The 57,671-nt window shown below is 62.9% G+C and carries 57 protein-coding genes (1 of these 57 running past the window's edge); 32 read left to right on the top strand and 25 right to left on the bottom strand.

Features of this window, described 5'->3' with window-relative positions; all coding sequences use genetic code 11:
- The 7 genes from ATN37_RS14995 to cysC form a co-directional block, all read left to right on the top strand.
- Positions 1–280: the 3' portion of a hypothetical protein gene (locus tag ATN37_RS14995; protein ID WP_003944165.1), read on the top strand. The gene continues 236 nt to the left of window position 1, outside the view; the window shows 280 of its 516 coding nt (coding positions 237–516); its start codon lies beyond the left edge, outside the window; it ends in the stop codon at positions 278–280.
- A gap of 49 nt (positions 281–329) precedes the next feature.
- Entirely contained in the window at positions 330–1,004 is a 675-nt protein-coding gene (locus ATN37_RS14990) for a YcnI family protein (RefSeq protein ID WP_003944147.1), read from the top strand.
- Entirely contained in the window at positions 1,004–1,522 is a 519-nt protein-coding gene (locus ATN37_RS14985; protein ID WP_003944137.1) for a copper resistance CopC family protein, read from the top strand. The genes ATN37_RS14990 and ATN37_RS14985 overlap by 1 nt, the downstream gene beginning before the upstream one ends.
- A gap of 4 nt (positions 1,523–1,526) precedes the next feature.
- A complete protein-coding gene (locus ATN37_RS14980; RefSeq protein ID WP_003944164.1) occupies positions 1,527–2,468 on the top strand; it encodes a copper resistance D family protein in 942 nt (313 codons plus the stop codon).
- A gap of 122 nt (positions 2,469–2,590) precedes the next feature.
- Complete coding sequence (locus ATN37_RS14975) at positions 2,591–3,400, top strand: Stf0 family sulfotransferase (RefSeq protein WP_007735934.1); 810 nt, start codon at positions 2,591–2,593, stop codon at positions 3,398–3,400.
- Positions 3,397–4,311, top strand: a complete 915-nt coding sequence (gene cysD / locus ATN37_RS14970) for a sulfate adenylyltransferase subunit CysD (RefSeq protein ID WP_218695344.1) — start codon at positions 3,397–3,399, stop codon at positions 4,309–4,311. The genes ATN37_RS14975 and cysD overlap by 4 nt, the downstream gene beginning before the upstream one ends.
- Complete coding sequence (cysC, locus tag ATN37_RS14965) at positions 4,311–6,191, top strand: adenylyl-sulfate kinase (protein WP_218695343.1); 1,881 nt, start codon at positions 4,311–4,313, stop codon at positions 6,189–6,191. The genes cysD and cysC overlap by 1 nt, the downstream gene beginning before the upstream one ends.
- Here the strand turns inward: cysC and ATN37_RS14960 are convergent.
- From ATN37_RS14960 to ATN37_RS14945, 4 genes are read right to left on the bottom strand one after another with little or no spacing between them, the layout of a single operon-like run.
- On the bottom strand, positions 6,188–7,558 hold the full coding sequence (locus tag ATN37_RS14960) for a sulfatase (protein ID WP_003944134.1): 1,371 nt from the start codon (positions 7,556–7,558) through the stop codon (positions 6,188–6,190). The two genes, cysC and ATN37_RS14960, sit on opposite strands and share 4 nt — an antisense overlap.
- Positions 7,559–7,614: 56 nt before the next feature.
- A complete protein-coding gene (locus ATN37_RS14955) occupies positions 7,615–10,812 on the bottom strand; it encodes a carboxyl transferase domain-containing protein (RefSeq protein WP_218695342.1) in 3,198 nt (1,065 codons plus the stop codon).
- Positions 10,809–12,506 (bottom strand): AMP-binding protein, encoded by a 1,698-nt coding sequence (locus ATN37_RS14950; protein WP_218695341.1) that lies wholly within the window; start codon positions 12,504–12,506, stop codon positions 10,809–10,811. The genes ATN37_RS14955 and ATN37_RS14950 overlap by 4 nt, the downstream gene beginning before the upstream one ends.
- Before the next feature lie 25 nt (positions 12,507–12,531).
- The gene (locus ATN37_RS14945; protein WP_054828442.1) at positions 12,532–13,167 is read right to left on the bottom strand and encodes a TetR/AcrR family transcriptional regulator; all 636 of its coding nucleotides are present in this window, start codon (positions 13,165–13,167) and stop codon (positions 12,532–12,534) included.
- 150 nt (positions 13,168–13,317) lie between these two features.
- Here ATN37_RS14945 and ATN37_RS14940 point away from each other — a divergent pair, with 150 nt between their 5' ends.
- Positions 13,318–14,694, top strand: coding sequence for a M20/M25/M40 family metallo-hydrolase (locus ATN37_RS14940; RefSeq protein ID WP_030535870.1), 1,377 nt, complete (start codon positions 13,318–13,320; stop codon positions 14,692–14,694).
- Positions 14,691–16,253: a YfcC family protein gene (locus ATN37_RS14935; protein WP_058038092.1), complete on the top strand. Its 1,563-nt coding sequence runs from the start codon at positions 14,691–14,693 to the stop codon at positions 16,251–16,253. The genes ATN37_RS14940 and ATN37_RS14935 overlap by 4 nt, the downstream gene beginning before the upstream one ends.
- A 1-nt stretch (position 16,254) precedes the next feature.
- Here the strand turns inward: ATN37_RS14935 and ATN37_RS14930 are convergent, their stop codons facing one another.
- Positions 16,255–16,842, bottom strand: a complete 588-nt coding sequence (locus ATN37_RS14930) for a DinB family protein (protein ID WP_003944177.1) — start codon at positions 16,840–16,842, stop codon at positions 16,255–16,257.
- Positions 16,843–16,860: 18 nt separating this feature from the next.
- Between ATN37_RS14930 and ATN37_RS14925 the strand changes: the two genes are divergently transcribed.
- From ATN37_RS14925 to ATN37_RS14910, 4 genes are all read left to right on the top strand, one after another.
- Positions 16,861–18,108 (top strand): hypothetical protein, encoded by a 1,248-nt coding sequence (locus ATN37_RS14925; protein ID WP_058227365.1) that lies wholly within the window; start codon positions 16,861–16,863, stop codon positions 18,106–18,108.
- Positions 18,109–18,176: 68 nt separating this feature from the next.
- On the top strand, positions 18,177–19,823 hold the full coding sequence (locus tag ATN37_RS14920; protein WP_054188693.1) for an MFS transporter: 1,647 nt from the start codon (positions 18,177–18,179) through the stop codon (positions 19,821–19,823).
- Between the two features lie 3 nt (positions 19,824–19,826).
- A complete protein-coding gene (locus ATN37_RS14915; protein WP_007735911.1) occupies positions 19,827–20,279 on the top strand; it encodes a DUF6325 family protein in 453 nt (150 codons plus the stop codon).
- On the top strand, positions 20,276–20,560 hold the full coding sequence (locus tag ATN37_RS14910) for an SHOCT domain-containing protein (RefSeq protein WP_007735909.1): 285 nt from the start codon (positions 20,276–20,278) through the stop codon (positions 20,558–20,560). Before ATN37_RS14915 ends, ATN37_RS14910 begins: the two co-directional genes overlap by 4 nt.
- 1 nt (position 20,561) lies before the next feature.
- Here ATN37_RS14910 and ATN37_RS14905 read toward each other — a convergent pair whose 3' ends face one another.
- From ATN37_RS14905 to ATN37_RS14885, 5 genes are all read right to left on the bottom strand, one after another.
- Positions 20,562–21,245 (bottom strand): SagB family peptide dehydrogenase, encoded by a 684-nt coding sequence (locus tag ATN37_RS14905; RefSeq protein WP_217018208.1) that lies wholly within the window; start codon positions 21,243–21,245, stop codon positions 20,562–20,564.
- A complete protein-coding gene (locus ATN37_RS14900; protein WP_064073624.1) occupies positions 21,242–22,222 on the bottom strand; it encodes an ABC transporter substrate-binding protein in 981 nt (326 codons plus the stop codon). Before ATN37_RS14900 ends, ATN37_RS14905 begins: the two co-directional genes overlap by 4 nt.
- The gene (locus tag ATN37_RS14895; RefSeq protein WP_192712834.1) at positions 22,219–23,013 is read right to left on the bottom strand and encodes an ABC transporter ATP-binding protein; all 795 of its coding nucleotides are present in this window, start codon (positions 23,011–23,013) and stop codon (positions 22,219–22,221) included. Before ATN37_RS14895 ends, ATN37_RS14900 begins: the two co-directional genes overlap by 4 nt.
- Positions 23,010–24,077, bottom strand: a complete 1,068-nt coding sequence (locus tag ATN37_RS14890) for an iron ABC transporter permease (protein WP_217018205.1) — start codon at positions 24,075–24,077, stop codon at positions 23,010–23,012. The genes ATN37_RS14895 and ATN37_RS14890 overlap by 4 nt, the downstream gene beginning before the upstream one ends.
- An 84-nt stretch (positions 24,078–24,161) precedes the next feature.
- Positions 24,162–25,421, bottom strand: coding sequence for an MFS transporter (locus ATN37_RS14885; RefSeq protein ID WP_042920631.1), 1,260 nt, complete (start codon positions 25,419–25,421; stop codon positions 24,162–24,164).
- Positions 25,422–25,513: 92 nt separating this feature from the next.
- On the opposite strand from ATN37_RS14885, the gene ATN37_RS14880 reads away from it, so the two are divergent.
- The 5 genes from ATN37_RS14880 (at position 25,514) to ATN37_RS14860 (ending at position 30,658) form a co-directional block, all read left to right on the top strand.
- Positions 25,514–25,702: a streptamidine-related RiPP repeat protein gene (locus ATN37_RS14880; RefSeq protein ID WP_003943543.1), complete on the top strand. Its 189-nt coding sequence runs from the start codon at positions 25,514–25,516 to the stop codon at positions 25,700–25,702.
- Between the two features lie 94 nt (positions 25,703–25,796).
- Positions 25,797–26,609 (top strand): hypothetical protein, encoded by an 813-nt coding sequence (locus ATN37_RS14875; RefSeq protein WP_217018204.1) that lies wholly within the window; start codon positions 25,797–25,799, stop codon positions 26,607–26,609.
- Positions 26,606–28,036, top strand: coding sequence for a CocE/NonD family hydrolase (locus ATN37_RS14870; protein WP_218695340.1), 1,431 nt, complete (start codon positions 26,606–26,608; stop codon positions 28,034–28,036). Before ATN37_RS14875 ends, ATN37_RS14870 begins: the two co-directional genes overlap by 4 nt.
- Complete coding sequence (locus tag ATN37_RS14865; RefSeq protein WP_217018202.1) at positions 28,029–29,369, top strand: YcaO-like family protein; 1,341 nt, start codon at positions 28,029–28,031, stop codon at positions 29,367–29,369. Before ATN37_RS14870 ends, ATN37_RS14865 begins: the two co-directional genes overlap by 8 nt.
- On the top strand, positions 29,366–30,658 hold the full coding sequence (locus ATN37_RS14860) for a YcaO-like family protein (protein ID WP_217018201.1): 1,293 nt from the start codon (positions 29,366–29,368) through the stop codon (positions 30,656–30,658). Before ATN37_RS14865 ends, ATN37_RS14860 begins: the two co-directional genes overlap by 4 nt.
- Here ATN37_RS14860 and ATN37_RS14855 read toward each other — a convergent pair.
- Entirely contained in the window at positions 30,605–31,576 is a 972-nt protein-coding gene (locus ATN37_RS14855; protein ID WP_042453287.1) for a hypothetical protein, read from the bottom strand. The genes ATN37_RS14860 and ATN37_RS14855 overlap by 54 nt on opposite strands.
- Positions 31,577–31,627: 51 nt before the next feature.
- Between ATN37_RS14855 and ATN37_RS14850 the strand changes: the two genes are divergently transcribed.
- Positions 31,628–32,254, top strand: coding sequence for a TetR/AcrR family transcriptional regulator (locus tag ATN37_RS14850; RefSeq protein WP_003943606.1), 627 nt, complete (start codon positions 31,628–31,630; stop codon positions 32,252–32,254).
- A gap of 6 nt (positions 32,255–32,260) precedes the next feature.
- Here ATN37_RS14850 and ATN37_RS14845 read toward each other — a convergent pair whose 3' ends face one another.
- From ATN37_RS14845 to ATN37_RS14835, 3 genes are all read right to left on the bottom strand, one after another.
- Complete coding sequence (locus tag ATN37_RS14845) at positions 32,261–32,701, bottom strand: PAS domain S-box protein (RefSeq protein WP_003943598.1); 441 nt, start codon at positions 32,699–32,701, stop codon at positions 32,261–32,263.
- A 111-nt stretch (positions 32,702–32,812) separates the two neighbouring features.
- Positions 32,813–33,553 carry an ABC transporter ATP-binding protein gene (locus tag ATN37_RS14840; protein ID WP_003943539.1) on the bottom strand — a complete coding sequence of 247 codons (741 nt, stop codon included), beginning with the start codon at positions 33,551–33,553 and terminating at the stop codon, positions 32,813–32,815.
- Complete coding sequence (locus ATN37_RS14835; protein ID WP_063315976.1) at positions 33,550–34,596, bottom strand: ABC transporter permease; 1,047 nt, start codon at positions 34,594–34,596, stop codon at positions 33,550–33,552. The genes ATN37_RS14840 and ATN37_RS14835 overlap by 4 nt, the downstream gene beginning before the upstream one ends.
- A gap of 114 nt (positions 34,597–34,710) precedes the next feature.
- Between ATN37_RS14835 and ATN37_RS14830 the strand changes: the two genes are divergently transcribed.
- From ATN37_RS14830 to ATN37_RS14815, 4 genes are all read left to right on the top strand, one after another.
- Positions 34,711–35,913 (top strand): sensor histidine kinase, encoded by a 1,203-nt coding sequence (locus ATN37_RS14830; RefSeq protein WP_003943587.1) that lies wholly within the window; start codon positions 34,711–34,713, stop codon positions 35,911–35,913.
- Complete coding sequence (locus tag ATN37_RS14825) at positions 35,910–36,527, top strand: response regulator transcription factor (RefSeq protein WP_003943536.1); 618 nt, start codon at positions 35,910–35,912, stop codon at positions 36,525–36,527. Before ATN37_RS14830 ends, ATN37_RS14825 begins: the two co-directional genes overlap by 4 nt.
- A 92-nt stretch (positions 36,528–36,619) precedes the next feature.
- Positions 36,620–37,858 (top strand): HNH endonuclease signature motif containing protein, encoded by a 1,239-nt coding sequence (locus ATN37_RS14820; protein WP_217018200.1) that lies wholly within the window; start codon positions 36,620–36,622, stop codon positions 37,856–37,858.
- Positions 37,859–37,932: 74 nt separating this feature from the next.
- Positions 37,933–38,748 carry a siderophore-interacting protein gene (locus tag ATN37_RS14815; RefSeq protein ID WP_075831733.1) on the top strand — a complete coding sequence of 272 codons (816 nt, stop codon included), beginning with the start codon at positions 37,933–37,935 and terminating at the stop codon, positions 38,746–38,748.
- A 9-nt stretch (positions 38,749–38,757) separates the two neighbouring features.
- Here ATN37_RS14815 and ATN37_RS32555 read toward each other — a convergent pair whose 3' ends face one another.
- The gene (locus tag ATN37_RS32555) at positions 38,758–39,162 is read right to left on the bottom strand and encodes a hypothetical protein (protein WP_223304633.1); all 405 of its coding nucleotides are present in this window, start codon (positions 39,160–39,162) and stop codon (positions 38,758–38,760) included.
- A 115-nt stretch (positions 39,163–39,277) separates the two neighbouring features.
- Between ATN37_RS32555 and ATN37_RS14805 the strand changes: the two genes are divergently transcribed.
- Entirely contained in the window at positions 39,278–40,234 is a 957-nt protein-coding gene (locus ATN37_RS14805; RefSeq protein WP_054827482.1) for a proline dehydrogenase family protein, read from the top strand.
- Positions 40,235–40,295: 61 nt separating this feature from the next.
- On the opposite strand, the gene ATN37_RS14800 is transcribed toward ATN37_RS14805, so the two are convergent.
- From ATN37_RS14800 to ATN37_RS14790, 3 genes are all read right to left on the bottom strand, one after another.
- Complete coding sequence (locus tag ATN37_RS14800; RefSeq protein ID WP_030536658.1) at positions 40,296–40,739, bottom strand: SRPBCC family protein; 444 nt, start codon at positions 40,737–40,739, stop codon at positions 40,296–40,298.
- A gap of 3 nt (positions 40,740–40,742) precedes the next feature.
- Entirely contained in the window at positions 40,743–42,296 is a 1,554-nt protein-coding gene (locus ATN37_RS14795; RefSeq protein ID WP_003943578.1) for a succinic semialdehyde dehydrogenase, read from the bottom strand.
- 78 nt (positions 42,297–42,374) lie between these two features.
- Positions 42,375–43,691 carry an MFS transporter gene (locus ATN37_RS14790; RefSeq protein ID WP_158170492.1) on the bottom strand — a complete coding sequence of 439 codons (1,317 nt, stop codon included), beginning with the start codon at positions 43,689–43,691 and terminating at the stop codon, positions 42,375–42,377.
- A 71-nt stretch (positions 43,692–43,762) separates the two neighbouring features.
- On the opposite strand from ATN37_RS14790, the gene ATN37_RS14785 reads away from it, so the two are divergent.
- Positions 43,763–44,734 (top strand): GlxA family transcriptional regulator, encoded by a 972-nt coding sequence (locus ATN37_RS14785; RefSeq protein ID WP_158170493.1) that lies wholly within the window; start codon positions 43,763–43,765, stop codon positions 44,732–44,734.
- A gap of 30 nt (positions 44,735–44,764) precedes the next feature.
- A complete protein-coding gene (locus tag ATN37_RS14780; protein WP_003943558.1) occupies positions 44,765–45,142 on the top strand; it encodes a DUF5313 family protein in 378 nt (125 codons plus the stop codon).
- A 7-nt stretch (positions 45,143–45,149) separates the two neighbouring features.
- On the opposite strand, the gene ATN37_RS14775 is transcribed toward ATN37_RS14780, so the two are convergent.
- Positions 45,150–46,877 (bottom strand): oleate hydratase, encoded by a 1,728-nt coding sequence (locus ATN37_RS14775; RefSeq protein ID WP_073512952.1) that lies wholly within the window; start codon positions 46,875–46,877, stop codon positions 45,150–45,152.
- A 46-nt stretch (positions 46,878–46,923) separates the two neighbouring features.
- Complete coding sequence (locus tag ATN37_RS14770) at positions 46,924–47,802, bottom strand: TetR family transcriptional regulator (RefSeq protein WP_231782780.1); 879 nt, start codon at positions 47,800–47,802, stop codon at positions 46,924–46,926.
- Between the two features lie 163 nt (positions 47,803–47,965).
- On the opposite strand from ATN37_RS14770, the gene ATN37_RS14765 reads away from it, so the two are divergent.
- The 3 genes from ATN37_RS14765 to ATN37_RS14755 all read left to right on the top strand — a co-directional run bounded on the left by ATN37_RS14765 (position 47,966) and on the right by ATN37_RS14755 (position 52,392).
- Positions 47,966–48,919: a cyclase family protein gene (locus ATN37_RS14765; protein ID WP_007735859.1), complete on the top strand. Its 954-nt coding sequence runs from the start codon at positions 47,966–47,968 to the stop codon at positions 48,917–48,919.
- Complete coding sequence (locus tag ATN37_RS14760; protein WP_218695339.1) at positions 48,916–50,565, top strand: class I adenylate-forming enzyme family protein; 1,650 nt, start codon at positions 48,916–48,918, stop codon at positions 50,563–50,565. The genes ATN37_RS14765 and ATN37_RS14760 overlap by 4 nt, the downstream gene beginning before the upstream one ends.
- 378 nt (positions 50,566–50,943) lie before the next feature.
- Positions 50,944–52,392, top strand: a complete 1,449-nt coding sequence (locus ATN37_RS14755) for a histidine-type phosphatase (RefSeq protein WP_218695338.1) — start codon at positions 50,944–50,946, stop codon at positions 52,390–52,392.
- On the opposite strand, the gene ATN37_RS14750 is transcribed toward ATN37_RS14755, so the two are convergent.
- Together ATN37_RS14750 and ATN37_RS14745 are read right to left on the bottom strand one after the other, a co-directional pair.
- Complete coding sequence (locus ATN37_RS14750; protein ID WP_125050151.1) at positions 52,338–52,721, bottom strand: helix-turn-helix domain-containing protein; 384 nt, start codon at positions 52,719–52,721, stop codon at positions 52,338–52,340. The genes ATN37_RS14755 and ATN37_RS14750 overlap by 55 nt on opposite strands.
- Positions 52,722–52,873: 152 nt before the next feature.
- Positions 52,874–53,332 carry a hypothetical protein gene (locus ATN37_RS14745; RefSeq protein ID WP_003943607.1) on the bottom strand — a complete coding sequence of 153 codons (459 nt, stop codon included), beginning with the start codon at positions 53,330–53,332 and terminating at the stop codon, positions 52,874–52,876.
- 171 nt (positions 53,333–53,503) lie between these two features.
- On the opposite strand from ATN37_RS14745, the gene ATN37_RS14740 reads away from it, so the two are divergent.
- Complete coding sequence (locus ATN37_RS14740) at positions 53,504–54,400, top strand: oxygenase MpaB family protein (RefSeq protein ID WP_003943533.1); 897 nt, start codon at positions 53,504–53,506, stop codon at positions 54,398–54,400.
- Positions 54,401–54,420: 20 nt separating this feature from the next.
- Positions 54,421–54,918, top strand: coding sequence for a hypothetical protein (locus ATN37_RS14735; RefSeq protein WP_003943610.1), 498 nt, complete (start codon positions 54,421–54,423; stop codon positions 54,916–54,918).
- 7 nt (positions 54,919–54,925) lie between these two features.
- Here ATN37_RS14735 and ATN37_RS14730 read toward each other — a convergent pair whose 3' ends face one another.
- On the bottom strand, positions 54,926–55,534 hold the full coding sequence (locus ATN37_RS14730; protein WP_218695336.1) for a hypothetical protein: 609 nt from the start codon (positions 55,532–55,534) through the stop codon (positions 54,926–54,928).
- Positions 55,531–55,995 (bottom strand): GNAT family N-acetyltransferase, encoded by a 465-nt coding sequence (locus ATN37_RS14725; protein ID WP_218695334.1) that lies wholly within the window; start codon positions 55,993–55,995, stop codon positions 55,531–55,533. The genes ATN37_RS14730 and ATN37_RS14725 overlap by 4 nt, the downstream gene beginning before the upstream one ends.
- Positions 55,996–56,143: 148 nt before the next feature.
- On the opposite strand from ATN37_RS14725, the gene ATN37_RS14720 reads away from it, so the two are divergent.
- Positions 56,144–56,719, top strand: a complete 576-nt coding sequence (locus ATN37_RS14720) for a hypothetical protein (protein WP_037130951.1) — start codon at positions 56,144–56,146, stop codon at positions 56,717–56,719.
- Positions 56,720–56,729: 10 nt separating this feature from the next.
- On the opposite strand, the gene ATN37_RS14715 is transcribed toward ATN37_RS14720, so the two are convergent.
- A complete protein-coding gene (locus ATN37_RS14715) occupies positions 56,730–57,665 on the bottom strand; it encodes a tyrosine-protein phosphatase (protein ID WP_218695332.1) in 936 nt (311 codons plus the stop codon).
- Positions 57,666–57,671: the final 6 nt, after the last annotated feature.

Below are 57,671 nucleotides of genomic sequence, written 5' to 3'. Positions count from 1 at the left end.
CACCACCATGACGCTCTCCGAGCACGCTCATTCGCCCGCTCCGGGATTGGTGATGCTCGGTGCTCACGCCGGTGCCACCGTTGCTTGTGCGGTGGCGGTCCTGGCCGCCGAGCGCCTCTACCGAGTTGTCACCCACGCTCTCCACGTCGTCCTGGCGTCTCTGGCTCCCGCCGCTGTCACTTCCCGCGGCCACACCGTCTCGACCGGAATCCATCACGGACCTGTCGACGCTCTACTTCGCGCCAGCATCTCGCGGCGCGGTCCTCCTGCCCTGGTCTGAAGATTCGTAGAATGCCCCCCTTCACCAGACCAAGAGGACACTTCCCGACATGAAGAACACCCTGATTTCGCGCGCGGTTGTCACGACCGTCGCTACCGGCAGCGCCGTGCTGCTGGCCGCCGGAATTGCTTCAGCACACGTCAGCGTCGTCGCACCAGGAGCTGCGCAGGGCGGATACTCCGTTCTCACGTTCCGCGTGCCCACCGAATCCGACACCGCTTCGACCACCAAACTGACGGTGGCGCTCCCCGACCTCAAGTCGGCACGCACCGAACCGATGCCCGGCTGGACCGCCGTCGTGGAGAAGGACCCCACCTCGTTGGTCGCCAAGTCAGTGACGTGGACCGCCGACCCCGGCGTCGGAATCGCCCCCGGCCAGTTCCAGCAGTTCGTCCTTTCTGCCGGCCCGCTGCCGGAGCAGGACGAGGTCGAGTTCAAGGCCGTCCAGACGTACAGCGACGGCAACGTCGTCAACTGGGATCAGGAAGAGCTTGCCGACGGCAGCGAGCCGGACAAGCCCGCCCCGACGCTGACTCTCGCCGCGTCCACCGGCGATGCCCACGGAGCCCCCTCTGCCGATAACACTGCCGAGACGTCCGCCGCATCCGAAGCCTCTGACTCTTCGTCGGACAACACCGCCCGCTGGCTCGGCGGCGTCGGCCTGGTGCTCGGCGCGTTGGGCGCTGCACTCGGCCTCGGCGCACTGGTCAGGAGCAAGCGCTGATGAGTACCCGGATCAAGGTCATCGCCGTCGGCATGCTCGCGATGCTGGCCACGATGCTCGGAATGGGCACGGCCAGTGCACACTCCGCGGTGGTCGGCTCCAACCCGGAAAACGGTGCGTCCATTCAGGTTGCGCCTGACACGGTTTCGGTCACGTTCAACGAGGCTCTGCAGGCACAGTTCGCGGCGCTGACCGTCACCGGCCCGGACGGCAACCTCTGGACCAAGAGCGATCCGTCCGTCGAAGGACCCACTGTCAGTGCAGACCTCGGCGATCTCGGGCCGACCGGCGTCTACACCATCGCGTACCGCGTCACCTCCGCTGACGGTCACCCCGTCAACGGAACCCTGACGTTCACCCTCACCGAGGCGGGGTCGGGCACTCCCGGCGCTGCCGCCGCGTCGAGTACGGGTGAGTCGGAGTCCGGCAGCATGCCGGTGTGGATCTTCATCGTCGCCGGCGTCGTCGTGTTCGGCGGTGCGCTGTTCTTCGTGCTCCGTAAGCCGAAGTCGAGCTGATCGCGTGACGGGTACGGCAAACAGGTGGTGGTTGCTGTTTGCCGTACCCACAGCTCTGCTGGGAGTCCTGATCGCCTGGGGCCTCGCCAGCCCGTCGGGACCCGAATCGTCGAGCACGGTCCGCGTTCTCGCGATCGGATGTGGTTCGTTGACGCTCGGCATCGCGACGCTCGCCTGGATGGGCCGCAGTGAACGCCGCCCGGCAACAACCCCCGCCGTCATGTGGACTCAGCTCACCGCGGTGGCAGCAGTGTGGCTCGTCGCCGAGATCACGCTCCTCGTGCTCAATGCCGCAGCGGCCGACGGCGCCCCGGTCACCTCGCTGACCATCGGGCACTTCGGCGCATTCGTCTCCGAGGTCAACGTCGGCCGCGTCGGCGTCGCGATCATCGCGTGCGCGTTTGCCGTCGTCTGTTACGGCATCTACGGATTCACCAATCCCGAGACGGTGCCCGTCGCACCGGCATTGGTCGTCTCCGCGTTGGCGCTCGCTGCCCGCCCGATCACCGGGCACATGGCGCAGCAGAGCTTCGGATCGATCCTCGACGCCGTTCACGTCCTCGCTGCGGCCTTGTGGTTCGGCGTGCTCGCCGCACTCGCGCTTGCCGTACCGTCGCGCGGTGCCTGGGCGATCTGGTTGCCCAAGTACTCCGCTCTCGCCTGGCGATGCGTCCTCGCGCTGGTCGTCACCGGTATCGTCAACGCCGTCGTGCGACTCGACTCACTCTCCGCCTTCTACGACACCGCATACGGCCGGGTGATCCTCGCCAAGATCGTGGCGATCGGACTGCTCGTCGCCCTGGGATGGTGGTGGCGCCGGACATGGGTGGTCGCGAGCGCTGCACACCGCATGAGTTCGGACGGATCCCTGCGTCGCGCCATCGGTGAAGTTGTCTTCATGGCCATCGCATTCGGGCTTGCCGCGGCCCTTGCGACAACTGCGTAAGACGTGCCTCAGCGCGACATTTCGTGACCCGCACATTTAACGTTTCACGTCGAGATTTAACCTCTACGTGAGTTTATTTTCCCAGCTTGCGGCGGTTTCCGGCCCCCCTTAGCGTTGCTCGCATGACGGAGGCCCAACGCTCGTTTCTCGTCTGCGCTTCGCAGCGCAGCGGCAGTACTTTGCTGGTCGAATCCCTGCGAGCAACCGGGGTCGCGGGTGAGCCGGAAGAGTTCTTCCAGTACCTCCCCGAGACCTCGCGATCGCCGCAACCGAGGCAGTGGTTCGAAGACGTCACGGACGAGTCCGTCCTGGGTCTGCTAGCCCCGTTCCACCCGGGCACGCCGGACACTCGCACCTCCGAACAGTGGCGCACACAACTTCTCGAACTCGGCCGAACCCCCAACGGAGTCTGGGGTGGCAAGCTGATGTGGAACCAGACGCCGCTCCTACTCGATCGCGCGGCCGGATTGCCCTGGCGCAGTGGGACGGACCTACGTTCCGCACTCCACGACACCCTCGATCACGACCTGCAATTCATCCACGTCTATCGAGAAGATGTCGTCGCTCAAGCTGTGTCGATGTGGCGCGCCGTGCAGACACAGGTTTGGCGCGACGACGCGACTCCACCGAATCTCTCGGACGGTGCGCAGTACAACGCAGTCGGAATCGCGCACCTGGTGACGATTCTCGGTGAGCAGGAACGCCAATGGAAGCGCTGGTTCGAGGAAGAGGACATCTCTCCCATCGAAGTCGGGTTCCGCGATCTCACCGAAGACCCGCAGTCCGTGGTCGCAAAAACCCTCATCTCCCTCGGCCTCGACGGACAACTGGCCCCGCCACCGCCGCTGCGTCGTCAGAGCGACGGACGATCCCGCGAATGGGTGCAGCGTTATCGCATCGACGCCGAACAGAACGGATATCCCGTCACATGAGCACCGTCACCGATGTCGTCGACGAACTCCGAGTTCTCGAATCCGAAGCGGTTCACATCATTCGAGAGGTGGTGGCAGAACTCGAGAGACCGGTACTGCTCTTCTCGGCCGGCAAGGACTCGATAGTCCTGCTTCGTCTGGCCGAGAAGGCGTTTCGGCCCTCCCCACTCCCTTTCGCGGTCCTGCACGTCGACACCGGTCACAATTTCGAGGAGGTCATCGAATTTCGCGACCGCCGAATCAAGGAGGGCGGGCACACACTTCTGGTTGCTTCCGTTCAGGATTCGATCGACCAGGGCAGAGTGCAGGAGTCGACCGAGACCAGCGGATCGCGAAACCGCCTGCAGACCAGAACCCTGCTCGACGCTCTCGAAGCTGGAAGGTTCGACGCCGCGTTCGGTGGCGCCCGCCGGGACGAGGAACGTGCGCGCGCCAAGGAAAGAGTCCTCAGCTTCCGTGACGAGTTCGGCCAGTGGGACCCGCGAGCGCAACGGGCCGAACCGTGGTCGCTCTACAACGGTCGGATCAGACGCGGCGAGTCCGTTCGTGTCTTCCCGCTGAGCAACTGGACCGAGCTCGACATCTGGCGCTACATAGCCCAGGAGGAACTGGAACTGCCGTCCATCTATTTCGCGCACCAGCGGAGGATATTCGAGCGCGACGGAATGCTCCTCGCTGCTTCCGAATTCAGCACCGACGCCGAGAACGCCGCGGCAACGACCGAGTGGGTGCGATATCGAACCGTCGGCGATCTGACCATCACCGGCGCCGTTCGATCGCACGCCACCACTATCGACGACGTCGTCACCGAAATCTCGGCCGCGACGGTTTCCGAACGAGGCGAGACTCGCGCAGACGACCGAACGTCGGTCGCCGCGATGGAAGACCGAAAGCGTGAGGGCTACTTCTGATGACGACCACCATCACTCGCCAACTCCTGCGACTGGCCACGGCGGGTAGCGTCGACGACGGCAAGAGCACGCTGATCGGCCGACTGTTGCATGACACCGACAGTCTGCCAACCGATCACCTCGATTCCGTCACCGACGAGTACGGTGTCGCCGACCTGGCTGCACTCTCCGACGGACTACGTGCCGAGCGTGAACAGGGCATCACGATCGACGTCGCGTACCGATTCTTCTCCACTCCGACCAGAAGTTACGTACTCGCCGACACCCCGGGGCACGAACGCTACACGCGCAACATGTTCACCGGAGCATCCAACGCTCACGTAGCGGTCCTGCTGGTCGACGCGAGGACCGGCGTGCTGCGTCAGACCCGTCGGCACGCCAGAATCGCCGCACTGCTCGGTGTTCCGAACCTTGTAGCCGTGGTGAACAAGATCGATCTGGTGGACTTCGACGAAGCGAGATTCGCTCAGGTGCAGGAAGAATTACGGGCCTTGGCGCGGCAAGTCGGACGCGAGGACGTACTCGCCATACCGGTCTCCGCGAAAGCCGGCGACAATGTCGTGACGCGGTCCGAGAACACCGCGTGGTACGAGGGGCCGACACTCCTCGAGTACCTCGAAGGCGTCGAACTCCATGCGCCCGCGACCCACATCGAGGAGCTTCGACTTCCCGTGCAATGGGTTTCGCGCCCCGATCCGCAGAATCGTCGCCGGTACACCGGCCGGATCTCGGCAGGCACACTGAGCGTCGGAGACGAGGTAGTGGTCCTGCCGTCCGGATCGAAGAGCACCGTGATCAGTCTGGACACTCTCGACGACAACCGCAGTACTGCCGTTGCACCACTGTCGGTTTCGGTGGAACTGGCCGACGACATCGACGTCGGACGTGGCGACGTTCTGGTCAGTGGCGGTGTGCAGGCTCATTTGCCGGTTCTGGCCCGAGAACTCGAAGCCACCATCTGCTGGTTGTCCAACACACCGTTGCGCGCGGGCGATCGGATAGCGCTCAAACACACGTCCCGGACCGTGCGAGCGACCGTCCAAGAACTGCACACCCGTCTCGATCCTGAAACGCTCGACGAGCAGGACAGCCCAGTCGAATTGGGACTCAACGACATCGGAACGGTCACGCTCCGAACCAGTTCCGTGGTGGTCGCCGACACCTACGACCACAATCGGGACTCTGGCGCCTTCATCCTGATCGACGAGCAGAGCAACGACACCGTCGGCGCCGGCACCATTCTCGAACCACGCGTCGTCGTTCCCGGTGAGCAGACCCGCAACGACATCAAGTGGCATCCGTCCTCACTCGAACGTCAACGGCGGTGGGCGTCTACCACCCAGAGGGGCGCGACGATCTGGCTGACCGGCCTGCCTGCCTCCGGAAAATCCACCGTCGCTGTGGCTGTCGAACGTGCGCTCGTCGACGCGGGACGCACCGCGTATCTGCTGGACGGTGACAACGTCCGCCACGGTATCTCCGACGATCTCGGGTTCTCGCCGGGAGACCGAGCCGAGAACATCCGCCGCGTCGGGCATCTCACTCGACTGTTCGCCGACGCCGGCGTCGTGGCGATCGCGTCGATGGTCTCGCCACTGCGTTCGGATCGAGCAATTGCGCGTGCTCTCAACGAAGCTGCCGGGCTCACTTTCCTCGAAGTTGCCGTCACCACTCCCGTCGAAGAATGCGAACGTCGAGATCCCAAGGGCCTGTACGCTCGTGCGCGGGCGGGTGAACTGAAGGGGCTCACCGGAATCGACGCGCCTTACGAGACGCCGGAGGAGCCGGACCTGGCATTCGACACAACCGGCGCTGACATCAACGAGCTGGTCGAGCGGGTCATCGCATTGTTGGAAGAGCGCGAAGCCGCAAGGCCCTAGGGATTTTCGGTGTCCGACTCGAGGTAACCGCGGTCCGCACTGTAGGCGGACCGCACGTTGGGTCGGACACCGATCTTCTCGAGGTACGCCGCCATGCGGTGCACCGCCATCGCGCTTCCCAATGCCTCGTCCGGGAGACGATCGTCGGTTTCGGCGCGCCACGTGTGAAGCTGCGAGGACAATTCCGCCTGTATTGCCGAGACTTCCGGTCGATCGATCAGATTGATCTTCTCGTCCGGGTCGGCACGGAGGTCGTACAGCTCCCGGGGTGCGCGTACCGCAAGATGCTCGGTGCCGAGCGCTTTTCCGGAAAGACTGTCCTCGATGTCGAGCGGTAGATCCAGAGCCGGGCGGACGGCGTAGTTCTCGATGTAGCTGTAGTCCTTGGTTCGCACCGCACGAATGGGATCGAAGCTGTCGTGAAAGGTCTTCTCCGTGAACAGGGAAGTACGAACGGGTTCGGACGGTTCAGTTCCGCGGTCGACGAGGGCATCGGCGTGCGAGCGCCCTTCCACCTCGGTGGGGACGTCGATTCCGAGCAGATCGAGAATGGTCGGAACAAGATCCACACCACTGAACAGTGTCTCGTATTCCTTTCCGCCACTGCGATACCGCGCGGGAGGCCGAGCGATCAAGGCAATACCGGTACCCGGGGCGTAGAGCGTCGACTTGGCACGCGGGAACGCCGCGCCGTGATCAGTGAGGAAGAAGACCCAGGTGTTCTCGTCGAGCCCCTCTTCCTCGAGGGTCGCGAGCAGTTCCCCCACCGCGGCGTCGGCCACCTCTACGCTGCCGTGGAATTCGGCCAGATCCTCGCGCACCTGTGGCACGTCCGGAAGGTATCCGGGGACCTCCAGGGCTGCGGTGTCCGCCGGGGTATAGCGATCGGCGGGGTACGGGCGATGCGTTTCGAAGAATCCCGTGGTGAGCAGGAACGGCTCGGGCGGGAAGCGTCGTAGCCAGTTCTGGGCACGCGGAACCACGTAGTCGCAGAACGAGTTGGTGACGTCGTACTCGTGGTAGCCCAGTCGCTTCGGATACGCAGTCTCGTGCTGCATGCCGAAGAGCGAGGTGTACCAACCGTTGTCGGAGAGGATCTGCGGGAGCGTCTGCACCTCAGCGTGGTACTCCCAGCCGTGGTGCGCCAACCCGATCAGACCGTTGTTGTGCGGATACCTGCCCGAGAAGAGCGATCCGCGCGAAGGCGAGCACAGCGGCGCCGTCGCGTGTGCGTCGGTGAACCGGATGCCTTCTGCCGCCAGCCGGTCGAGATGGGGGCTGTTGACCCCGGCGACACCGTAACTCGCGAGGTGCCGCCCCAGGTCGTGCCAATGAATGATCAGGACGTTATCTCGCGCAGCCGACACGTGGGCAAGGCTAGTTGCCCCGCCCACGTGCGGCAACAGCTCGAATCAGCAGGATCTCAACTGTTTCTGCAGAGTTGTCTGATCCATCCGCGGGTATCGGCCGGATCGATGACGTCGTCCAGTTCGAACGTGGTCGCCGCCATCAGCGCCTTGCCCTGTGCGTAGGCCAGTTCCACGAACTGACCGAACAGCGTTTCCCGAGCCACCGGATCTTCGACGGACTCGAGTTCCTTGCGGAAACCGAGACGCACAGCACCTTCCAGACCCATCGGCCCGATCTCGCCCGTCGGCCACGCGACCGTGAACTCGGGGGCGTGGAAGGAACCACCGGCCATTGCCATGGCGCCCAACCCGTAACCCTTGCGCAGGATGATCGTTCCGAACGGCACGGTGAGGCGAGCACCGGCAACGAAGAACCTGCCGAACCTTCGAACCGTCGCCTCCTCCTCCGAATCCGGGCCCACCATGAATCCCGGTGTGTCGCACAGCGTCACCAGAGGGATGCGGTGCGCTTCGAGCAGTTCCAGGAAATCCGAAGCCTTGTCCGAGGCTTCCGCGTCGATCGCGCCGCCGAGATGCTCGCTGCTGTTCGCCAGCACACCGTACGGAACTCCTTCGACACGAACGAGTGCGGTTACTACACCGCGTCCGTAGTCTCGACGCAGTTCCAGGACGCTGTCGACGTCCGCGATTGCGTCGATCGCTCCACGAACGTCGTACGAGCGCAGGCGATTCTCCGGCACCACATGCCGCGAGAGCCGCGGATCCGGAGCGGTCCACTCTCCGCTCGCACCCTGGAAGTAGCCGAGGTACTGCTTGGCCAGCGCCACCGCATGAGCGTCGTCGTCAGCGACCAGGTGTACGACGCCGTTGCGGCGCTGCACGTCGATGGGGCCGATGTCCTCGGGGCGAAAGTTTCCGAGCCCGCCGCCCTCGACCATGGCAGGACCACCCATCCCGATGTTGGCGTCCGGTGTCGCGATCAGGACGTCGCACGCGCCGGCCAGGGCCGCGTTGCCCGCGAAACAGCGCCCGGACACGACGGCGACCATGGGCACCCGCCCGCTCAGCGCCGCCATGGCGCGGAAGGTTCCCAGCTCGAGGCCCGCCCCGGCGCCGGCGTCGGTGTCACCGGGGCGACCGCCGCCACCTTCCGCGAACAGCACCACCGGAACTCGCTTGCGATCGGCGATCTCGAGCAGGCGGTCGGTCTTGGCGTGATTGCGCATGCCCTGGGTACCGGCGAGCACCGAGTAGTCGTACGAGATCACGACGCTCTCGCCGCCGCTGATGGTCGCCACTCCGCCGATCAACCCGTCGGCAGGAGTGTTGGCGATCAGGTCTTCCTCGCTGCGTCGACTGCGCTGCGCCGCCAGCGCGAGCGCGCCGTACTCGACCAGGCTGTCGTCGTCGACCAGGTCGTAGACGTTCTCGCGAGCAGTCCGGCGTCCCAGCTTGTGACGCTTCGCCACGGCTGCGGGCCGGGCCGGGTCCAGGGTCACCTCGTGGCGAGCGATGATTTCGGCGAGGTCGGGACGGACGTCGTCGAGGTCCACCTCGTCGACCTCGGCGAGCTTCGATCCTGCGCTTGCACTACGGACGACGAGCAACGGTTCGCCCGCGCCCACCGACCTGCCCGGTGACGACAGGACCCGGACCACTTCGAGATCACCGGGCGCCGAGAGAACATGCTGCATCTTCATCGCCTCGAGGACGGCAACCTGGCCACCCGCATGGATACCGTCACCGACTGCCGCGAGTTCGACGACGATGCCCGCCATCTGTGCACGGACCACATCCTCGTCCGGTGCCACGTCCACAGACGAGGAGGGCGTTTGTGGGCCCACTTCGGGGACAAGGTCCGCCAATCGAGAACCCAACCAGTCGACGTCGACCAGGCCGTCGCGGAAGTCCTTGTCCGACAGTATTGCCTGCAGAAATTCGAGGTTGGTCGCTACACCGTCGATGGCGAACTCACTGAGAGCAGCAATCGACTTACGCACCGCGGCAGGGAAATCCGCTCGACGCGTGTGGGTGATCACCTTTGCCAGCAGCGAATCGTAACGCGCACTCGGCGAGAGTCCGACCGTACCGAAGGTGTCCACTCGCACGCCGGGCCCGCCCGGAGGAGTGAAGTTGTCGAGCGTGCCCGACGAGGGCAACGCATTGCCGTCCGGCGTCATGGTTTCCATGTTGACGCGGGTCTGGATCGCGATTCCCGAAGCGTTTGCCACGGATCCGACTGTCTCCAAGCCCTTCTCGACAGCGATGATCCCTGTTGGCAGGTCCAGGTTCTCGAACGGAACTCCGTCCGCGATCGCGAGCTGCACGGCGACGAGGTCGACTCCGGTGACCTCCTCGGTCACCGTGTGCTCCACCTGAATTCGGGGATTGACCTCGAGGAAGACGAAGCCGCGTTCCTCGACGAGGAACTCGACCGTCGCGATGCCGCGGTAGCCGACCTCGGCGCACAGCCTCGCCGCCGCAGCGTGAAGACGCTCGCGCAGGGCCCCCGACAGCCCCTGCGCGGGCGCAACCTCGATCAACTTCTGATGGCGACGTTGGACGCTGCAATCGCGGTCACCCAGAGCGAGCGCGTGGGTTCCACCTTGCCCCGGTGCCGCCACGATCTGCACTTCGATGTGCCGAGCGTGCTCACTGAGTACCTCGGCGAACAGTGCCGAACTGCCGAATCCCGACTGGGCTTCGGCCGCACACACACGGTACGCGTCGTCGAGTGCTTTCGGGTCACGCACCGCGCGCATGCCGCGGCCACCGCCGCCGCTGAGCGCCTTGATCATGATGCCGCGGGAGTTGCGCTCGAAGAATTCACGCACCTCGTCGAGGTCGGCGTTCGCCGATGTCGACGGCAGGACCGGCACTCCTGAGTCGACCGCCGCGGTGCGGGCACTGGCCTTGTCGCCGAAAGTCCGGAGAACCTGGGCGTCCGGGCCGACGAAGACGATGCCCGCCTCTGTGCACGCCTGCGCGAATTCGGCATTCTCACTGAGGAATCCGTAGCCCGGGTGCACGTGCGTGGCGCCCGTTTCGGCCGCGATCTTCAGCAGTGCGCTCTGATCCAGGTACGCGGATGCGCCCGACGCTCCGAGCGGCACCGACTCCGTGGCCGCCGCGACGTGCGGACTGGACGCGTCGTCCTCGGCGTACACCGACACCGTCTCGATCCCGAGTTCACGGGCAGTTCGAATGATCCGCAGCGCAATTTCGCCGCGGTTCGCAATCAGCAGTCTCACTTGTCCCCCTGAGTGCGCTCGAACAGATCGCCCTTGCGCACCTTTCCTGTCGCTGTCATCGGAAGCGCCTCGAGCACTTCCACTTCGGGCACCTTGTACGTGGCCATGTTCTCCTTCGCCCACGAGACGATCTCGTCGGCCGCAGTGTCGGAACCCTCGACCAGTTGGACAAACGCAAAAGCCACCTGCCCCTTGTCCGGGTCCGGTTTCGGCACCACCGCAGCCTTTTCGATCGCCGGGTGCAGCATGAGCAGCGCTTCCACCTCGGAGGGAAAGACACTCATGCCGTTGGTCTTGATCATTTCCTTGTTCCGCGCCAAATAGTGCAAACCGCCACGCTCACTGAACTTTCCGACGTCACCGGTCTGCAGCCAGCCGTCACGGATGGCGTCGGCGGTGGCCCCCTCGTTGCGGTAGTACGCGGAAAGGATGGATGGGCTGCGCACGATGATCTGCCCGTGCTCGCCGACGGGAACCGGCCTGCCGTCGTGATCGACGATCAGAACGTCGGTGCCGGGCACCGGAATTCCGCAGAACACCGGCTCGCTTTTCAGGTCGTAGTCGCCGTCCTGGAAGCCGAGGGTGATCGTGTCCGCGGTGTGGGTTTCGGTCATGCCGTAGCTCGCTTCGCGCAGAACGCCGCCGGTAGCCTCGCGCCACCGCTGGCGCGTGGCCGGATCGAGTTTGAGAACGAACGAAACTGCCATGACGTTCTGGAGTGTCGAGAGATTTCGCTCCGCGAATCCTGGCGTGTCCATCAGTTCGACGTAATTGTCGACAGTTCCGACCAGCGAGGTCACGCCGTAAGCCTCGACAGCGTCGAGCGTGGTCTCCGCATCCCAACGATTCAGCAGGACCACGGTTCCGCCGTTGACGAGCGGAACCAGGATGCCGAAGTCCTCACCTGCGATCCAGAAGATCGGCAGAAACACCAGGGACACCGGCGGATTGGCACCCACCTGGTCACCGCCCGCAAGCGTCGCGGTGGCCGCGGTGTAAACCATGTGGCGCTGAGTGTGCTCACAGCCCTTGGGCATTCCCGTCGTTCCGCCCGTGTAGTTCAGGGCGGCGAGGGAATCGAGTTCGGTGGCGACAGGAGTCGCCCGCTCACTGGTGATGATCGACTGCCAGTCGCTCAGGCGCGGATCGTCGACCTCGAAGGGCAGTTCGACGGTCGGGATCGCCGTCAGCATGTCCGACACTGCAGTCTTCGCGACGTGTTCGAGTGGAGTCTGTGAGCGAACCTTCTTCACCAACTTCGAGAAGGTGTTCTGCGTCAGTAGGACCTTGACGCCGGCATCGTTGAGTTCGTGAATCAATTCATGTTCACGGAAGAGTGGATTGATCGGCACGTGAACCGCACCGACCTTGAGAATGCCGAGCATCGCGATATGGAACTGAGGGCAATTGACCAGGTGAACGCCGACGCGATCGCCGCGTTCGACTCCGAGTGACAGCAGCCATCCGGCAAAACGATCCGAAAGCTCGTCGTATTCGGAATACGTGATGACCCGGCCGTAGAAGACGATGGCAGGAGTATCCGGCCGCTCGATCGCCCAATGCCGCAAGTAATCGACAAGTCCCCCACCTTCGAGCGGATACTCGACGGCGCGGGGAATGCCGGCGGGCCAATGCGCTTGTTGCAGCGCAGAGATCTCCGCCAGAGCCGCTTCGAGCACGTCTTGTTCTGCCACCGATCACTCCATTCGTAAAAGAAATCTATTTCGACTCTTCGAACCCGATCAACCGCTCGGACATCGTCGTCATATCTGCAATGAACTGGTTCTGCTCTTCGACACTCGCCTTACTCAGTCGTGCTCCACCGGCCATCTGTGCGTCCGAGATCATCTGAACGAGCACCGGGGGCGAAACACAGGGATCTACGTCGTGAACCCGTCGAATCCGTTCGACAAACCGGACGTAGCGGCTCACGAGCTTTTCGCGAACCGCCGACCAACTGCGCTCGACCTCGGAATCCACCCGCGCCCGATGCTCGATCACCGCGAGCAGGTCACCGTAGGTGTACACGGCCGTGATGAACGCCGACGTGGTCGTTCGGAGAACTTCGCGTAGATCCTCGGCCGCCGGGCCCTCCATGTGCTGAGCGTCGAGGAAGCGTCGGCACATCATTTCGGCGACGGCGCGGAAGACCTCGTCCTTCGACGAGAAGTACGCGTAGAAGGTCGCCCGGGACACATCAGCCCTGGTCGTGATCGTCTCGACCGTCACGGCGTCGTATCCGAGTTCGCCGAAGCAGAGGGCAGCGGTGTCGAGCAGTCCGGCACGGCGTGGACCGTCGCCGAGTTTGCGGGCTGTCCGCGCTCGCTCCTGCGTTTCACTGGTGGTCACCGTCACAGTGTGTGTTGACGTTGACGTCAATGTCAAGAATCGCGAGCCCGGCGCCCCACTTCGGCTTTTTGTTCGGGTCACCCTTTCAAACCCCGCATATCGGGTGTAAGACTCTGCCTCTAATGTTTTTCGCCTTTCCCAGAAGGAGTCAATTCCGTGCCGGAAGAATCCGCCTCGCCCTCCTATTCCACAATCAAGGAAACAGTTGCAGCTTTGATGCCGGCACTGGAGTCGGAACTCGTCGAACTTGTTCGTATTCCGTCGATAGCAACAGAAGGTTTCCCCAGCGAGCCCCTGTTCGAGGCTCACGACCTGATCGTTTCTCTATTGGAGAAGTCCGGAGTCACGAAGATAGAGAAACTCGAAATAACAGGTAAAACTGCGCCGGTCATCATTGCAACAGTTCCCGGTCCAGAGGGAGCCCCGACCGTATTGATGTATTCGCATTACGACGTCGTTCCCGCCGACGACGTCGAACTCTGGGATTCACCGCCTTTCGAACCGAGCAAGCGTGACGGCGCGATTTACGGCCGCGGTACGGCAGATTCGAAGGCAAACGTCATCGGCATGATCGGCGCGCTTCGCGTCTTCGACGGAAAGCCGCCGGTGACGGTCAAGCTCGTCATCGAAGGCCAGGAAGAATTCGGCAGCCCCTTCGACAACTATCCGCCGGAAGCCCCCGAATTGTTTGCGGCCGACGCAATGGTCATCGCCGACGTCGGGAGCGTTCGACCCGGATCACCGACCCTGACCGTCGCACTGCGCGGATCGGCCCAGGTGATCGTCGAACTCACCACTCTCGGAGCCGACAAGCACAACGGCCTCTACGGCGGCGCCGCACCGGACGCCCGCCTCGCGCTCATCCGCGCACTGGCGTCGCTGCACGACGACAACGGTGACGTGGCGATCGACGGCCTCCTGCGCGAACCGTGGACCGGCAGTTCATACACCGAGGACGAGTTCCGCACCCTCGCCGAGATCCAAGACGGGCTTCCGCTGCTCGGAACCGGCGGCATCGGCGAACGCATCTGGTCGGGCCCGGCCATCACCGTGACGGGAATCGACGCTCCCCCTGTGGACGGTGCGGTCAACGCCGTCGCAAGCACTGCCCGCGCCGTGATCAATCTGCGCGTACACCCGCGCCAACCTGCCATCGAGGCGCAGGCTGCTCTGGTCCGACACCTGGAAGCCCTGCGCCCCTTCGGTTTACAACTGACTGTCACCGCGGGAGAAACCGGCGACGGGTTTGCGGCAGCCGAAGGTGGACCGGCCTTCGACGCGGCATTGTCTGCATTATCGCAGTCGTGGGGTGAGCCGGCCGGGCTGATGGCAGGCGGCGGCTCGATCCCCCTCGTGATGGCCTTGGATACAGCAGTGCCCACCGCCGAGAAGCTGTTGTTCGGCGCCACCGACGGTTACGCGAACATCCACGGCCCCAACGAACGCGTCCTGCTCGACGAGCTCGAGAAGGCCGTCGTCGCCAAAGCACTGTTCTTCCAGGAGTACGCACACACCTTCGAGGGGAAGAAATGAGCACCGAGACCGACACGGGGTCCGCACCTACTCCGGCCAAGAAGAAGTTCGAGTTCCCCGGCGCGGTCACGATGCTCGCGATCGTCACCATTCTGGTCTGGGTTGCGGCACTGTTCATTCCGGCCGGACGCTTCGGCGTCGACGTGGACGGCTCACCCGTTCCCGGCAGCTTCGAGACCGTCACGTCTCCGCTCTCGTTCTGGGAACGAATCCAGCAACTGATCCTCTCCCCCGTGAACGGCCTCTACGGCGTCCAGGATTCGATCACCGGGTTCGTCGACACCGACAACATCGGACGGCTCTTCGGTTCGGTCGGCGTAGTCCTCTTCATCATGGCGCTCGGTGCGTTCATCTCGGTCAGCTTTGCCACCCGCAGCCTGGAAACCGCTGTCTCCCAACTCGCTACCAAGCTCAGCGACAAGGGCTGGTTGCTCATCACCGTCATCATGGTGCTGTTCTCGCTGCTCGGTTCGACAATGGGCTTCTCGGTCGAGACGTTCGGCTTCTACGCCCTGCTCATACCGCTGATGACGGCACTGGGCTACGACCGCATGGTCGCGGCCACCATGATCATCCTCGGCGCTCTGGTCGGAAACATGGCGTCGACCGTCAATCCGTTCTCGATCGGCGTCGCCTCCGGTGAGGCAGGCGTCTCCATCGGTGACGGCATCGTGCTGCGCGTGATCCTGTGGATCGTATTGACCGCTGTGGCAGTGGCATTCGTTCTCCGCTACGCCGCAAAGGTGAAGAAGGATCCGTCCAAGTCGCTTGTCGGTTTCGACATCGCGGACGACGAAGACGAAGAGCCGGCCGAGCCGGTGGACATCGACGGCAAGCTCACCGGAACTCAGAAGCTGGTACTGCTCATCACCGGACTCACCTTCGGACTGATGATCTTCTCCGTCATCCCGTGGTCGAGCATCTTCGGCGCCACCACCGGTCCGGCCGAGTACGACGCGTACCACGTCACGGCAACCGAGCCCTACTGGTTCGAGTTGAACTGGTGGTTCCCGCAATTGGCGATGCTGTTCATCCTCGCCGCCGTTCTCGTCGGCATAGTCGCGAAGATGGGTGAGAAGAAGATCGTCTCCCTGATCACGCGTGGAGCCGGCGACATGGTCGGACCGGCGATCGTCATCCTGCTCGCTCGCGGCGTCTCGGTGATCATGACCAACACCGAAACCCTCGACACCATCCTCAACGCGATGGAGCAATTGGTCAGCGGCGCTTCGGCGGGGGTCTTCGCGATCCTGGTGATGCTCGTCAACATCCCGCTGGCGTTCCTGATCCCGTCCAGTTCCGGTCACGCCACCCTGGCGATGCCGCTGCTCGCGCCGCTGGGCGACTTTGCCGGAGTCAGCCGAGCACTCGTCATCACCGCCTTCCAGATGGGCCACGGCCTGATGCTGATGGTTGCCCCGACCAACGTCGTCGTTGTCGGCGGGTTGGCCATGGCGAAGGTCGGCTACGACAAGTTCCTGCGCTTCGTCTGGCCACTGCTACTGATCAACTTCGTGATCGTTGTCGTGGTGATCGGCGCGGCAGCAGTATTCGAATAGTTCAGGCGTGGTGGGCCTCGCGTGCCGCCGTCTCGAGACGGTCGGTGTACTCGGCCCACCACGCCTCATCGCCGGGAGCCAGATTGTTGTCGCCCGCCTTCATCCCAGCGGCGCCGTCGATCAGCTCCCGCACGATGTCCGCGTGGCCGGCGTGCCGATGGATCTCGGTGACAACGTGAACGAGTATCCGGTGCAGTGTGACGTCGCGACGATCCTCCGGCCAGTGCTTCACGAAGCCGGGGGCGTCCAGATCGTGCTCCTCGATCGTGGCGTCGGCGAAAGCCCAGGTGCGGCGATAAGTTTCGACGATGTCGGCAGTGGACTCGTCGGCGCGGGCCCACATGTCGACGTTGAGTTCCTCCGAACGCAACCACGCGGGGAGATCGGGAACACGCCGGCCGAACGTCGGACCGAAATACCCGAGCTCGACGCCGATCATGTGTTTGACCAGACCCAACAAGTTGGTCCCTGTCCGGGTCATCGGGCGCCGAATGTCATACTCCGACAGCCCGTCGAGCTTCCAGACGAGCGCATCACGTGCTGCCTGCAGGTACCGCTGGAGATCTTCCTTTTCCGAGTTGGTGGTCATGAAACCAACCTAAACCGAGTGGAGCAGACATTGACAGCGGTCGAGGATCTGACCGAGGTTGCCTCTCGGGCCGTCGCCGCCGAGCGTGACGCCCGGTCGGTGCGCTGGCACAACCCGGCAGCCGTCCGCAAGGCTGCCGCGTCCGTCCGTGATTCGCTCGACGACGAACGATCAGCGCTGAGCCGACCGTCGTACAGCGGGTTGTCACCGTCGCCGCACATGGCGCGCCAACTCGAACTGATCACGACGTTGCAGCCGCCGCTGCCCGCCGACGCCGGCATCGGCACCGCCGCGCAGGCCGAGGCCGACGCCGTCGCCGCGGTGACCACCGCACGGATAGCGTTGCGCGCCGCCCACCTTGCGGTTCTCGAAGCACGCGTCGCCGCGCTCGATGCCGGTGACACCGATACCGTCGCCGCCGCGATCCGTGGTTACGTCCCGCTGAACTCGGGCAACCCCGTCGTCCGGCATGTGCAGGATCTCGGCTCCCGGATCCGTGAGGAAGCACGGCACGTGGTGAGTGGTAAGCCTCGGTCGATCGCTTTTCGGCTGGGGCTGAGCCTCGGAATGGGCTTGGCGTACCTGGCATTCATTCGCCTCTTCCAGTGGGACACCAAGGAAGATCGACTGCCTTACCTTGCGCTGTATGCACTCTCGGGTGTGGTCGGAAGCGTCGTGTGCACCAATGCGCTCAGCTTCGACGCCGGCCGCGTGCGCGCTGCGTTGTCCGGTGGAACGAGGCTCTGGCACGTGCTCGTCGCGAAAAACGCGGTGATGCTGCTCCTCGTCGGCAGCGCCGGGTTCCTGCTCAGCGCCGTCCTCGCGTGGCGCTCCGGAAGCAGTGCCGACCTGGTGAAGGCGTGCGGCCAGGTGCTGACCATGATCCTGCTCTGGTTGGGGGTCGCGAACGTGATGTCGGTGAGCTTGCCGCTGCGGGCAGAACCGATGACGGCGCGGCGCCACGACGGCACGTGGAAGCAGTTCCTGCTGTCCTTCGTCATCTCGTACGGTGTCGGACTGATCGTCAATCTGATGCTCTACTGGCGCGTCTGGGCAAAGACGACGCTGCTCGAGCAGATGGGCGGTCCGTGGATTCCGGTCCTGCTGCTCCTCGCGAGCGCGGCCGCGACGTGGCTGTTGCTGACCGTGCTGGCCGTACTCCTGGCCGAGCAACCGCGCTTCCGTCGCGCCTTGCACCGGGAGATGGTGGTCTACCGCGAAGAAACCAACCACTTGCAGGCGACCATTCAGCACAATTCCGGCTAATGTAGCCGTGCGTGGCTGATCCGGGCACGTCGCGAGTACACGCAGTGTCGAGGAAGGCGTGACCCATCATGTCCGTAAAGCCTGGCGCGGCCGCCACAACGGCCGCCGTGAGCACCGCCTCCTGGCTACCACTCATCGTGGTGGTCCTCACCCAGATTCAGGCGTCGTTCGCCGTCAACGCCCTGACCGTCTCGATGGCCGGCATCACCACCGATCTCGACACGCCCGCAACAAGTGTCGGCACCGCGATCACCGCGGGCACCTTCGCCATGGCTGCCTTCATTCTGTTGGGGGCCAAGATCGGCGCCCGTTACGGAACGCGTCTGGTCTTCCAGATTGCCGTCGCGATTCACGGCCTCGCAATGGCCGCGGTCGCCCTGAGTCAGAGCCCGGCAATGCTGTTCGTGGCGCAAGCTGCATCCGGCGCCGTGATCGCCCTCATCGCTCCCGCGTTGACGGTCTTCATCGCCACGAACTTCAGTGGCGATCAGCAGGCAAAGGCCATCGGTTACCTGGCAGCAGCAATCCCGGCGGCCGGTGTGCTGGCGCTGCTCATCGCCGGTTCCTTCGCGACGACGATCGGGTGGCGATACTCGTTCGCCCTCGTCGTGGCTCTCGCGGTGGTCAACCTGATCCTGAGCTTCCGGGTCAAACCTGTTCCCCCGCAGAAGGACATCACCATCGACTGGGCCGGCGCCGCCATTGCTGCCGTTGCCGTCATCCTGCTCAGCTTCGGTTTCAGCGGCCTGAACTCGTGGGGCGTCATCCTGGCCACCGACGCTGCGCCGTTCTCGGTCATCGGTGTTTCACCCGCGGCCATCCTGATCGTCCTCGGCACCATCTGTGCGCAGGGATTCTTCCAGTGGACGCGAAGCCGCAAGGCGCAGAACAAGCCTCAGCTCTTCAACCTCGACGTCCTCAAGACCGGCGCCGAGCGCGCCACCACGATTTGCATGGCGACGATGATGTTCGTGGGAACCGCGGCCAACTTCCTCATTCCGCTGTACATGCAGATCATCCAGGGCCGCAGCAGCTTGCAGACGTCGTTCTCGATCATCCCGTACACACTTTCGATCTTCATCGCGAGTACCGTCGTCGCGCGTCTGTACAAGACGTACTCCCCGCGTCTGATCGCACGAGCCGGGTTCGTCGTCGTTGCCGCTGGACTCATCTTGTTGGCCTTCACCATTCGTGGCGACTGGCATCAGATCTTTGTCGTCATCGGACTGATCACCCTCGGCCTCGGGCAGGGCGCCATCGTTGCGCTGGTGTTCAACACCCTCCTCACCGCAGCCCCCAAGGAACTGGCCGGCGACGTCGGTGCCTGGCGGGGACTGGTACACAACATGTCCGGCAGCGTCGGCATCGCGGTGGCCAGCGTCTTCGCCGTCGGAATCCTCGGTACCCTCGTCAGCTCGCAGCTGATCGACAACCCCACCATCCCGGCATCACTCAAGGTCGAGTCCGGGATCAATCTCGACCAGGTCAACTTCGTCCCCAACGATCAACTCGTCGTGACGCTCGAAAACACCTCGGCGACACAAGCACAGATCGACGAAGCCATCCGGATCAACACCGAAGCGCGCTTGCGCGCCCTGCGAACCTCGCTACTCGTCCTCGCCGGACTCTCCCTGCTCGCCATCATTCCGGCCGGCCGCATGCCCGACGAAGTACCTGCTCTGGAAGAACCGCAACCCACGAAGGGCAAGAAGTAACCGATGTCCAACCAAGACCAATTCGGTCCGATCGAATACGTTGCCGTCGAGTTTCCCGGCGGTGCACCGACCTCCGCAGGATTCGAGCAGCTGCTCACTCTCGTCGACTCCGGCGTGATCCGCATCCTCGACCTCGAGTTCGTCACCAAAGCCGCCGATGGATCAGTGGCCGTCGTACCGGCATCGACCTTCGAACTCGCAGATTTCGATCTGGCGCAGTTCGACGGCGCAGCCTCCGGACTGCTCGACGCCGGCGACATCGCCGCCGTTGGTGACGAGTTGGCCACCGGTAGTGTTGCCGCCGTGCTCGTTTACGAGGAACTGGCCATACTGCCGGTGATCGACGCGTGGACACGCAGCGGCGCAAAGATTGTCACCGAAGGTCACCTGAGCTTGGACGAACTTGCCACCGCACTCGACAACACCGCACCAGGCAATACGGAGAAGGACGCATGAGTTTCTTGAGGCGAGCCGGCCGGGTAGCCGTCGCAAGCTCCATTCACGGCAATGTTCAGCGCCGTCAGCGGACCCGTTGGGCCGCCGAAGATCAGGCTCGCGCAGCGCAGGCCCAGCCGGTGCCTCCGATTCCCGATCTACCACCCCTGCCACCGCAGGCAGCTCCGGCAGCATCGATGGACTTGAAGCTCGAACAGCTCACCAAGCTGGGCGAACTCAAGAATGCGGGAGTATTGACCGAGGCCGAGTTCGAGACCCAGAAGGCGCGCATCCTCGCCTGACCTAGCTGCGCCTCCCGAGGGCAAAAGCCATGACGGGAAGCTGCGTCGTCGCGAGATTCAACAGAGATGCCACTCGCGTATCCGTGAATCCTGCGATGGCGCAGCCCACAAGTCCCATCGCCTCGGTCACGAGGTACAGATTCTGAACCAGCACACCGGCATCCACGTGCATCGTGCGGTAGTGCCGCATCGCGTACTTCTCGAGCGGCGCTTCAACGTCGGCGACCACAAACAAAAGAACCGGGAACACGTCGACGAACTCGGGTTGGAGAAGGCTCGCTCGAAGGTGCTCTCGCACGTCGCCTGGCCGGACAGCTTCGGCGCGGCCTCGGGCATATCGGTATACCCCGGCTCCGAGCTCGTCTCCGGGTCGGCTGAGAACAAACGACAGCGTCAGTTCGCACATCCCGCCCGCCGTCGGGCTGCTGACAACACTGTGGTGCAACATGTTTGACAGCTCGCCTGCTCGGAGTGCCGTCTGTGCGGGGTCGTAGCGGCTCCGTCGTGCCTGCAAGACGTCCGCGAACCCGCAGGCCGGCAGTGGCGTCGCGGCCGGCAGTTCCACGGATTCACACGTCACCGGCGGCAGTGCGTGCTCGTCGAACGGTAGCTCCGACGGACTCACCGTCCGGTCCAACACTGCATGCAGCGATACGACGGCCTCGATTCGCTCGAGTGCGGTCACGAACCCGGGTGCAGCAGGCGAGACACCTCGCCGGCCCCGTCGATCGAGACCAACTCGCCGGCGAACCACGCCTCCGGAACGGCAAAGATCGCATTCGATGTCGCGGCGGGGGTTCCGGCAAATGCCGTCCGCGCAGCATCCAGGGTGGATTCCCGAGCCGACTCGGTGGAGTAGACGACGAGGACAGCCTTCGGCGACTTCGCGAGCACCGATTCCGTGGCTACCTGGCCGAAGTACTTTCCGTCGGGAAGGTCGTTCTCGAAAAGATTGCTTCCCCCGGCGGCCTCGAGCACACTGCTGTAGAGGCCCCTGGCCAGAGCATAGGACTGTCCCTCCGAAACCTGAACCATCACAGTGGGAACCGGCTCCTGCCCGGCGACAGATGCCTCGGTTGCTGCGAGGGACTTCTTGCCGTCGGCCAGGAGGGTTGCTGCCGCCTCACTTGTTCCGGTCAAGGCGCCGAGACCGTCGAGGTCGGACCAGACGTCGTCGATCCGCCCCTCGGTGACGGCCTTGTGGCAGTAGCCGCTGTTCACGAAGATCGGGATGCCGAGGTCACGCAATTCGTCCATGGTCTGCAATCGGTCACCGTCGAACCAGTATTCCCCGTCGGAGACGATCAGATCCGGACGGGCGTCGAGCAATGCTTCTTTCGCGGGAACTCCGGTGCTCAGTACCGGCACGGCCGCGAACTGATCAGCGAGTTCGGGGCTGGGAGGAGAGAGGTCGGTATTCGATTGTCCGACAATGCGGTCGGCGGCGCCGAGCTGAATGAGAAGTTCCGTCATCGACGGATACAGCGAGACAATCCGCTCCGCCGTCTTGGGCACCGTGACCTCGCGATCACAATTGGTGACGGTGATCTTCTCGGACGACGACGCCGCCGAATCCGCCGTGGAGTTTCCGCATGCGGTCAGTACTGCGGTGGCGGTAACGGCCGAGCACAACAGCGCGGCAGTACGTATCGAGGATTTCAAGACACTGCTTCTTTCGTGTGTAGGAGCGGAGGGGCGAACGAGAGCAGGGGGCGCCCGGTCAACGGATGAGTGCCGAGATGCACCTGAACCCCGAATACTTCGGACAGCAGGTCCTCGGTGAGGACCTCGGCCGTTGGTCCTGTCGCGACAACTACCCCGCCGGAGAGCAGACAGACGTAGTCGCAATACGCTGCGGCCAAGGCGAGTTCATGGATCGCGACAATCGTCGTGGTACCGAGTTCGGCGACCAATTCCATCAATTCGAGTTGAGCACGGATGTCGAGGTGGTTGGTGGGCTCGTCCAGGACCAGCACTGACGGTTGTTGAGCGATCGCCCGGGCCAACATCACACGCTGCTTTTCTCCGCCGGACAGTTCGGCGAAGAGACGTGATCCAAAGCCCTGCATACCGGTTCGCATCAGTGCTGCGCTGACGATGTCTCGGTCGATCTCGCCGAGTCGAGAGAACGCGCTGTGATGCGGCGTCCGACCCGTTGCAACCACCTCGCGGACCCTGAACGAGAAATCGGATGAATGCTCCTGCCCCACAACACCGATGATGCGTGCCGCCGATCGAGGCGAGAGATCGTCCCAAACATTCACCTCGTCCACCTTCACGATTCCGCTTCGCGGCTTCATCGAGCGATACAACGCGCGAAGGAGGGAGGACTTTCCACTGCCGTTCGGTCCGACGAGTCCGACCACGCTTCCCTCGGGCGCTTCGAGGTCTACACCCGAAACCACGAGGCGTCCGCCCCGAACGACGTGAATTCCGCTGGCCGACAATCTCATGACTGCGCACCGCCGTCCCGTCGAAGCAACCAGAGAAAGAACGGGGCACCCAATCCGGCGGTGATGATCCCGAGTGGTAATTCGTTGGGCGCATCCAACATCCGAGCCGCAAGATCGACGATCACCAGGAAGGTGGCACCAACCAACGCGGTCGCGGGGAGCAGCTTGCCGTGATCGGAACCGACCCGAAGTCGTACGGCATGCGGCACGAGCAGCCCCACGAAACCGATTCCCCCGGCGACGGATACAACAACCGCGGTCAGCAACGACGCGATCACCAGTAGTAGCAACCTGGTACGGCGCACGTCCACGCCGACCGATTGCGCGCTCTCGTCTCCCATGGCCAACGCGTTGAGTTGGCGCGATTGTGTCAACAGAATTGCCGCACAGACGGTGATCACCGCGGCGGGCACACCGAGATCCGACCAACTGGCCCCGCTCACCGAGCCCAGCAACCAGAAGAGCACTCCCGAAAGCTGACTCGGATCGGCGCGCAACTGCACAAAACTTGTTGCAGCCGAGAGCAGATAGCCGATGGCAACTCCGGCCAGGACCATGCGCAGCGGGACGAGCATTCCCTCTCGCCTACCCAGTACGAGAACCGCGATCAGGGAGACCATGGCCCCCAGGAAGGCTGCCACCGGAACACCGATCGACAGGCCGGTGCCGATGCCGGTCGTCATGATCAGTACTGCACCGAAGGATGCTCCGGAACCCACGCCCAGAATGTACGGATCGGCAATCGGGTTGCGCACCAACGCTTGCAGCACGGCGCCGGCCAACGACAATCCGGCGCCCGCCAATGCCGCAATCAGAATGCGCGGTACCCGCAATCCCCACACGATCCGATCGAGCAGCGGGTCGACCGGCGGACCGCCGACGTGTGCGTACAACACCGCGAACACGTCGGCAAAGGACACCGACGCGGCACCCGACCACACCGCGACGGTGGAGACCGCGACAAGCACAACCGCCGTGGCCAACAGAAACGGGACGTACCCGCGCTCGCCGACGGGATGTGGACGCGACGGCACTCGTGGTGCTGCCTCGCTGGTCAGCGTCATCGCACTCCTGAGTCGGTGGGGTTCGCAGTCATGAACAGGTGGATCTAACCATAACGACAGTCGTTTTCATTAATAGTCACATGCTCATTTGTGCGGATAAGGGTCGGTCCGCAGCGCGCTCGCCCACGCGAAGAGCGCCCCGACCAGCGCAAAGATGCACGCAACGAGGTAGGCGGTGCCGATGTCCCAGCGTCCTGCGATTGCCCCGGCAATCAAGGCGCCGACCGGCGAACCACCCCAGGCGACCATCCTCGCCGTGGTGTTCACGCGCCCCTGCAGACGATCCGGAGTCAGGCGCTGACGTGCACCGATGCCATTGAGGATGGTGACGGTCGCACAGCCGGAGTAGACGACGAGCGCCGTGATCGCGGCGCCGGTGTTGCCGGTTGTCGCAACGACGAACAGCACCACCGGGGCGATGGTCAGCGCCCCGACAGTGATCGCCCCGACCGGCCACTGCGCCGGTAGGCGTGGAAGCACGAGCGCCCCGACCACTCCACCCACGGAGACGGCCGTCCACACGGCGCCGATCATCGGACTCGACGTCGAAATCCCAAGCCTCTCGGATGCGTACACCACCAGGAGCGCCGTAACCGCACCCTGCGTCAGGGAATTGACGAAGCCGACGCCGGTCAAGGCTCGCAGAAGCGGCGACCGCCAGAGGAAGCTGAGGCCCTCGCGTATGTCACGCGCAATTCCGGTTCCCGACTTCTTCGGCGCCGCAGGAGTAATCGAAAACGAGGCTCCGATCGAGGCCATGGCCAGCCCGGCCAGTACGTAAGCCAGTGCATCAGCACCCAATGCGTAGGCCGGGCCGATCGAGGCCACAAGCACGCCGGCTATCGCCGGAAAGACAACATCGATCAGCGTGCTGGACGTCCACAGCGCGCTGTTGGCCGCCGGTATCCTCTGCCGACCGACCAGAGCAGGCAGCGCTCCGAAAGCAGCGGCGTCGAACCACACGAAACACGTTCCGATGCACATCGATACGCCGACGGCATGCCACGCCGTCAATACGCCGAGTGCCTGCGCTGCCGGAATACTCGCCAAAGCAAGTGCAGCTACGGCCTGCGCACACAGGATGACCGTCCGCCGGTTGACTCGGTCTGCCACGGCGCCGGCGAACAAGCCGAACACGAGATACGGCAGAACCGTCCCCGCAGCCGCGAGCGAGGTGAGAAACGGAGACCGGCTGATGTCGAACACCAGGATCGGCATGGCCACTCCGGTGACCGCCGCACCGGCTACGGCAATCGTACGAGCCGTGAAGAACAATCGAAACGATCTGTCCCGAAAGACATGTGGTTGCGCTTCGACGGATCCCGTCGTCGGGGTCTCGCTCATGTATGCACTCTCTTGTACCTGTTGCTCTCCGTGGCGATCTTTCGTACGGTGGCATCGTAATGGAAATGGTTTCCATTACGGAAGGGATGACAATGAGCAACATTTCGTTCGACAGCGTCTCCAACTCGGCTCCGGCCAATGCACTCCAGGGCGTCGGCACCAACGCTCTCGTCGACAACCCGTTCACCTTCGAGCCGGTTGCCGAGGCAACGTCCGCACACGCCCTGCAGGGTGTGGGCACCAACGCCCTCGTCGACAACCCGTTCAGCTTCCAGAGCTGAAACCTCCCCTGATCCAGACTGTTTCGACAGTCTGATCAGCCGATGACCCCGCCCGCATCCGACTCGTCGGGTGCGGGCACCGACAAGGAGATCCGTGTACGCCCTCGCCGACGGACACCAGCTGTATCCGACCCCGGACGGCACTTGGCATTACCTGACACCGGACGAGAACGCGGTCACGATCGGCGCGCCGGCCGAAGACCTCGCGGAACTCGACAACTTTCTCAGGCGCTCTGGTTCGGTGCTCGGCCCGGGAGCTATCGAGATCGCCGACGCCCTCGTCTCTCGCGGCGTGCTGGCTGTTCCAGGTCAAGTGCCAGAGATTCCGCGCCCACAGCGTGTGCTGATGGACGGGATCGGGCCCGTTGCCGATGCTTGCATCGCCCTGCTCTCCAAGGCTCTTCCGCATCTCGAGGTCGTATCCACCACTGCGCCAATCGAAGACGATGTTGCGTCGTCGGACCTCGTACTGTCGGTTGCCGACGCTCCTCCTCACGACGCGTGGTCGGAACTCGATACCTGGTGCCGCCACAGCCGAACTCCGTGGCAACGCGTCCACACGGAGCTGGGTGAGATCTGCATCGGTCCCTTCTTCGACGGCATCGACAGCGCAAGCTACCGGGACGTCTGCGGTCGACGGCTTGCCGCGTCGCGCGTCCCGGATCATCTGCAGGCACTGTGGAATCACCTCGCCGGCAGCGAACCTCGCCCGCTCGAACTTTCACCCACCGCAGCCGCAATGGCCAGTGCGCTTGCATGTTCGGACGTCGTGGCTGGTGTGCATGGCGCACCGCCATCACACCTTCACCACCAGATCCGGATGAATCCGCGAACCCTCATGATGACTCGCCATCCCGTGCTACCACTGCCCGGCGGCGTTCTCGAACCCGCGCCGACGCTCCGGTGATCTCACTCGGAGTGAAGATCCCGGCAGCAGACGGTTCTTCGTTGGCTACGGATGTGCTTCTCCCACCGGATTCTTCACCGCGGGGACTGATCGTGATCCGCACCCCGTACGGGCGTGGATGGCATCTGGCGGAGGGGATCGAATGGCGATCACGAGGAATTGCATTCATCTCGCAGGACGTACGCGGACGGCACGATTCCACCGGCTCTTGGGTACCGTACGTCCACGAGCGCGAGGACGCCGCCGCCCTGGCCGAGTGGCTGCAGGATCAGCCGTGGACACCGGAGTGCGTCATCGCAAGCGGGGCTTCGTATGCGGCCGGAACCGCCTGGGCATTTGCTGGCGAGACCAACAGCGCCGATCGGTCATTTCGTGTAGACGGCGTCGTCTCCAAGGTGCCGACCATCGGAAGCGACCGCGTCAAACGTGATCCCTCGGGGATACTTCTCCTCGCCGAGCATCTGGCGTGGTGGGGCGAGCACGGAGATTCGTCTTCCTCTCGTGAGGGTTTCATCCCTGAACTGATGCGTTCGGATTCGTCTTTGCTGGAACATCTCCCGGTGCAGTCGATGATCGAGGAGGTCGGCCTGACCTCCGATTCACCGGGCTGGTTGACGCCGATCCTTCGCGCTCGTAAACGCGAAGACTTCGGTGGCGATGATCTGGTGTCCGCGGACGAACTCTCCGAACTCGACATCGCCGGGCTGCACATCGGCGGTTGGGACGATGCGATGATTCGGGAGACACTGCGGCACTTCACGTCCGTTGGGCGCGGGCCGCAGAGTTTGATCGTGGGCCCCTGGGCGCACGACCTCCGCCCTGGAATGGTCGGCGAGACAAGTTTCGGCCGCCTTCAGGTCGAGTGGATGGAATCGGTATTCGCTGCGCGGCCCCTGACCATCAATCGGGTATTCGACCGGGGTGTCGGCGAATGGTCGACCGAACCGTTTGTCACGGGTGCGAATCGCGTTCATCTCGAACCAGATCGGAAGGATGCGGCCTGCAGCTTCCTGTATGACGCCTCACGGGACCGAAACAACTGTGTTGTCTTGACTTTCGATATCAAGCACGACTCCGTACTCTCCGGAACACCATCGGTGGAGCTGAAAGTGTATTCACCCGAGGGCGAAGCCGATTGGATCGCCGAACTGAGCGTCGTCGATCCCGCTGGAGTTACCAGATCGATCGCACGGGGCGCGGGTGTCAGCCTGCAGCCGACGATGGTGACAATCGATCTGGATCCCGTGTTGCACACTGTGCGCGCGGGTGATGTCTTGACGCTGCGGATCGCCGGCTCGGACTTCCCACGACTCGCACGCAATCTCGGAGACGGTGATCGCTATCGAGGAACACGCAGTACCGCACTGCACCAATCATTTTCCGGGTCGTTGACCCTGCCGATACGCGGAGGAACTGCCGGTGGATGACTTGCTGGTCGACGACCGGAGCGGCGTGCTGACCTCACTGGAACCTCACATTCGCTCGGACATGCCGACAGGCTGGGTCGGTTGGGCCGCGAGGGTGGCCGACACCAGAAACTTCGGCGGCAGCGGTTCACTGTTTCGCGCGGACCCTTACGGATTCGGGGCTTCGATACGCAACGACGCAGCGGCCCGCGGGGCGGCAACCGGTGAGGCCGTCGAAAGATATTGCGGCAACGTGGTCCCCGAAGATCTGGTCCGCAGCAGTGCGTCAGCGCTGGAACTGGCCGGCTCACGGGTCGTCGATCCGGCGAAATTTGCGTTGTACAGCGAGGATCAGTACTGCCTTCCCGGATTCCCCTTTGTTCCCTTCACCTCTGATCTGAACATTCGCTGGGCATTGGGTCACACCATGGACGAAAAGGTGCCCACCTACGTGCCTGCGGCCCTGACTTATCTCGGGTACTACACAGGCACCCGTCGCTACGAGCCACCGATCGCGTCGTTGCAGTACGCCGGAATCGCAGCGGGACGCTCACGCGACGAGGCCGAGATGTCAGCTCTGCTGGAACTTCTCGAACGCGATGCCACCGCGCTGTGGTGGTGCGGGGACCGGTCACAGCCGGCGATCGAGCTTTCCGACTGGGAGCGGTTGCCTGCGCACCGCCAACTCGGGGATCTGGAGAGCCAGACCCGGAGCGTTCGAGTGCTGCTGCTTCCCTCCCCCTTCGGCATTCCCGTCGCCGCAGCGTGGATCCGCGATGACCGACGTGGACTGGTCGCGCTGGGCACAGCTTGTCGACCGACGGTGGAGGCGGCAGTCTCGAAGGCGCTTGTCGAGGCGTATGCCGTACTTGCCATCACGATCGACCTCGCCGACCCCGACGGGCCGACCTGGCGCAGCGTGGCGGACGGAACGCTGCCGGCGCACCTGTACAAACCCTTTCGGGCCGACCGTCGTTACCGGGACGAGTTCGATCCGCAATGGAAAGACATCGTCGATCTGCCGACCGTCGCCCAACTTTATCTCGATCCCGTGATGGCCCTGGCCGCAGAGGAACATCTCTTCGACTACACCGAAACACTCTCGGTATCAGAGATTCCCGACGAAGCGCCGTTGGATCTGGCTTCTCTCGTAGCGCTTCTGATGTCACGGGGACACCAGCCGATTTCCGTCGATCTCACCACCGGCGACATCTCGATTGCCGGGTTGCACGTCGTCCGCATCCTGACTCCGGGCCTGTACAACAACGCCCCAGCAGCCTTTCCCCTTCTTGGAGGTAGCAGATTGACCAGCGCATCGACCACCCATCTGCATCTGCCGGTCCCCCTCGCATGACATCTTCGCTCGTCGACCGCCGAACTGGGATCATTCGAGAGTTGGTCGACGCCGTTGTTCCCCAGCACTTTCCGCCCGAGTTCAAGCTGATTCACTCGTATGTCAGTGATTCAGCACGCTTTTCACCCTGGTCCAGTGACTCGGCCGGCGCCGGATATTGCTTCGATCTGGGTGACCGTGCGCGGCCTACCGCAGCTGCGATAGGCGAAGCGGTGGAACGGTATTGCGGCAACATCGTCGCCAAACCGATCGTCCGCGAGTCCGCCGAAGCGATGATCGGAGCAAGCATCGACCTGTCACAACTCGCGCGTTTCGATACTGCCCAGTACGCGCGGCCACAGTTCCCGTTCGTCGAACCAACCGACGATCTGGAGATGGACTGGACTCGCGGAGCCGACCTGATCACGGGTTCGGATATCTGGGTACCGGCCGAACTCGTCTGGGGTTCGTATCCTCATTTCGTCGCCCGGACGGGTCCGGCGATCTCTCCAGTAGCTCAGGCGGGTCTCGCCGCCGGTCCCACGACGGAATTCGCGATACGGAATGCACTGCGCGAGATAGTCGAACGAGACGCGATGACGTTGTCCTGGAACGGAAGACGCGGCGTTCGGATCGTCACCGGCATTCCCGAGGTGCTTCGGCGACTGGGGAATCACGGCACCCTCTCGACCAGGTGGTTGTCATTCGACAGCGATTTCGGGATCCCGGTGCTCGGCGCCCTCGTCCACGACGGACTCACCGGATACTCGACCATCGGTACCGCCTGCCACGAAGAAGCCCAGACGGCTGCGTTCAAGTCACTCGGCGAAGCGCTTCAGCTGCAGCTGCTTTCCGCCGACTACGACAACCCGGAGAGCGGCATCGGTCGAGCCGCGGCCTCCCCGACCAGTCCGCTTGCGCCTTGGCGAGCTGACCGAAGCTATGCAGGCGCCTACCGATCGGATTTTGCCGACGTGATGGACTACGGATGCCACCTGCAACTTCACCTGGACCCGGAGATCCAAGCACGATTCGAGAGTGAGCTGGTCGGTGCCGTCGTCGGCGAGGTAGGACTCGACTCTCTGACATCAGCCGCCGGCACCGAAAGCGCTCTGACGGCAGCCGGTTTCCGGCCGGCATGGGTCGATCTCACCACAACTGATGTTCTCCACGCCGGCCTGCACGTCGTCCGCGTCGTCGTACCCGGTTGTCTCACCAATGCGGCCGCCGGATTGCCGTTTCTCGGCTCGCCCCGACTAGTGGACAGTCTTGCCGGACGATCGGCTCGCACCATCCCATTGCCGCACTGACAGTTCGGGAACCGCCGCTTGCAACGACTCGGTGGTTTCCACCGCGTGGAACCACGTCGGCTTCGAGATCGCGGCATCCCGAATCACCTGCACGGCGCGCGCGGCGATAGCTGCCGTCGCGACCGACTGGCTACGCCCCGAAACCCACAGCGCCGGGCCGGTATCCGCTCGGGCCATCGCTACCCAACGATCCGAGCCCCACAGCTTCTTCGGCACGACCTTCTGTAGCGCGGGTGCCCACGTCATGGCCGCAAGTCCGAGCGTCGCGGTGGACGTGTCCAATCGCAGGTACGTCCTGACCGGAACACCGAGGTCTCGCGTCAACGCATGCTGGTCCGAAAAGTCGGCCCGCACAGCAGGACCGGTGCGGTATCCGGTCGCATCGGCCGGTATTCGAAACGTCTTCATCCCGGTGTAGTTGCGAATCGATCGTCCGTCGGGATCAGGAAACCTCGTGCCCAACATCCCGTACGTCCACGCCGTTGCGGCCGGCCCGTGTAGTTCTCCACCGCCGAGGCCGATCAGGATGTCCACGGGTCCGTCGCCGAGTCGATGCGCCTCGGTTGCAAGGACACTGGTCAATCCCGGCGCCAACCCGACGCCCATCAGAACGGGTCCGTCGACCGCTTCCAATTCTTCGCAGTAGCTCGAGGTCGCCGTGATGTCGACGAATGCCGCCCCACCGCGTACCGCTTCGTCGGCCAGGCGAACATCCTCGAAACCCGACGCATTCACCACGACATCGAAGTCTCGAACCACAGTCGAATACGCGCCTGGTTCTTTAAGATCAACGACGACGTCCGCGCGGGCAGGGTCACGGCCGGCGGAGTACGCGGAGATTTCGGGGACCTTCGCGAGTTGTTTCATCAGGGGAATCCCGACGGCACCGTAGCCACCGAGTACAAGAACCTTCGTCATTACTTCGCCTCCCGAGTCGCTAGAGTTCGACTCTAGAGTTAGACTCTAATCATGACTGAGGTTCTTCGGGAAGACACGTCGGCGCGGCGCAAGATCATCGAGGCAGCGCGTGAGGTTTTTGTCGATCCCGGCTACGCGGCCGCCACGATCAAGCAGCTTGCCGCGGCGGCGGGCGTGTCGGTGCAGAGTGTCTATTTCGTGTTCGGCAACAAGCCGAGCGTGCTGTCAGCACTGCTCGACGTGGCCGTTGCGGGCGACGAGGAAAAGACGGCAACTCTCGACCGTCCGTGGGTGGCGGCAGCACTAGGCGCCCCACATCCACTCGGGCAACTCCGGATTCAGGTTCACCACGGACGGCTCATTCTGGAGCGCACCGCAGACATCCTGCTGGCACTGCGGGCTGCCGCTTCCGCCGACGAGGACGCCGCCCGCCTGTGGCAAATCAACCGCACTCAGCGACGCACGGTGCAGGAACATCTGATGGTCGGCATCGTCGAAAAAGCGCCAACCGTCGACCTCGAAACAGCCGTGAACGTCGCACTCACGCTGCTCAGTCCCGAGACCTATACAGACCTCGTGGTCGGCGCGGGTTGGACCGGCCAACAGTACGAAGAATGGGTGGTCAACACCCTTGCCGCCACCCTCGGCCTGGACCGAACCGTCAAATCCCGGAAGTAGCTGGGATTACTTGGTGGGCTTGTCGTCGATGTGCCGTGGGTTGTTCCACAGGCGCTCCGTCAGATCGTGGAGGACGGCAAGGGTGATCGTGTCGTCGTCCCGTCGGAGCAGAGACTGACTGACCGTCGCGCGCACCAACGTGGAGTCGGAGTGCACGAACTCCTTGACCGAGCCCGGCTCGGAACTCAGTTCACGATGGGCCTGCTCTGCACTGACGTCGTCGGCATCCTTGTCGTAGAGGATGTCCTGCAAACGCAACGCCGAGACGGCCTTCTTGGGATATCCCAGCATGTCAGCGAAAGACGGGTTGGCAAAAACGATGCTGCCATCGCGGTGAACGGCCATGACCGGCACCGGAAGCCTGTCGAGGAGAATCAGGGCAGGCATCTGCTCCAGATCCGCAATCGGCGATTGTGGCGGCTGCGCAACGTTGCGGCGGCGTTCCATAACACGTCCTCTCAAGTTGCCCGAGTCGACAACAGTCTAACTGCCCAGCAAATCGCGGGTTGACTTCCCGCCCGGATGCAGTGACGAATGCCCGAATCGTGCCCGCCTGAGTCACGCCGCGAGCGCCTCCTGATCCTCCGCCAAGGAACCGTCAACAACACGATAGACAGTATCCATCCGAGACAGGTGACTTCGGTCGTGTGTCACGAGAAGGGTTGCCGCCTCGCGTTCCCGCACCACCCCGATGATCAGATCCATGACAGCGGCACCGCGCTCCTGATCGAGCGCACTCGTGGGCTCGTCGACCACGAGAAGCTGCGGATCGTTCATCAATGCTCGCGCGAGATTGACGCGCTGTCGCTGCCCGCCCGACAGCTGGGACGGCCGTTTTCCGCTCTGATCCGCGAGCCCGACAGCGTCCAGCAAATCCATCGCTTTTGATTTCACGGCCTTGCGACGGGCCCGTGACGTGAACACGGACTGCCCCAGATGCGCCATCACCTCGAGCTGCTCCAGTGCAGTCAGCGAAGACACGAGGTTCGACTGTTGGAAGACGATGCCGATCGACGAGCGTCGCAGCTCCGACGCCGCCCGCCGACTCAGCGCAGCGATGTCGGTGCTGCCTTCCGGCGTCCGGAGATAGACGTGCCCGGAATCCGGACGGATCAGCGTCGACGCCACCGCCAACAGGCTGGACTTGCCCGAACCCGAGGGCCCGGTGATCGCGGCGATCTCGCCGCGGTGCAGTCGCAGAGACACGTCGTCCAGCGCCGTCACCCGCGATTGCCCATCGGGAAACGTCAGATCGACGTTCTGGATGTCGAGAACTGTGGTGCCGGTTGTCATGGTCATCGTGCGCTCCCCAATGCTGTGAGTGGATCGGTGGTCGAGAGGAATCGAAGTGCAAAGGCCGCGCCGAGCAGACCGAGCCCGATCAATGCCACGGCAGGTACGACGGTGGTGGATGCGTCCAGGACAAACGGCATGGCGTCACCGATCAGCGATCCGGCCACGGCCGTCAGCCCGATTCCGACGGTGACACCGGCAATCAGAACGATGAGCGCCTGACCCAGTGCGTCGCGCACCAGCGAAGCGGTAGTCGCACCGAGCGCTTTCAGCGTCGCGATGTCCGGAGTTCGCTGGATCGTCCACACCGTGAAGAACGCACCGATCACCAGGGCTGAGATCGCGAACAACATGAGCGTCATCAACGTCAACGACCCGTTCTCCGACTTGTACGAACCGATCGCGTCGAGCGAACCGCTGACCGTCGTCGACGTCGTCGCAGCCGCCTTGTCCGTTGCGGAAGCGTCGGAGGCTCCGGTGACAGCCAGTACTGTCGCAACTCCGCCGCGTGGATTGGCCGCCTGCCAGTCGTCGAGCGTCATCCAGACGACGGGCGAATGGCTGTACCAGTCGTCACCGCGAACGGCGCTGACGGTGAACTGCTTCGTACCGACGCTCACCTGATCGCCGGCGCCCGCCCCCAGTTCGCGGGCGGCACCTTCGCTCAACACCACAGTGCCTGACGCCGACGGCGTCACGTCACCGAAACCGCCATCAGCGCCGAACAGGGCCACCGACTTCTGATTTCCGTCGGCCAATCCCGCTTTCCCGCGACCGATTCCGATGGGATCGACGTCCTTCGACGTGGAGGTCCAAGCGTTGACCTGGTCCTGCGTGAGCGCCGACTCGTCGAACGACGCCCCGGCTCCGGTGTCGGCGAACACCACCGTGTCGGCATTCATGGCCTCGATGGCCGACACGTTCTGATGGCGAAGTCCTGCAGTCAACCCGCTGAGAAAACTGACCAGAAGTGCAACCAACAGAACCACGACGGAGATCAGCGCGAAACGACCTCGCGCTGCCCGTAAGTCCCTCATTGCGACAAACACTGTGAATTCCTTTCCTGTGCTTGCCTCTACGCTCTCGCGGATGCAGACTCTTTCCATCGCACCTCGGATCGACATTCCAGCGCTCGAAAGAACCATCCCGGTTTACAACTTTTGATGGATGAACCAGGCCCGAACCTCGCTAAGCTGGGCGAGATGCACCGATCTCCGCTCACGCCTGTCTTCGCCGGCCTACAACTGGGCCTGCATGTCCTTGTCATGGCGCTGGCCGGTGTGGTGTTTCTTCGAGCGCTGATCGACGAATCCGACCTGACCGCAACAATCATCGCGTTGGCCGTGATCTTTGTTGCCGTCTATCTTTTCGGGGTCGCCAAAAGGCTGCGCGGCAACGCTGCCCGCTGGTGGCTGGCCGTGCTGACCCTCGTCTGGATCGCGACGATGGCGGTATCCGCCGACGCCGCCTACCTCGCGTTCGGACTCTTCTTCCTCTATCTCCATATTCTGCGACGCCCCTGGAGTCTTCTCGCCGTCACCGCGGCAACGGCTGTCGCCGTGGTCGGCACCGGCCTGCATCGTGGATGGACGATTGCCGGCGCCGTCGGCCCGATCATCGGCGCTGCCGTAGCGGTTGCAATCGGCCTCGGATATCAAGCGCTGTACCGCGAGGCAGCCGAGCGCGGTCGTCTCATCGACGAGTTGATGAATACTCGTGAAGAATTGGCGTCGACGTCTCGCGATGCCGGAAAATTCGCGGAACGTGAAAGACTCGCCGCCGAGATTCACGACACCGTGGCCCAAGGACTTTCGAGCATCCAGATGCTCCTTCACGCTGCCGAACGCGCCGATCCGGACAGCCCGGCCATCCGTCAGATCAGCCTCGCACGGGAAACTGCCGCGGACAGTCTTGCCGAAACCCGCCAACTCATAGCCGAATTGACGCCCGCGGCCTTGGACGGTCAGTCGCTCGCCGACGCGCTTCGTCGAATCTGCGAACGCGCGAGCAGTCCTGAACTGGAAGCGCGCTCCGTGGTCGAAGGCGAGGCAGTGCGGCTGCCGATGCCCCTCGAAGCAACATTGGTACGCATCGCTCAGGGCGCGGTGTCCAATGTTCTCCGCCATGCCGATGCAACCAGAATGGCTGTGACACTGACCTATTCCGATGACACCGTCAGCCTCGACGTGGTCGACAACGGTCGCGGTTTCGACGTGGCAGTTCTCGAACGTGGCCCGGCGGAATCTTTTGGCCTCAACGCAATTCGCCGGCGCGTCGAACTGCAGGGCGGGACTTTCTCCATCGAGTCCGAGCCGGGACACACGGCCGTCGCAGTGACGTTTCCTCTCGAAGTCGGCGAACCGTGATCCGCCTGCTGCTCGCCGACGATCACGCGATCGTGCGCGCCGGGTTACGAGCGCTGCTCGAAAGCGAAGCCGACATCGAGGTAGTCGGCGAAGCGGGCACCGCCGAGGAAGCCATAGCCTTCTGCGCCACCACGCCGGTCGACCTCGTGCTCATGGACCTGCGATTCGGCCCCGGGAAGACGGGCGTCGACGCCACCCGCGCGGTGTGCGCGCTTCCGAATCCGCCGCACGTACTCGTTGTGACCAACTACGACACGGATGCAGACATCTTGAGCGCTGTCGAGGCCGGGGCCAGCGGGTACCTACTCAAGGACACACCACCGGTCGAGTTGCTGTCAGCCGTCCGCGCCGCTGCGAGCGGGGACAGCGTTCTCTCCCCCGCCATCGCGTCGAAGCTCATGACTCGGGTACGCAAACCCGAAACCAGCCTCAGCCCAAGGGAAATCGAAGTTCTGAAGTTGGTGGCGGCGGGTCGCTCCAACCGAGAGATCGGCAAAGAACTGTTCCTGAGTGAGACCACGGTCAAGTCGCACCTGGTTCACATCTTCGGCAAGTTGGGAGTGAAGTCGCGGACGTCGGCGGTAGCTCGTGCGCGGGAGCTGGGTTCGATCTGACATTTGCCCGAATTGTCGAAAGTAGCTGGACAGCAGCAATTTCCGCCTGCGATTCTCTTGTGTTCGAAACTTTGTTCGATTAGACTTTGAGCATGGACAGTCGGGAAGCGTGGCAGCTGGATGGCGAGGACCTCAAGGGTGAGGTTCTGGATCTGGCGCGCGCCCGGCACGAGTTGCAGTCGCGGATGGTGTTGTTGATCGTGGAGATGTTTTCCCGGGACGTTCTCGGCGGGAAGGGTTTTCGGGCGATCGCACAGTGGTTGCATGGTTCGACGAATCTGGAGATCGGTGAGTGCAGCCTGCTGGTCGGGTTGGCGCGGTTGTTGATGCTCGAACCTGTTGTCGCGGATGCATTCCATCGCGGTGACGTGGATGCGTTGAAAGCCCGTCAGGTGGCGTCGTTTTGTCAGCATCCACCGAAGAACATGACCGTGGCGGATGTGGACAAAGCCCGCGGGATTCTGTTGGGTTTGGCGTCGAAGAACATTGCTGATTGTGATGCGGTGCGGGCAGCGATCCGGCGGATCGAGAAGCAGTACGGCAAGCGTGAGGACGGCGTTCCGGTGGGTGAGGATTCGGAGCGTAACGAGTTCTACGCCTCGAAAGGCTTGTACGGGCGGGTCACTGTGAAGGGTGATTTGGATGCCGTGAACGGGGCGCGTCTGATCACGTTGTTGTCGAGTCTGTCTGCGCCGACGCCGGAGAAGGACGGCGTGAAGGACACGCGTACTCCGGCGCTACGGCGGGCGGACGGGTTCTGCGAGTTGTTGCGGCGGTACGAGCGGGCGGGGTTGGGTCCGATCGAGGGCGGGGTGAAACCGCACATCACGGTGACTGCGTCGGCAAAAGATATGACAGACCTTAAAGTTCTGAAAGACCTGTTGCCGTCCACCGAGGAGTTGGGGTTCGCGTGGACGGATTGGATAGGTCCGATCAGTATCGACACCGCACGGATGTTGGCCTGCGACTGCACCGTCACCCGGATTTTGTTGGACGAGAATGGTGTTCCGCTCGACTGCGGCAAGGAAGCGAGAACGGCGACAGTTCCGCAGCGGCGGGCGTTGGCGGTTCGCGATGGTGGGTGCGCGTTTCCGGGGTGCGGGACACCGCCGGGGTGGTGCGATGCCCACCATATTGTTCACTGGAACGATGGTGGCCCAACAGATCTCGACAATCTGATCTTGTTGTGCGGTCATCACCACCGGACGCTGCACCACACGGAGTGGCGGGTGGAGATCGGTCCCGACCGAAAAACAGTGTTCTACCCACCCATGTCGATCGATCCGTATCAACAGCCGATCGGTGGGAACAGCCCACCGACAGCGGCGTGAACCGACATAACTGATGTCCGTCTTGCGACAGCATCTGTCTCCACTTCGACACGCAGGACCAATAGGGTCGAGGCATGTCTTTCTGCGAACCCGCCCGCGTTGTCACCGTCACGTCCCTGACCCCGCACATGCGGCGAATCAGCATCGAGGCAGAAGGCAACTGGCACTGGCCGACCGGCGGACAAGGCGACGAGCGCATCGACATCGCGTTCCCGAAACCCGGTGAAACAGAAGCAGATTACGACTACTTCAACAATCCCGACTACGGCAAGGCCGATCTCGGAACCGAGCCACCGTGGCGGCACTACACCGTGCGCAAGGTGCACGACGGCGGCCGACGTCTGGACATCGACTTCGTCGTGCACCCTGGCGGTATTGCAGCGGATTGGGCCCTGCGGGCCGAACCAGGTCACCTACTAGGCGTCTTCTGGTCGGACAGTTCGCGGTCCCACTACCAAGCACCGGCGGGTCCTCGCTGGCAGCTGCTGGTCGCAGACGCCACGGGTCTCCCCGGACTGGGCAGGATTGTCGAAGAACTTCGTGAAGGCGATGTCGCACAGGCGATCATCGAGGTCGAAACCGAAGAGGATCGACAGGAATTTGTCACTCGCGCCGACGTCACGTACACGTGGCTCGTGGGGAGTGGCCTCGGAAAGGCGCCGAGCGCACTGTTCGAGGCTGTGGAGAAGGTCGAGTTTCCCGAATCCGAATCGGCCGACATCTACGCGTGGGTGGCGTGCGAAAGCGCAACCAGCCGTCGTATTCGTAAGCATCTGAGGGAAGTTCGAGGAATAGCTCGCGACAAGCACAATGTTGTCGGGTACTGGCGAGAGGGCGCCGACGGCCACGTTTCCGGCATGAACAGCGAGGAAGTCACCGTCGGCGCCTGAGCGCCGTGATCACTCTGCCGGCAGCGTGTCGGTAGATTCTGTGTGAGCCTGCTGCGCGTCAGCCGGCTTTTCCGCCAGCATCTCGAACAGTGCTCGGCGTGCCTCGGCGAGAATTGCCTCGGCCTTGGCTACCTGCTCAGCGGTCCCACCTGCGGCTACCGCGACAGCGGCACCTCGGAGTAGGCCCATCGCGGGACGGAGCGCTGCGCCGGCTTCACCGAAACCCGGCCGACCGTGTCCGCGCTGGTCAAGTCGACCGCGCCGGCCTTCGGGGCGTCCTTCTGCTCGGTCTTCGAAGCGACCCTCGGGTCGCTCGCCCTCGAATCCTCGACGGAAACCGTGTCCACGATGCGGGCCTCGGCGGCCATGCTCGCGACGTTCTTGCATTTCTGGGTTGTTGTGTGGGGCGTACATGTTGTCCTCCTGGACTGCCTGTGTTTGTTTGACGTATCGACGATATATCGACAATAGATCGAACGCAAGGGTTCGTAGAATAATTCCCGCACCCTCGTCCGGATACGCTGAAGCCGTGAACACGGATCTACAAGCCCAGGCCGCGGACGTCCTACGCCGCCTCGCACTCGACGAATCCCTGAAAGAACGCACCATGGCGGACGCCGCGACGGCAGCACTCGCACGGAAAGTCGCCGCTCGCTACATCGGCGGCGAAACCATCGACGACGCTTTCGACCGACTCCCCTCGATCTTCGCGCGAGGACACAAGGCGAGCATCGAATACACCGGGGAAAGCGTCCGGGATCCCGAACTCGCGAACGCCGAAACCGATGTGTTCGTGGAATTGGCGGAACGGATCGGAACGTCGGGCGTAGACAGCACCGTGTCGTTCGACCTCTCGCACATCGGCTTGGTCATCGATCCGGAGCAGTGCTTTCGCAATGTCGTGCGCCTGGCCGAGACCACGGAACGCGCAGGTGCCGAGCTGATCATCTCCGCCGAAGCGTCCGACCGCACCGACCTGGTCCTCGACATGCACGCGCGACTGGCCGAGCGCTTCACTCACGTGGGGATCACCGTTCAGGCCCGACTGCACCGCACGGCAAAGGATCTCGCCGCTCTGCTGGACCGACCCGGCCGCATCCGTCTCGTGAAGGGCGCCTTCCTCGAAGCCGAGTCCGTCGCCTACCCACGCGGTAGTGCCGAACTGCGCAGCGCGTATCTCGACTACGCAGCCCGAATCGTCGACTCGGGTCACCAGGTCTCCATCGCGACACATGACCGCGACATCCTCGAAGCACTACGCGCCGAACATGATTCGAAGCTCAGAGGCGAGCACGTCGAGTTCGAGATGCTGCTCGGCCTCGGCACCGAGCAACTGGACGCACTCCGAGGAGCGGGCTTCACCACACGCGAATACGTCATCTTCGGAACACAGTGGTGGCTGTACGTACTCAATCGCATCGCCGAAGAACCGGAGCGTGTCTACACCGCGCTCATCGACGCTGCGCTCATCAGCACTGCAAACTAGATCTCCAACAACAGAAGTGGGGCCGCACTCGAATCGAGTGCAGCCCCACTTGTGTCAGTTTCTAGCTCTCCAGAAACGCCTTGATGCGCGCCAGGGTGGTTTCCATTCCGGTCTGCATCAGCTGATCTCGACCCCGACCGAGTAGGCCGCTACCCGACATCATGCGCACGTAAAGCGCTGGCGTCGCATAGATCTCACGAGTCTCGGTAAGCACGGTGCCCGTTCCCGAAGGCTCGAGCACATAGGTCCACCGCGCTTTCGGCTCGTCCGATTCGAAGGAGAACCTCCGGCAGTCGACCACGTCGACCACCGTGCAGTGCGTGCTCCACCGAATCAGACCATGCTTGTTGGTGCCCTTGAACTTTGCACCCACAGTGCCCGGAGTTCCGGAAGTCCATGTTCCACCGGTATTTTCAGGACTGAAGCGACCCATACCTTCGATGTCGCTGACAACCTTCCACACCGATACCGGCGTTGCCTCGATGTACGCGCTGGCGGTTTCCACCCGTTACCGGCCCGGAACCCAGGACATGATCTTGATGGCGTGAGGCATGAGCTTTGCCCACACCTTGGCCGGAAGTCCGCGCGGTCCACCGAGATTCATGACGCGAGTGGTGGCAACGGTCTGCGGTTCGGTGTACTTGATCAGCCCCTCGGCGCCGTGACGACGACCGACGCCCGAGACACCCATACCGCCCATCGGTGCTGCGGTGCTGCCCCAGGTCGGTGCGTAACCCTCGTCGACGTTGACGGTGCCGGCGTGGATGCGCGCTGCGATGGCTTCACCGGCAGCCTTGCTTCCCGCCCACACACTGGCGTTGAGGCCGTACTCGGTGTCGTTGGCCGCAGCGATGGCCTCTTCGACGTCCTTGACGGGGTAGATCGAGACGAGCGGCCCGAAGGTCTCGTCGCGGTAGCACTCGGCGTCTTCGGGAACCCCGGTGAGCAGGGTGGGCTCGTAGAACAGCGGTCCGATGTCCGGCCGAGCCTTGCCACCGGCAATGACGGTGGCGCCCTTGACCACTGCGTCGTCGACATGAGCGGAGATTGCCTTGACCTGCGCCTCGGAGACGAGGCTGCCCATCTCGATTCCGAATTCGTATCCGGCGGCGAGGTTCATCTTCTTGACGCGGTCACCGAACATGCGGATGAACTCGGGTGCGATGGACTCTTCGACGTAGATGCGCTCGATGGAGATGCACAGCTGACCGGAGTTGGAGAAGCACGCACGCACAGCGGCGTCGGTGACCTCGCGCAGGTCTGCGCCGGCCGCGACGATCATCGGGTTCTTGCCACCGAGTTCGGCGGAGAAGCCGATCAGTCGACGGCCGGCCTGCTCGGCGAGGAGCTGACCGGTCGCGGTGGAACCGGTGAACATGAGGTAGTCGGTGTTCTCAACCAGGGCGGTGCCGACGACGGAGCCCGGCCCGGGAACCACGGCGAAGAGGTCGCGAGGCAGACCCGCCTTGTAGAGCAGTTCGACGCAGGCGAGCGCGCAGTACGGCGTCTGGCTGTCCGGCTTGAGGACAACGGCGTTACCGGCGAGCAGCGCGGCGATGGCGTCGGACACGGCCAGCGTCATCGGGTAGTTCCACGGCGAGATGACGCCGACTACGCCCTTGGGCTGGTAGCGGACGACGGTCTTCGTCAGACCCGGGAGCATGCCGGAGACGCGACGCGGGCGCAGCAGCTTCGGCGCCACACGTGCGTAGTGACGCGACGTCATCGAGATGTCGAGGACTTCTTCCTGAGCTGCGGTACGCGACTTTCCGGTCTCGGCCTGAGCCATGTCCATGAGGGCGTCGCGGTTCTCGAGGATGAGATCGCGGTAGCGGTGGAAGACGGCGGCCCGATCGAGGACGGAGCGCTTGGCCCATTCCTTCTGGGCGACGCGCGCACGGGCGATGGCCGCAAGTGCGTCGTCGGCGGTGCCGACGGGGATGGTCGCCAGCTCCTTGCCGGTGAACACCTCGGTGATGGACTTCGTCGGGCGATCGGCAACATTGTCGATGGCGATCAGATCGGCGAGCCGCGAGAAGGTCGCAGCGGACGGAGCAGGCATTTCAGTACCCCTACTGGTGAGTAGTTCTTGGAGTTACACACAACTTACCCCGTCGGTGGTACCGATCACAGTGCCGAATCAGACAGAGTCAACCAATACTGCCTCTTTCGGACGTTTTGCGATCAACAACGACATGACTGCGGCGATCGCGCAGAGCGCGCCGGCCACCAAGAAGGCAGCGTCGTACGAGCCGATCTGATCACGAACGAGACCGGCCAAGAAGGCCACCAGACCCGCACCGATCTGGTGCGATGCCAGCACCCAACCGAACACGATGGGGGCGTCGGCGCCGAAGTGTTGACGGCACAGCGCGACGGTCGGCGGAACCGTCGCCACCCAATCGAGCCCGTAGAAGATGACAAACGCGATCATCGGCGGATTCACGGTGTTGGCGAGCAACAACGGCAGGAAGAGCAGCGAGATTCCGCGGAACAGGTAGTAGATGCCGAGAAGTTTTCGCGAGTCCATGCGGTCGGTGAACCAACCCGAAGCGATGGTGCCGACCATGTCGAGGATTCCGATCAACGCCAACAGGGACGCGGCAGTCGTGATCGGCATTCCGTGGTCGTGCGACGCCGGGACGAAGTGCGTGCCGATCAGGCCGTTGGTGCTCGCGCCGCAGATCGCGAAGGTACCGGCGAGAAGCCAGAACACCTTGGTCTTCGACGCCATCACCAGCACCGAGATCGCCCGGCCTCCGGCACCGCCGCGCTGGTAGACAGGCTTGGCTGGTGGGGCGTAATCGGCGGGCGCGCCGTAAGGCGTCGTACCCACGTCTGACGGATAGTTACGCAGGAACAGCAGAACGAACGGCACAACGGCCAGTGCGGCAAACGAAACTGTGAAGGCGACGCTCTTCCAGTCGTACGTTTCGGCGATCTTCGCCAGGACCGGAAGGAACACCAGCTGACCGGCAGCACCACCGGCCGTCAGGATGCCGGTCACGAGACCACGCTTCTCGACGAACCAGCGATCGACGACGGTGGCGACAAACGCCAGCGCCATCGAACCGGTACCGAGACCGACGAAGACACCCCACAGCAGAATGAGCTGCCAACTCGAGGTCATGAAGATGGTGAGACCACTGCCGAGCGAGATGAGCGCCAACGCCGAGGTGACGACCGCCCGGATACCGAACCTCTCCATCAAGGCAGCAGCGAACGGCGAGGTCAACCCGTACAGAATCAGGTTGACCGAGACGGCGGCCGAGATGCTGGCGCGCGACCACCCGAAATCCTCGTGCAGTGGATCGATCAGCACGGATGGGGCAGCGCGGAAGCTCGCCGCTCCGACCAACGCCAGAAATGCCACGATCGCGACGGACCACGCGCGGTGAAAGCGCGGCGGGCTCACCTGCTGCGGGCCCGATTCGGGGAGAGCGGTCTCAGAAGTCACAGAGAGAATTCTGCAGTTCGGATTCGATCGAGAACAGTGGCCAGATTGCCAATATATGAAAGGATCGAGCCATGTCTGGTCCGCATCGCGTCGTCGTACTGGCTCTTAACGGAGTCATACCCTTCGAACTCGGGATCCCCGCGCGCATCTTCGGGCGTGCCCTCGACGTCGAGGATCGGCCGCTGTACGAGATCCTGACGTGCACAATCGACGGCAATCCCGTGCGGACCGACGCTGACTTCAGCATTTCGGTCGACCATGGGAGCGAGTTGCTCGCCACCGCCGACACCGTCGTCATCCCCGCGTCGTACGAGTTGGGTCCGGCCTACGAAGACGGCTACCTCTCCCCCGAGTTGGCCGCAGCTTTCCAACACATCCGGCCGGGCACTCGGCTGGTCTCGATCTGCACCGGGTCGTACATCCTCGCCGCGGCGGGTTTGCTCGACGGACTCCGCGCCACGACGCACTGGCGTAACACCGACCATTTCCAGCGTGTCTATCCCAAGGTGAACGTGGATCCGGACGTGCTGTTCGTCGACGAAGGCCACATCCTGACCTCGGCCGGGGTGGCGTCGGGAGTCGACCTCTGCCTGCATATCGTCAGGCGTGACCACGGCATGGAAGTGGCGAACACCGTCGCGAGGCGTTGCGTCGTACCGCCGTGGCGCGACGGTGGCCAAGCTCAGTACATCCGACGCCCCCTGGCCGACAAGCCTTCGGAATCGACTGCCGACGCTCGGCACTGGGCCCTCGAACATCTCGACGACCCGATCACCCTGGCGGACCTGGCGACGCGCGCCAACATGAGCGTCCGCACGTTCAGCCGTCGATTCCGCGACGAAGTCGGAACCACACCGAACCGCTGGTTGACCAGCAGACGCGTCGATCGGGCGCGGGAACTACTGGAGGAATCCGATCTGTCGATCGATGCGATTGCTGCTCGAACCGGCTTCGGGACTGCGACATCCATGCGTCAACACATGAACGAGGCCCTCGGCGTTTCACCGAGCGCCTACCGACGCACGTTCAAGGCACCGGTGTAAGCGGCAGTACCAGGCACTATCCTGGATGCCATGGCCGAACAGACTCGCCCGAACTTTCCTCAGTACTGCGGATACCTCCTGGGGAAGACGCTCCCCGACCGGTATCAGGACTGGGTACGGAACGATCTCGTCGGCCCGGGCGCCCAGGCCCGCTACATCATCCGCTTCACCGTGCCGGCGACGCTGATCCTTCTGCTGTTCCTCTTGATCCCGGGACCGATCTGGATTCCCTTGGCCATGATGGCCTTGTTGCTCATCCCGCTCGCGTACTTCGTCGTGGCGCTCGGGACGATCTACCGCCGTCACCGCCTGCTGAGCCACGGACTCGATCCCGAACTGCTCGACGAGAAGGCCCAGCGCCGTGCCGATCGCACTCGCGAGGACTACGAGAAGCGGCACGGTCGCTGAGCACCCCTCAGCGGAACATCGTCACTGCGGCCTTGGCGAGGACCTTCGGATCCTTCTCGTAGTGATGCATCTTGGTGAGCTTGTCTTCTGGAATCCCCAGGAACTTGTAGACGGCTACCTGAGCGCAGCGCACCGAGTACTGCTCGGTGAACACCATGTCGAACGGCAGCTCCGCGAACTGACTGATGAACGCCAGGTTCTTGGAGTGCTTCGGCACCACCAGCGGCCGGTCGCCGACGGCGCGCCGATTGAACAGCGCACTGGCGTAAGGCATATGGCTGGGAATCGAATTCACGACGCTGTCCATAATCTCTTGTCGACGCGCGGCGAGCGCACCGCTCTCGTCGAGCGCCTCGAGGTGTCCGAGCGTCTCTTCCAGCATTTCCCGCCCGGTCATCTCGATGAACGGCTTCTTCACGTAGTCGCCGTCCTTGCGCGGGAACAGACAGTAACCCCAGAAGACTCCTTCGTTCTCCTTCTGCGCGTGGTAGTGCGGCTGATGGTGGACCACGATCGAGAGAAGCACGTTCGAGTCCACGAATGTGTTGAGCGCATTTCCGGGGAGCTGCTTGGTGATTCGGGAAATCTCGTTGATGAGCTCGTGTGACGAAGTGGTGACGGTGAAGCTGGTCCACTCACTCTGCGCCCGGTCCCCGAAGAACTTGTCGGGATTCCCGAGATCGTAGAAATGCTCGGTGGCCTGCTTCCACAGCAGCGCACTCGGTGCGTATCTCATGTCTTCGACGATCGGGGTATCCAGATCGCCGATCGAAGAACTGTCGGTGATGCTGCCGTTGGTGTCGAAGACGAAATCGCCCTCCGCCACGTCGATTCGGCCCTTCTCACCGGTGCGGACGTTTTCGTAATCGAGTCCCGTCACGATGATCTCGTCTCGTAGCGGGGTGTCCTTGAACACGAACTCCGTGATCTTCAGTTCGTTGACGAACTTCACGCCCTTGCCTTCGAGGAAGGCCCGCATCGGCAAGATGATGCTCTCGTACTGGTTGTACGGGGATCTGGTGACACCGGCAAGAGTTTGAATGCGACTGAACTCGAGAATCATTCGGTTCATGTACCGGCGCAGCTCCATCGCCGAACTCACCCGCTTGAAAGCAAATGTGGTCTCCCACATGTACCAGAAGTTGGTGGTGAAGAAGTGCGGAGTGTCCTCGAACCACTGCTCGATACTGATGTCGTCGAGTTTTGCCTCGTCCGACTCCGGCATCGTCATCAGCTTCGTCAACAAGTACCGATCCTTGTTGTCGAATTGCATGTGCTTGTAGTCGTTTTCACCCTTGTTGCGAATGCCGTCGCGATCGATCAATCGTGCGACGTCGTGCGTTGGATGCGCGTGGTCGAAATCGAGAATGTCATCCGTCACCGATTTTCCCGGGTTGTCCAGCGACGGAACCACACTCAGCACGTCCCAGAGGTTCTCATAGGTCTCCTCGTTGAGCATGCGACCGCCACGATTGATGAAGCCCGCGTCGTTGCCCAGCTCGCGATGACCGTACTGGTGCTGGAAGGTAGCGGCAGATTCGCCGTCGTTCGCTCCATGCATGTCCAGCCCCATGATGGTGATGTCCTCACCGCTCCACTCACCGTCTCGAATCAAATAGACGGCAGCCGAGAGGTTTCCGATGCCGGCACCGATCATGTAGGCCTTGTGAGACAGCTTGGAAGACATTGGGTTTCGTTCCTTACTCGAGTCGCGGTACGGATACCTTCCAAGCATGGACCCCTTTGCCCGCTGGCGCATCACCCGAACCGGATGACGTCCGTCACGGTCGCTGAAGGCGCACCAGATCCAGTGCAAAACGCGCGTAGTCGCGTGCAATTTCCTCGGGCGTTTGTGGTCCGCTCGGCCGATACCATTGCGCGACAGAGACACACATCACGACTATTGCACGCGCGGCCTGTCGCGGCCGATCCGTCCCGAACACACCGGCAGCGATTCCGTCGTCGACCTGCTTCGTCATCAACCATTGCTGGTAGTTGCGTGATTCCGTGATGCGCAACCTGTTCTCGGCTGTGAGACTGCGCATTTCGCTGGCACCGAGAAATCCTTGATCACGCCGATAGATATGGAACAAGGTCACACATTCGACGAGGAAAGCCAGCCTTTCGGAGGGACTTTCGCCCTCGTCGATAGCCGCCAACGATCTCGTGTTCAGTTCAGCCATGGTGAGGTCGAGAATTTCGGCCAACATCTGTTGCTTGCTGGAATAGTGGTGATACAGACCCGGAACACTCATCTGCGCACGTTTGGCGATCTCACGCATCGCAGCGCCGTGATATCCGGTCTTCACCATCTCCGCGAGCGCTGCAGCCAACACCGGATCGAACGAACTCGGACCGAACCTTCGCCACTCGTTCGGGCGAAAATGTGCGTCCGGGTCGGCGTCGTCGCCTCCCCATCGCGGCTGTTCCGGCGGACGCACTATCGCAGCCGGGAGCAGAGCGTCGAAACGCACTCCGAGAATCCCGCCGATTGCCGCCAACCGGTCGACGCTGACTCTGGTCTTTCCGGTCTCGACAGCGCTGAGGGTAGCCGGGCTGACATCGAGACGCCTGGCCAATTCACGCAGCGAGAGCCCGCTGTGACGCCGCGCTTGCCGGATCGACGCTCCGATCAGGACGGCATTCTCGAATTCGGTCACAGTGTTCAGTATTCCCGAACATTGGATTTCCAACAATGCGATGACCACGGCAATCGGTGAACCTGTTGACTACTGATTATCGGCCTGAACATGATGTGGATCACAAAGACCCAGGTCCGCCCGAGCGATCGTTCGGTGTCGGTAGCGAGAGGATCGAATCACCATGACCGAGGCGCCATATCTTGGAGAACTCCTGCGCGACGCACCCAGCAACTGGGGCAAGTGGGGAGAGTCCGACGAGGTCGGTTCACTGAACTACCTCGACGCCGGACAGGTGCTTCGTGGCGTCGGAACCATCAAGCAGGGTTCCGTGTTCACACTCCAACGTCTAATCGGCGATCCCAAGGGTGATCCGGTGTGGCCGGGCCGGAGCCCCGCCGAGCGCACACAGATCTTCGACGAGAGCAGCTGGGACGGCGACGACGCACCCAACTTCCCCGGCGGCCTGCATTACGCGGACGACAAGATCGACGCGTTCCTGCAGGGTTCGACGCAGTACGACGCGCTCGGACACGTCTGGTACGACGGCGCCCTGTGGAACGGATACTCCGCTGACACGACAGTCGGCGGCCTCGAGAAGGCCAGCGTCGAACCGATTGCCGACCGTGGCGTCGTCGGACGCGCAGTACTTCTCGACATGGCAAAGTTCCGCGGCAAGGAAAACCTCGACAAGGCCGAAACCTTCACGCACCATGATCTTTTGGCCTGTGCCGAAGCGCAGGGGGTCACCATCGAGAAGCGTGACATCCTCGTCATCCGCACCAACTTCCTCAAGCTGTTCTTCGACCAGGGCGAAGCCTTCTACGAGGGCTTCTGCGAGCCCGGCCTGATCTACAGCCCCGAACTCGTCCAGTGGTTCCAGGACATGGAGATCCCCAACCTTGTCACTGACACCATTGCCAACGAGGTCACCACCGACCCCGAAAACGGTGTGGCACTGGTTCTCCACAACGCATTGATGCGCAACCTCGGAGTGGTGTTCACCGAGATCTGCGATCTGGAGAAGCTGGCCGCGGACTGCGCGGCCGACGGCCAGTACACGTTCCTGTACGTCGCCGCGCCACTCAAGGTTGCCAAGGCCAGCGGCTCTCCCGTGAATCCGGTTGCCATCAAATGACATACGAAGATCGCCCTTGGTTGGCGTTGTACCGCAACCACGTTCCCCCCGACATCGACGTCGAACACCCCACGATGCTCGAAATGTTGGCAGCGGCGGTCCGCTCTGATCCGGACGCCACGGCTGTGAAGTACTTCGACGGTCAACTCAGTTACGCCGAAGTGGATCAGCAGAGTGACGCCCTGGCCCGAGCACTCCGAGCCGGTGGACTGGTGAAGGGTGACCGCGTCGCTCTGTTCCTCCAGAACGTTCCGCAGTTCGTGCTTGCGCTCGCCGGAATCTGGAAAGCCGGCGGCGTCGCAGTCTCGATCAATCCCATGAGCCGTGAACGAGAACTGGGATACCAACTCGAAGATTCCGGAGCAGCGGTTCTGATCGCTCTCGAGGGGCTCTACGAGTCCGTCGGCCGCAATGTCGTCTCCGACTCGCCGGTCAGGCGAGTTATCACCACCTCGGAACTCGAGTACCAAAGTCGCAACGATCCGAGGATTTTCGACGAAATCGTCAAGAAGGATCTCGGTACCGACGATCTCGCGACGCTGATCGACGAACATCGTCTCGGCGATCCGATCACCACTGACGCTGCACCGGAAGACATTGCGGTACTGACCTATACGTCGGGAACCACCGGTCCGCCGAAGGGAGCGATGACCTCTCACGCGAACATGACCTTCAACGCCCAGGTGTACCGGGACTGGTTGGGGCTCACCCCGAAAGACACGGTTCTCGGAGTTGCACCGCTCTTCCACATCACGGGGTTGATCGGTCACATCGCGGTGTCCGTCCTGGCGAGAATGCCGCTGGTGCTTGCCTATCGCTTCCAGCCCGAGGTGATGCTCGACGCGATTCGTGAGCACCGCCCGACATTCACAGTCGGCGCCATCACTGCTTTTACGGCACTGCTCAACACTCCGGGTTGCGCGCCGGAAGACTTCTCCTCCATGCGGTTGCTGTATTCCGGCGGCGCACCCATCTCGCCGACTGCCGCCGAGGCCGTCCGCGCCATGACCGGTGCTGCGCTGCACAACATCTACGGGCTGACCGAGACCACGTCGCCGACCCATGCCGTTCCCGTTGGTGCGGATACGCCGGTCGACCCCACATCCGGAGCACTGTCTGTCGGCGTTCCCGTACCCAACACCGTGGTCCGCATCGAAGACGAGGGCGGTGCGGTCCTGCCGATCGGAGAGATCGGCGAACTGGTCGTCCGAGGTCCACAGGTGGTGCGCGGTTACTGGAACAAGCCGGAGGAGAGTGCGTCGGCCATTCGCGACGGGTGGTTCCACACCGGCGACGTGGGGTTCATGGACGAAGCCGGCTGGTTCTACGTCGTCGACCGTAAGAAGGACATGATCATCGCGTCCGGCTACAAGGTGTGGCCACGCGAGGTCGAGGACGTTCTTGCCGAGCACCCCGCAGTCCGTGAGGCGGCAGTCGTCGGGATCGCCGACGAGTACCGCGGTGAGACGGTGAAGGCGTTTGTCAGCCTCGTCGCGGGGGCGTCGGTGACGCCGGACGAACTGATTGATCACTGCAAGCAGCGGATGGCGGCGTACAAGTACCCACGCTCCGTCGTGCTGGTCGAAGAACTACCCAAGACCGTCACCGGCAAGATACTGCGACGGGAACTGCGCACGATCTCTTGATCACAGGGCAGCGGGCGGACTTCGCGGTCCGCCTGCTGTCGGATCGCGCACAGTTTCCGGTCGACCGCGCCATTGGGGTAATGGAACAGTAATATGTGCTGAGTACCCACGGACAAACGGGAGACATCAGTGAGCAAGTTCGGACGTAAGAAGCAGCCCACGCCCAAGAGCTACCAGTGGCTGGCCATGACCCTCATCGCTTTGTCGCTCTCCGTGTCGATCGGGATTGCCGCCAAACCCTCCTGAGCTTCGCGAATCCGAAACTTGTAACCCCGCGTCCATCTGCACATGGGCAAATAGGTGCAATTCGGACGCTTAGCTGTTCTAACTTTCCTTCCGTCGTGTCACCTCGGCACCGACGGAGAGGATCAACTCACCATGCGAAGCTCACGCTTCGGCGTGCTGGCCGCTGCCGGCGCTGTCGGACTAGTGCTTGTCACCAGCAGCGTCCAGTCCATCGCCACGGCGTCACCGTTCGGTTCGCTCGACGCCGGTTCGAGCTCCGGTTCGACAGAAATACCGACCGTCAGCGACGGCGGCTTCACGTCCAAGACGCCCTACACTCCCGGCCAGCGCATCGCCGACTATCAGGCGCCGCCGACGGGATACTCCCCCGTGTACACGGAAAGTGTTGCGCGCCATGGTTCCAGAGCACTGTCGAGCCTGAAGTACGACGACCTGAGCCTGCAGCTGTGGGAAATCGCCGAAGCCGAGAACGCATTGACTCCCGTCGGCAAGGAATTCGGCCCGGCCCTCCGTGATCTCATGGCCGCCAACAAGAAGCTGGGGTACGGCAACCTCAGCGGACTCGGGATCACCGAACACAGACAGCTCGGCGCGCGGGTCACCGAACGCCTCCCCCAACTGTTCGACGCCATCGCAGCGCAGCAGGGCACCATCACCTTGACCTCGTCGGGTGTGGACCGTGCCGTGGACAGCGCCGAGAACTTCGCGCAAGGGCTGACCGGTGCGTTTCCAGCCGTCGCCGGCGATGTTGCGCCGGTGACCACGGATGCCGACCTTCTCTACTTCCACGACTCGGATGCAAACGCCGACTACAAGGACTACGAAGAGTCCGATCCTCGACTGAAAGCCGTCGACGACCAGATCGCCGATCTTCCCCGCACCCGCGAGGTCTCGCGGCACATAATGCTCAGGCTCTACTCGGAGGACTTCGTCAACCGCCTGAGCGCGGGCGAGTTCTCACTCGTCGACCGCGGCAAGGGTTCCAGCACGATCGACAACGAAGTCGACGCCGCGTACATGCTGTACAACACGTACATCATCACTCCGGGCATGGCCGAAGAAGGCAAGTGGAATTTCGAGCGGTTCATCGAACCTGCTGACGCGCAGTGGCTCGCATACACGAACGATGCCGAGGACTTCTACGCCAAGGGCCCGGGCTTCGCCGGTGAGGACGTCACCTACCGGATGGCAACCGTCCTGCGCGACGAGTTCCTGCGCGGCCTGCAGAAACACACCGGCGACGACGCCGTCCCGGGAGCGGATTTCCGGTTTGCACACGCAGAAACGATCATCCCCTTCGCGGCACTCTTGAAACTGCCGGGAAGCACCGTCTCGCAGGCGGAGGGCGACCTCTACACCTATGCGAACAACCCCTGGCGCGGATCGCAGGTCAGCCCGATGGCTGCCAACGTGCAGTGGGACGTCTACGCCGGACCGGAGGGTAAGCGTCTGGTCCGAATGCTCTACAACGAGCGCGAGACGGCCTTTGCTGCCCCGTGCGCTCCGGTGAGCGCCGGAAGTTTCTTCTACACGCCGGACGAACTGGCCCGCTGCCTGCCGGAGATTTCACCGGCAGCCTGAGGTCCGGCAACTCGGGATCCAGCCAGCGGTCGACGAGGGCGCGCCCATACCTGGTGCAATGCCAGCATGCGCGCCTTCTCGTCGTCTTCCATCAACAAGGCGTCGCAGATCCTCACGATGACCGGAGCCGAAACACCAACGGACGTACCCTGTTCCAGCCGCTGATAGTGATTGAAACTGATGTCGGCAATCTGCGCGACATCGCGCCGACTGAGGCCGTGCATTCGGCGAGCACCCTCGCAGCGCATGCCGACCTTTTCGGGCGCAAGACTGTTTCGTTTTTCGACGAGCATCTGGCTCATCAACTGACGCGCGCTCGACCCGTTCACGTCGCCACCTTTTCCATCCCTGAAATATGCTTTCACCTAACATGTTTCAGAATATGGGATGGGACGGACCCGGCGGTATCTCCGAGATGACAGATAATCACGCGATACCGCCAACCCTGTGCCCGTTCAGGCTGTGACGATCAGGCTCAAGATCAGGCTATGAACCTGCCGATCGTCGGATTCGACTGGCAGATGGGGCTACTGCCCCAGTTGATCGAACCGAACGCCGTCGCAACGACATTGCCGACGCCGGTGTTCACCGTCGCGGACAGGTACGGATAGGTACCGACCAGGTCGACGATTCCGGACTTGCCCGTGTCGGTGTTGACCCAAGCAACAGTCACCTGACCCGCCGCCGGGATGGGTGCAGCGGCCGGGAACGAATCGAAGCGAATGTCACCCTTGGCGATGGGCGGATTGGATTCTGGCCCGGACTGGCCGGTGAGCCCGGTCAACGAGGCCAGCGACCCCTGATTCGGACACCCGATAGTGACGGCGGCGCCGCCGAAAGGGTGGGGCGGATCAGCCGAGGCGACTCCGGCGAACATGACGCTCGCGGCAATCGGTAGTCCGATGGCCGCAAAAACCCCGGCCGTGCGTGTGACGCTCATAGCTGCTCCTCGGGTCGACAACACTTTCCGGATACCCCTGGTACAACGCCCGAAACGAAGGAAAGACGACTATTCACACCCCCTAGACAACGCGTGTTGTCAGAACTACAGTCGGTGGTGCAGCTCACACCTATCTCTGCCGCGCGCAGACCAGTCCCAGGGAGTGTTCAGATGAAGCGCTACGACCTCCGCAGTCGCACGGATCAACTCGATCCCGAAACCGATTACGAAGAGATGTCGCGCATTCTCGCGGCGCAAGAGTTTCCCTGGGACATCAATCAGGCGCTCAGCTTCGCACTGTTCCGCACATACGCTGTCCCCTCGATCGGCAAGCTCCTCTTCTCCACAGGCGAGTTCACCGACAAGGTTCAGAAGCGCTACGACGACACCAGCCTGATCCTCGACGCCATCCTCGAGCACGGCCTCAGCAGCACCGAAGGCCGCAAGAGCGTGCGTCGAATGAATCAGATGCACGGCTCGTACGACATCTCCAACGACGACATGCTCTATGTCCTGGCCACCTTCGTCGTCACGCCGGTCAGATGGCTCGACGAGTACGGCTGGCGGAAGATGACCGACAACGAGATCGTCGGGTCGACGAATTATTACCGCCACCTGGGTCGGTACATGAACATCAAAGACACGCCGGACACCTACGAGGGCTTCGTCAAACTTCTCGACGACTATGAGCGCGAACACTTTTCATTCGATCCCGGCGCCCGAGCCGTCGCTGATTCCACCCTCGACCTGATGTGCACCTTCCCGCCCAACAACCTGGCACCGAAGGCTCTGGTCAAGGGATTCGCCTTCGCTCTCATGGACGATCACCTACTCGACGCCTTCCACTACAGGCACCCGAGCACTGCGATGCGCGTCGTCTCACGCGGTGCGCTGAAGGTCCGCGCGCGCCTGCTGCGGTTCTTCCCCGTGCGAACGAAGCGGAAATTCGCCCGCGAGCTGCCCAACATCCGCAGCTACCCGAACGGTTACAAGGTCGAAGACCTCGGCACCTTCCCCACGGGATGCCCGGTCAAGCACCTGCAGGCAGACCAGCAGGCCCAAGCGTAGGCACCTGGGATACTTGCACGGTGGCGCAACTCTGGATGCTCGAGGATCTCGAACCGTGGCGCGACACCCCCATGCCTGGCGATACTTGCGAACCGACGACCTATTGGGCCAGTCCCGAAATGTTGGACCTTCCCGCCGAGGTGTGCTGCGAAATCGATGCACGCATCGCGACCGTGACAATCGACGGCCGCACTGAGCACATAGCCCATCTCGGAAACGGATTTACGACACTGATCGGCGACGATGTCGGAGCCGTCGGCAAGACGCGGTTGAGAGGCTGCCTGGTGTGGGATCGCTACCTCTGGACTCGATACCGCACTCAGCCCACCGGGCGCGTGCGGGTGAAAGAGCGGCCCGGCCACCTCGTTCAACACGAAACACTCTTGACGACAATTCATCCCGGTCTCTTCAACGTCGTCTTCGACGGGCCGACGGTGTACTGCGAGACGAGTTGGGTACCTAACGATTTCGGCGTCCGCTGGAACACGCTGGTAGTCGAACTCGAGACTTGGAAGTGATCGGGCGTCAGTGCCAATACGGCGGATCGATATCCGGGTCGTCGAGCACGGCGTCGATCCGCGAATCAGCCACAATTCGAATGATGGCCTCCTCGGGGGCCGCAATGGTCGCGAAATGTGGATCGACATCATTGGTTATGCAACAGGAATGATCAGCCGGCCAGATGAAGGCCGGATCAGGGGAAGAACCCCACGGCCAACGAGTTGAGTTTTCCACGCTCCAATCGGCGTAGTCGGCAAGCGTTCCACGAAAGAGCCAGTAGTCACGATTGGGGATCTCGAACCGCGGAACGTCATCACCGACTGCCGACCCCCACCCGGTCCACATGCAGAAATAGCACTCGTCGGGTGTGGTTGTGTAACTGGACAACACATCCAGGGCGAAGCCGATCAGCACTTTCTCTTCCGGCCCGGTTTGATCGAAGTCGACATCATTGGATTTCTGACCGGGAAAGCTCGGATCGGGGATGAACCGTAAGCGCGCATACTTCGGAAATCCGATCGGGCCGCGCCCCGCCAACTGATACCAAGGAAGATCCTGATCGACCAGCCAATCGGTAGCCGCCAGATCTGTGCACAATGTCAGGCCCGTGCTGGGCTGATCCGTAATTCTCATGCCTGGGAAAGGGAAGAGCCTCGACCCGCGCGACGCAGGGTGATCAATTCATGGTTCGTCTCGGCGTCGTGTCGACGCCCCTCTTCTTCGAACTCCATCAGCGCATAGAACCTGCGGGCGCGATCGTTGAGCGTGTAGACCTCCAGTGTCACCTCGTCGTGCATAGTGGTGGCGTGTTCGACCAACGCCCTCCCGACTCCCAATCCCTGTGATGCCGGCGCGACGAACAGTCCCCCGATTTCGGAGCCGATCATTCCCAACAGTCCAACGACAGCGGAGTTGTGCTCAGCGACCCAATTGTCGGCCTGAGTCAGATAGACCTCTCGCATCTTCTGCTCCCGTTCGCCCGTTCCCTCACCCGTAAGGAACGGATGGGCTTCACGGGCAGCGCGCGACCACAGGTCGACGACCACATCCTCATCCGAGGGCTGGTAGCGGCGAATGATCAGATCCTGGTTCACAATCCGACCATACCCTCAGACATTAGAGGACTGGCTGGCGCCGAAAATGTTCAATTCGCGGATCTACGCACGACGACCCCGACGTATATCAGTGGACGATTCCGTTCGTTGCCGCTCCGCAGTTACTGCGGTGTGCAAGGGTTGTCCGATGACTGACGGTGATCCGGTAACTAAGCGCGGAGGTCCGGCATCCTGGTGGAAGGTGACAGCGATTGTCACCGCAGTGCTTGTCACTCTCACATGCGGCGTCATCGTGTGGTCCTTCATGCCGCCGGTTGTGTACTTTCCGTTCTTTGCGCTCGCAGCCTCAGTACTGCTCGGTTTGGGCGGAGTGTGGTTGATACTCAGCCTGATTGGCTGGATGAAGTACAAAACTCTGCGTTTGAGCACGATCGCGCCGGTGATCGTGCTCGTCACCGGTGCGCTCGTGACCTTGTCCGTCCCTTCGCGTGCTGCGTTTGCATTGTCGAAAGATTCGCTCGAAGCAGTGGCCGCGGATTGCCAGAAGTCGATGGACAACCAAACAATTGGCGTCTACCGGGTCCTGCAGGTCTGGCCCGTCGGCAACGGGTGCCGCTTCCACATCGAGGGCGGTCTGATCGATTCGATCGGATTGGCGTACTTACCTGACGGCGCACCATATCTCGGCAAGCCCCGCCGCGACGGCGAGATCGGATACCAGGAGTTCGACGGCGACTGGTACTCGTTCGTTCAAGCGTTTTAGCAGCGAGAAACTAGCCGACCAGCTTGGCCTTCAGAAGCGCGATCGTGTCCGCAGTGAGTCCGAGACCTTCGGTGAGATAACCGTCGACGGTTCCGTAATCGCTGGCTACCTGCGCGAGTCCAGCTTCCAGGTACGAAGCGTCGACACCGAGGGCCGGCTCGAGATTGGTCGCCACCTGCGGGCTCAGGGCCTGAGAGATCTGCGCAAGGATCTTCTCGTTGGTCGCCTGAAGGTAGGTGTTGCTCAACAGATAGTCGTCCATGATCGTCTGGGCGGGGACACCGGCGATGGACTGCAGCAACATCGCGGTCCAACCCGTGCGGTCCTTGCCTGAGGTGCAATGGAACAACTGCACCCCGTCACTCGCAGCGATGTCCGAGAGGACCTGCTTGAAGCCGGCACGGCGAACGGGATCGGTGACAAAACTGCGGTTGGTGTCGACCAAGAACTGCTTGGCCTCCTCCGGCGACTTGATCGTCGTCGCGAGCTGGGTGAGATCCTTGAACTCGATGAAGATGTTCGTGTACGTCACACCGTCCGGGAGTTTGTCCGCGCCACCGATGAACGGGTTGGAGATCTCGGTTGCGCCGCGCAGGTCATAGGCGTCGGCAAGCCCGAGGCCGGTGAGTGTCGTCTTGTCTGCGTCGGTGGTAGCGGTCAGCGCATTGGACCGGTAGATGACGCCGCGCTTGAGGTGTGAGCCGTCGACGGTGGCGTATCCCCTACCGTCGTTGCCGGCAACGTCGCGAAAGTTGGCCACGGAGGCCAAATTCGGTGTCGGCGCGAGGACAGGATCGAGCGAGCCGAGATCGACCGATCCCGCGTTGAGAGAGCCCAAGTCGAGCGGGATGGCCGTGGCGGGAGCGGCAAACAACAGGCCTCCGGTGACAACAAGTGCGGCGGCCTTCGCACCGCGAGCGAACAACATTCGTGAGCGTGTGGACATGTGGCA

Source organism: Rhodococcus sp. MH15, from assembly GCF_019266045.1.
GTDB classification, from domain to species: Bacteria; Actinomycetota; Actinomycetes; order Mycobacteriales; family Mycobacteriaceae; genus Rhodococcus_F; species Rhodococcus_F qingshengii.
Note: the sequence above shows the minus strand (reverse complement) of the source record. Positions and strands in the feature narration are given on the sequence as shown.

Coding starts and splice junctions, on each gene's coding strand:
- ATN37_RS14990 (WP_003944147.1), top strand. CDS start 330: ATGAAGAACACCCTGATTTCGCGCGCGGTTGTCACGACCGTCGCTACC.
- ATN37_RS14985 (WP_003944137.1), top strand. CDS start 1,004: ATGAGTACCCGGATCAAGGTCATCGCCGTCGGCATGCTCGCGATGCTG.
- ATN37_RS14975 (WP_007735934.1), top strand. CDS start 2,591: ATGACGGAGGCCCAACGCTCGTTTCTCGTCTGCGCTTCGCAGCGCAGC.
- cysD (WP_218695344.1), top strand. CDS start 3,397: ATGAGCACCGTCACCGATGTCGTCGACGAACTCCGAGTTCTCGAATCC.
- cysC (WP_218695343.1), top strand. CDS start 4,311: ATGACGACCACCATCACTCGCCAACTCCTGCGACTGGCCACGGCGGGT.
- ATN37_RS14935 (WP_058038092.1), top strand. CDS start 14,691: ATGAGCACCGAGACCGACACGGGGTCCGCACCTACTCCGGCCAAGAAG.
- ATN37_RS14930 (WP_003944177.1), bottom strand. CDS start 16,842: ATGACCACCAACTCGGAAAAGGAAGATCTCCAGCGGTACCTGCAGGCA.
- ATN37_RS14920 (WP_054188693.1), top strand. CDS start 18,177: ATGTCCGTAAAGCCTGGCGCGGCCGCCACAACGGCCGCCGTGAGCACC.
- ATN37_RS14915 (WP_007735911.1), top strand. CDS start 19,827: ATGTCCAACCAAGACCAATTCGGTCCGATCGAATACGTTGCCGTCGAG.
- ATN37_RS14910 (WP_007735909.1), top strand. CDS start 20,276: ATGAGTTTCTTGAGGCGAGCCGGCCGGGTAGCCGTCGCAAGCTCCATT.
- ATN37_RS14895 (WP_192712834.1), bottom strand. CDS start 23,013: ATGAGATTGTCGGCCAGCGGAATTCACGTCGTTCGGGGCGGACGCCTC.
- ATN37_RS14890 (WP_217018205.1), bottom strand. CDS start 24,077: ATGACGCTGACCAGCGAGGCAGCACCACGAGTGCCGTCGCGTCCACAT.
- ATN37_RS14885 (WP_042920631.1), bottom strand. CDS start 25,421: ATGAGCGAGACCCCGACGACGGGATCCGTCGAAGCGCAACCACATGTC.
- ATN37_RS14880 (WP_003943543.1), top strand. CDS start 25,514: ATGAGCAACATTTCGTTCGACAGCGTCTCCAACTCGGCTCCGGCCAAT.
- ATN37_RS14860 (WP_217018201.1), top strand. CDS start 29,366: ATGACATCTTCGCTCGTCGACCGCCGAACTGGGATCATTCGAGAGTTG.
- ATN37_RS14855 (WP_042453287.1), bottom strand. CDS start 31,576: ATGACGAAGGTTCTTGTACTCGGTGGCTACGGTGCCGTCGGGATTCCC.
- ATN37_RS14850 (WP_003943606.1), top strand. CDS start 31,628: ATGACTGAGGTTCTTCGGGAAGACACGTCGGCGCGGCGCAAGATCATC.
- ATN37_RS14845 (WP_003943598.1), bottom strand. CDS start 32,701: ATGGAACGCCGCCGCAACGTTGCGCAGCCGCCACAATCGCCGATTGCG.
- ATN37_RS14840 (WP_003943539.1), bottom strand. CDS start 33,553: ATGACCATGACAACCGGCACCACAGTTCTCGACATCCAGAACGTCGAT.
- ATN37_RS14830 (WP_003943587.1), top strand. CDS start 34,711: ATGGATGAACCAGGCCCGAACCTCGCTAAGCTGGGCGAGATGCACCGA.
- ATN37_RS14820 (WP_217018200.1), top strand. CDS start 36,620: ATGGACAGTCGGGAAGCGTGGCAGCTGGATGGCGAGGACCTCAAGGGT.
- ATN37_RS14815 (WP_075831733.1), top strand. CDS start 37,933: ATGTCTTTCTGCGAACCCGCCCGCGTTGTCACCGTCACGTCCCTGACC.
- ATN37_RS32555 (WP_223304633.1), bottom strand. CDS start 39,162: ATGTACGCCCCACACAACAACCCAGAAATGCAAGAACGTCGCGAGCAT.
- ATN37_RS14795 (WP_003943578.1), bottom strand. CDS start 42,296: ATGCCTGCTCCGTCCGCTGCGACCTTCTCGCGGCTCGCCGATCTGATC.
- ATN37_RS14785 (WP_158170493.1), top strand. CDS start 43,763: ATGTCTGGTCCGCATCGCGTCGTCGTACTGGCTCTTAACGGAGTCATA.
- ATN37_RS14780 (WP_003943558.1), top strand. CDS start 44,765: ATGGCCGAACAGACTCGCCCGAACTTTCCTCAGTACTGCGGATACCTC.
- ATN37_RS14775 (WP_073512952.1), bottom strand. CDS start 46,877: ATGCTTGGAAGGTATCCGTACCGCGACTCGAGTAAGGAACGAAACCCA.
- ATN37_RS14765 (WP_007735859.1), top strand. CDS start 47,966: ATGACCGAGGCGCCATATCTTGGAGAACTCCTGCGCGACGCACCCAGC.
- ATN37_RS14760 (WP_218695339.1), top strand. CDS start 48,916: ATGACATACGAAGATCGCCCTTGGTTGGCGTTGTACCGCAACCACGTT.
- ATN37_RS14755 (WP_218695338.1), top strand. CDS start 50,944: ATGCGAAGCTCACGCTTCGGCGTGCTGGCCGCTGCCGGCGCTGTCGGA.
- ATN37_RS14745 (WP_003943607.1), bottom strand. CDS start 53,332: ATGAGCGTCACACGCACGGCCGGGGTTTTTGCGGCCATCGGACTACCG.
- ATN37_RS14740 (WP_003943533.1), top strand. CDS start 53,504: ATGAAGCGCTACGACCTCCGCAGTCGCACGGATCAACTCGATCCCGAA.
- ATN37_RS14730 (WP_218695336.1), bottom strand. CDS start 55,534: ATGAGAATTACGGATCAGCCCAGCACGGGCCTGACATTGTGCACAGAT.
- ATN37_RS14720 (WP_037130951.1), top strand. CDS start 56,144: ATGACTGACGGTGATCCGGTAACTAAGCGCGGAGGTCCGGCATCCTGG.
- ATN37_RS14715 (WP_218695332.1), bottom strand. CDS start 57,665: ATGTCCACACGCTCACGAATGTTGTTCGCTCGCGGTGCGAAGGCCGCC.